Origin of the sequence: Vibrio intestinalis (assembly GCF_025195085.2) — a bacterium.
GTDB classification, from domain to species: domain Bacteria; phylum Pseudomonadota; class Gammaproteobacteria; order Enterobacterales; family Vibrionaceae; genus Vibrio; species Vibrio intestinalis.
Genome location: NZ_JANAVY020000018.1, coordinates 1 through 57,671 on the forward strand (window position 1 = coordinate 1; position 57,671 = coordinate 57,671).

A 57,671-nucleotide genomic window follows, 5' to 3' on the forward strand; every position below is an offset into this window, starting at 1 on the left:
TGATAATCATGCACGAGTTTCTCATATTTTTAACTTCATGATCAGATCGTGATTACCTTGAAAAGTTCCCAATAAAATAAAGTCTTTTATTTTCAGTGGTTAAAGTTCGATCCCACCCTTAACCATAGGTAAGTATCAGATCGAATCGATCTCTGATGAGTTAATTACTATACGCAAACCAAATGGTTCTGAGCTTCCAATGCCAAGGTCTATCGTTGATGAACTTACTACTTTAGTTCGATCCGGAAAAGTTTCGATTGAAGATATCAAGCAGAAAAGGGTGTTTGATAAGGTCGATACTTTGATGGAGAAGTACTTAGTAAATGGCTACCCGAATGTATTGGGACCGTTAGTTGAAGAGGTTGTTAGCAAAGGATTATCTCTATCTAATCAAGCGTCTTCCGATAAAAGGGTGTTAATTATTGATGAGATTAACCGAGGCAACATCTCCAATATCTTTGGGGAGCTAATAACCTTGATTGAACCTAGCAAGAGAGCTGGTGGTAAAGAGGCGCTATCGGTTAAGTTGCCATATTCTAAAGAGGTCTTCTCAGTTCCTGATAACCTGCACATCATTGGCACGATGAACACGGCTGATAAGTCGTTGGCTCAACTAGACATTGCACTGCGTCGCCGTTTTCAATTTGAAGAAATGATGACTAACTATGAACTGCTTGCAGAAATTCCACTAATAGATGGTATTGATATTGAGCAGATGGTTCGAGTCATTAATAAGCGAATAGAGCTTCTGTACGACCGTGAGCACACGATAGGTCACAGCTTCTTTTTATCACTAAACGATACTCCGTCTATTGAACATCTGGCTGAAATTTTTGAATTACAGATCCTTCCATTGCTGGAAGAGTATTTCTTTGAAGATTGGGAACGAGTAGCAATGGTTCTGGGTGATCACCTTAAAGCCGATGCTAGTTTGCGCTTTGTTGTTGAGCAATTTGATGCGAACGAAGTCGCGCAGTTAATGGGCGATGATTGGGATCAAACGGGCATAAAGCCTTATGTTAGAAACGATCAAGCCTTTAACACTGCCGCCGCATATATTGGTATCTATTTTAATGTTTAGTAGGAATCATGGCTCTGTGATTGCTGTCCGTGAGTTCGGCTTATTACTCAATGGTGGTGATAAGTCGAGTATTGATTGCCAGTCAATACCGAGTAAAGCGTTTGAGTGGTTATTGGTCAATGGACAGAGTAATAATCAAGAGTTAGTCGATCTCATAAAGGTCAAAAAGCAAGGTCGTTCAATTGCTCTGCAAGTTATCAATTATGTTGGGGTATTAGAAACGCCTTGCGGCACCCGGATTGAAATTCTTCCTAAAATTTCAGAGAAGGAAGATAACCAAACAGCCACGAAAGTGCTTCTCAAGATGCTTTCAACGGTCCATAAACTTAACATGCATAGGTTCGAAAACTCATCGCTACAAACGTTAAAAAGACCTCTTTTTGAAATCTTGATTGGCTATTTTTTGAATGAAGTCTCTAGTGTTATCAAGAAGGGCATTCGTAATCAGTACACAAGAGTTCAAGCGCGCAAGCCTTACTTAAAAGGTCAGCTACAAGCATCAAAGCAAATAAATCAAAGGCCGGGCTGCTTAAATAGTTTTAACGTTGCTTACGATGAATTCTCTCCGGATAGAGCAGAAAACAGACTGATACGAACTGCAGTGAGCCAGGTGATTAAGTGGAGCAAAAATAGTGATAACTTACGTTTGGGTAGTGAATTACAATTTGCACTTGATGATATCCCTAACTCTAAAAATTATGTATTGGATTTTCGTCAGTGGTCCAAGGATCGTTCTCTGGTTCACTATCGTGCTGTGAAGCCTTGGTGTGAGTTGATTTTGAGTTACCAATCACCAATATCCTTTTCAGGAGGGCACGAGGGCATCTCGATGCTTTTCCCTATGGAAAGACTATTTGAACAATATGTAGCGATCATGCTAGAAAAATCGCTGCATCATGATCTTACGTTAAGAACTCAGACGAGAGATTGCTCACTAGTTACTCATACGCCTGGCTTAGGAAAGCCTCAAGATTGGTTTAGACTTAAACCTGATATCGTCGTTAGCGATAAGAGTACTGGCGAGACGCTCTATGTAGCAGATACAAAGTGGAAGCGAATTGATGAGGGAAAAGCTACTGCTAAGCAAAAGTACCTTATTAAACAATCTGATATGTATCAGATGTTTGCATATGGCCAAAATTATTTAGATGGGGAAGGAGTGCTCTATCTTATCTATCCTGCGTACGAATGCTTTAAAAAGTCTCTACCACCATTTAGCTTCAATCACCGACTGACGACTAAAGTTATTCCATACGATCTTACAAACGATGATTGTGAATTATTACGTATGTAATTGCTTGAGCTGCTTTTGTATCACTAATGTTGAGGTCTATTGAGCATCTTCAATAAAAGCTTAACGCTACTAGCAAGCGAAAATATTAAACTGGATAATTTCATACTTGAGTGAACACTAATCAGAGTTATGTGAGCTTGAGACAAATTCACTCCACCACTGCATGATTTCTTTTCTTTGTTCGAAGAAATCAGAGCGGTTATAGCTTGCTCTTGTCGTATTCTTGTCCATGTGCGATAGGCAAGCTTCAATATGCAGTGTGTCAAAGCCTTGCTCGTGTAGGGCGGTTGATGCAATAGCTCTTAAACCATGTGCAACGAGTTCATCTTTAAACCCTAAGCTGCGTTTTAAAGCAGCATTGGCTGTGTAGATGCTTATATGACTCTGTGGGTTTCGTTCACCAGGGAAGACGAATTCTTTACCGTCACTTTGAATTCTGATTCGTTCAAGTACGGTAATAGCCTGCTCAGTTAGAGGAACTCTGTGTTCACGTCTACGCTTCATTTCTTCAGCAGGTATGGTCCAGCATCGGTTTTTTAAATCTATGTCTTTCCAGCGTGTTCTTGCCGCTTCTTTTGGACGTGCGATGGTGTGCAACTGCCAAAGTAGCAGTAGTTTGGTTTTATCTTGGATGTTTTCATTTTGCTCCAATCGAGATAAAAAGTCGCCTAATAGTTCAGGACGAATGGTAGGCATGTTTTCAACTTGGTGTTTCTCAAATGAATTGATCATTTTTGTTAGAGGATTAGCGGCGATGACATCGCTTGCTACAGCGTATTCCATTATTTGATTTAGGCTTTGGCAAATTCTTTTAATCGTTGATAACTTGCCTTCGGACTCTAACGGCCTCAGTGTTTCAATAGCATCACGTCGACTAATCTCGCTTATGGGAAGTGCGCCTAAATGATCGAATACGTATTTTTCCAATGTTCTCCAGGTTCGTTCTGCATGAAAAGGACTAACAGACTTACGTTTTCTTTCAAACCACATCGTTGCAACTGAAAGAAAGTTATCGTTGTGCTTACGCAGCTCTTCAATTCTCTTATCTTCTTTGAGGCGCTTAGGATCTAAACCTAACGCAATTTGTTTGCGATATTCTGCTGCTTCTAATTTGGCGGCAGCCAGACCTAAAGAAGGATAGGTTCCCATTGAAATTTTAGTTAGTTTTCGCGTTACAGGGTGACGATACTTAAACTGCCAGGCTTTTGTTCCTTTTCCGGAAGTGGAGCGTTTAGGGCGAATACGAAGTTGTAAGCCCTCTTCAACAGTGTAGGTATATTCCTTGTCCTTGATAACAAGTGCTTTGATTGATGTATCTGTAATCCGTTTAGCCATAATCATAATCACATAGATGAGCGAGTAGAGACCATTGTATAGCAATATAATCTGGTGGGGTACCAGGTGGGGTACCAAAGTGATGGTTTTCAATAAAACGTTGTGGGACTTCCTGGAATTGAATGTTTGGTTAAGTTGCTGATTTTAATGGTTTAAAAAGATTTTCTGGTAAGCTATGAGATTTAAATGCGGGTGACCCGGAAACCATTGGATTGACATGGGATTAACCTTGGAAATTCTTCGTTGGCGTCAATTGTAAGGGTTATCAGCCAAGAGTAAAGGGTAAAACGAGTGAAGTGATTAAAGGATACCCGGGTTAAATCAGGGCTAAGGGATAAATGCGAAAAGTTCGTCGATAGTGCCACTAGCGCTCACTAAATTATTTTGTCAGTGAGCGCCAGCCTTGGTTTAGCACTGTGCTTGGGCTATCGAATCAACTCGTAAATTTGCTATGGTAAATCAAAGATCAAAGCTTTGATGGTTTGTTGCCCGCTGTTCCGCAGAGTAATGTGAGTTTGTTGTTCTATCTTCGCACCATCGCCCGCGTGCAAAATCACGTCATCAACAGACAAGTCACCCGATATTTGGTGTACGTAGATATTGCGTTCGCCATTGATAGGCAACTCTAGTTCTTGAGGTGGCTCTAAGACGAGCTGATATAACGTGGCGTCTTGCTTGATATGCAGTGTGCCATTTTCACCCGTAGGCGTTGCGATTGTGGTTAAGCCATTGTTAGCACCGAAGTCTTTCTGTTGATACCCGGGCTTTTGTCCAACCACATTAGGTTGAATCCAAATTTGAAGAAAGTGCAACTTGTCTTGTGCTGAGCCATTGTACTCACTGTGATAAATGCCACTTCCAGCAGACATCAGCTGAAATTCTCCCGCGGGTAAGCTTTGGATATTACCTTCGCTGTCTTTGTGCTCAATTACCCCTTCAAGTACATAGCTGATTATTTCCATATCTTTATGGCCATGAGTATCAAATCCGGCCGATGGCTCAACGATGTCGTCATTGATCACTCTGAGGGAAGAAAAGCCCATTTGAGCAGGGTCATAATAGTGACCGAAAGAAAAAGTATGTTTGCTATCTAGCCAGCCAAAATTTGCTTGGCCTCTGTCTTGAGCATGACGGACTGTAATCATAAGCTTGCTCCTTTTTGACTGCTTCACTGGTTATTGTTGATGACTGTAGTGTAAGCATCTCGTCAGAGGATAGAATGAGAGGTTGTTGATGATGTAATTCAAATTTTTTGAACATCTCGTTAAGGTTTAATTTTTTAAAGACGCTCCCATTTTATCTATCTGTTGTGGGCAAAGTTTGTATTCAAACTCGAGTTATATATAGTCATGTATTCAAAAGGATAGGGAATATGTTCTAACGGCTCTATTGCCAATATCCTGATTGCTTTAAGTAATACCGCTGATATCAAAGCTAACGACATGGAACTGTGAGAGAAAGGATATGTTAGAGACAGAAAGGCTGATTCTAAAGCCGGTCACGCAACAAGATATTGATATTTATACTGAGTTACTCTCGTGCCCGAAAATAACCCGTTATCTACCGGGTGGTCAGCCATTTAGTGATGAATATATTAAAAACTATGTTCCGAAAAAAGTCGCACATTGGCGACATGGTTTTGGCACGTTTATTCTGTTTTTAAAGTCTGATCCAAGGATGAAAATTGGCTATGCGGGTGTGGAATACACCACTGATAGTCAGGTGCCTGATATTCGTTATGGCCTGCTCGAAAGTTATCAAGGTTTTGGCTATGCGTATGAAGCAGCAAAAGCATCGGTTGAATATACATTAACCAACACGGACATTAAGCGCATATTTGGTGTTGCCGTTGAAGAGAACCAAGCATCAGTGAAGTTGCTTAAAAAGTTAGGTATGCAACCAAGTGACACCGTTGTTTATGATGCGGACGGTTTAGTTACCTTCTCAATCACGCAAAAGGATTTAGAGAGTGAAGCGTAAACTGTCTGTTTGCCTATTCGCCGTGTTATTGATTGGCTTGGCGCTTCCTAGTCAAACGGTTATTCCAGTTAAAAATGCCAGTTGCCATGACTGGAATCCCAAAACATTTTGGTTCGAGCCGTGGGGTTCTTCTGGAGTGCACAAGGGTATCGATGTTTTTGCCGCAGAAAACACCCCAGCCATTGCCGCAGCATCAGGGTTTGTGTTGTTTAAAGGTGAACTCGCAAAAGGTGGAAAGGTAGTATTAATGCTTGGGCCTAAATGGCGTTTGCACTATTACGCGCACTTGAGTGACATCGAATCGAAACTTAGCTTTTGGGTGGATAAAGGACAACAGATTGGCGGGGTAGGCACAACAGGAAACGCGGTGGGTAAACCTGCTCACCTGCATTATTCCGTCGTAACTTTGCTGCCATATCCGTGGCTTATCACGTCAGAAACTCAAGGTTGGAAGAAGATGTTTTACCTTGACCCTGCTTTGGGATTTGAAAGTTGCCAACGCTAATTAGGTATTAGATGAGATAGTTAGCGTCTTTGTATTAGAACCAAAGCGCGTGTTAATTTGTCCTTAAGCGGTTGGTAATCGGTTTAAGGGCATTGGACAAACTCAGTTTGCTTACTATCGATGTCCAACGCTGTTTGATGACTTAATGCCATTGTCTCTGGGTTGGTAGGAAACTGAGCACCAGTTCCGGGCCAGTAGTAAATACCATTGTCTAAGCATAGAGTCACTATCACGGGATTTGTGTCTAATTCTTTCTTCTCTTCTTTTTCAAAATAACCGACAAATTCGATGTTATCGTGTGTTTCACCGCGAAACGTCTCGACCACTTGTGCATGGTAGATATGCTTATCGTCGTGTTCTTCTTCAACCACATCTACTTTGGTGTATTTCAATACAGCTGAATAGGGTGTTTCATGAATTGCGTTAGTTAGGGAAGTGTTGAGTTCGTTGTCCGCAATTGCCGAGTGAGATAGTGTGAAACATAAAGTGCTGAGCAGGGAAAGATTGTGCGTAAGCCTTGTCATCGTTAACTTCTCCGTAAGTTGCATCAAATTAAACTCTAGCGCCGTTGGCAAGTAGTACAGCCTCGACATGCTTGGCGAGTTTGCTTATTAAGTTTGGAGCGTTGTACTTTGCAATAGGCGTTTTTCAGTGCTCGCCTTCCAGAAAACCAATCGTCCGGTTTGGTCAGAATTACATAACCATTAAAGCGCTTGACTAGCTCTATGCGGTTTGCAGCAATGAACTTGCTGTCGTAACCAATTTCAAAGTAGTCCAGAGCCTGCTCAATTGAGGTGAAATTGGCGATGGTTTGTTGGATCTCAGATGCGCTCATAACCGCCTATGTGGTAACAAGGTTAAGTTGATGTCATTGTATCTTAAGTTATGGGTAAAAATAATCAGCGATGTTTGATGTGCCTCGCTCGACAATTGCTACTTGGCTGTATATATTCGTCTATCCCTATGATTTAAAGAAAGTTATCTCCATGTCTGCACCACAAATCACCACTTTCAACGAAGTTTTTGGACAAGATTCGCTAATCGCGCGAGCTAACCCTAATCTTGAGAAGTTCCAGTTTGTTCCCAGTGAAGAACCTATTCCAGAGGCATTCATTACAACGTTAAAGAATGATTTGCAGATCGAACTGCCGAGTATGTTTATCGACTTCACAAACCAATGTGGTGGATTTGCTGCAGGAGCGGACTTTCTCTACCCGTCTGCGCGTAAAGATGGGGCGATTTGTTCTCCGTTTGTCGAGTTTGAGTTTGAAAATCGCCTGACGGGTTTGAGTTTGTTTGAAGGGTTTATCGCTCCGGGGAGTAATGCATACGATACACAATTAAGTACCTTAGTAGACTGCTTTACTGATGATTACCATGCGAGTGAGCTTAACGGCAGAGACTTACGAAAACTTATTCCGTTTGTGTGTGAAAACGGGGATCTTCTGTGTTTGGATTACAACGATGCCAATGATGGCGAACCATCGATTGTCATGGTCACTTATGATGGTGTTGCTATCACTCGCGTATTAGATAACTTCGAAGCAATGTTACTCGCAATGGTAATACGTTAACGAACATCCTGTACGACAAGTTCAACCATTAATGTGTCAGATATTGCTTGCGCCAACTGGTGGATTTTTTCGCGGTCTGAGCTTTCCTCAATCGTATGGTCTCGACCCTGTTTAGGCTCTAAGTACAAATAGGCGGTGCTAGGATCGCCTTCATCGTAAGTAATCTCGACACGCACTCGTTTAAGGTCGTATTTGCTGAACAGTTTTTTACCATTCAATAGGATGTCACTGTTATATCGGTAAAGCTCATAGCGCTGACCAAAGATAAGCTTACGTACGTCATTAAGCAATTTCAGTACGATGATGATTCCTGCAAAGGCGAACAGTGAACTGATCGCGATTAGGATGAAATCATCTTTAGTAAGATTCTCGTACCTTTCCCATGTTAATTGCAACTCTTGGCCGATAAGAGAGGCATCAAGCAGGATCCACCACCAAACAATGACAAATCCGCCAAACATTAAACAGCGCTTAAGCTGTTGGCAACGAGAACGAACAAGGACAAGCCGATCACTATTTTGAGAAGCGATATATACAGCACTCATTGGATAGGCCTCCTATGGTTTGGGTAGCAAAGAGCATTTAACTCTCACTAATCTAGCGACTTCTTGCGGCTAATTTTTACTCTAATCGCGTTAGAGATATGCTCGGCTAATTCTTCGATGGCTTCTTTGTCGTAACTGTGTTCAATAGCGCGTGATTTACCATTGAGTAACCGGAGGATGAGAGAGTAGCGAGTCGCATGTTCTTTTTTCGCTTCGCTGATTTCAAAACTCTGAATATCGAAATAGCTGTAGAGCTTTCGTTTACCAAAGTAAATCTCGGATTTTTTATTATCGAATCGGTAACTGTGGCCAAGAATGGCTCTTTCAATTGTCGCTAGCGTGTTAATGGTATGAACGATAAGCGCGATACCAACGATAATAATGATCATTACACGAGCGTTAAGGCTGCCACCACGCTGTAAATGCTGCAAGGTGTCCATTACGTAGGCTTTTGCTTGCGGGTAGGTAAAAAGAACCCAAGCAATGATGGCGATCGACCAACACATCAGGATTGCTTTAAACAGTTCTCGTGTGCGTTTAACGGAAAGCAGGAGTTCATGCTTATCGTTGTTGATGACTTTTAACATCTCATATCAACCATATTCAGGGTTATGAGATGTATTTTATAAATTTAACGCACTGATACTTAGGAATATTTGTGAGGTGCGCTGTACATTTTGTTTATTACTGATGAGCTGTTCTCCTTTGTCTTTCGTATTCATTTAAGTGAATAAAAAAGGAGAGCAGTGAATGAAAAAACGTGGAATTTACTGGGTTACCGATGATTTTCGGGTAAAAGAAAACCCACTGCTCAATAAAACGAATGAAGTGGATGAGTTGGCGATCGTTCACTATTTGCCGGGCGTTACGCCGTTCTTACAACACTATGCTGGTGTGACGAGGATCGGTCGTAACAAAGATAAGTTCATCAAACAAACGATTTACGATTTCAACCACGCACTGCAAGATTATGGGCAAAAGCTCCACACTTTCGCTCACGAACCCTTCAAGCACCTTTATAAGTTAATCAGCTCCTTAGATATCACTCACCTTTATTGTGACGACTTTGCTGGATGGAATGAAAAGCGAGTGATTGAAAAGCTCACACACTATTTCCCTAACCTCAAGGTAGTAAGCGTTAACACTCGAATGCTATTTGATGAAAATAATCTACCTCTGCTTAGAGAAGGGGATTTAGACACGTTTTCCAAGTTTAGGAGGCGTGTGGAATCGAGCATACCTTTAAACGCCCATGAGGTTCTGTTTAGCCTACCAAAGCGCATTCCTTTATCGGGTGAGATAAGAATAAGCGGTTTTCATTGTGGTGGTTCCGATTTCGTTGGCGGAGAGCAAGCCGGATTGAATCATTTGGAACGCTACTTTGAACAAGATTTCGCATTGCATTACAAGCAGACGCGAAATGCTTTAGAGGGTGAGGGCAATTCTACGCAGTTTTCTCCTTGGTTGGCGCTTGGCTGCGTGTCTCCACAAACGATATTACGTAAACTCAGGATTTTCGAGGCTTGTCATGGCACGAATGATTCAACCGCTTGGATAGAGTTTGAACTTCTGTGGCGCGAGTATTTCTATTGGTATGGGCGCAAACATGGCAGTCGGCTTTTTAAGTTTAGTGGTATTAAAGATGCGATGCCGCTCACTAGCTTTTACGCCCAGCGCTTTCAGCAGTGGAAACATGGGATGACGGCGTTTCCATTAGTGAATGCATGTATGCGTCAGCTCAATCAAACTGGTTTTATGTCTAACCGTGGCAGGCAAATAGTCGCCAGCTGTTTAGTAAACGAACTGCAATTAGATTGGCGTTACGGAGCGGCTTACTTTGAAACTCAGTTAGTTGATTATGACGTGTCATCCAACTGGGGTAACTGGCAGTATCTCGCTGGAGTAGGGGCAGACCCGCGCGGTCTAAGACGTTTTGATATTAACAAGCAAACTGAGCTGTATGACCCAGAGAACCACTTCATCAAAAAATGGTGTGGTGAGGAGTACACACGAATTAGTGATGCTAATGTGATTGACAGTGTAGATATGGTTGATTGGCCGATAGAGCCGAAATTGAAGCGGAGATTGCAGTGAATATAGATCGCGTGAGACTGATCCTTGGGGACCAACTCAATCATAATCACTCTTGGTTTAACCATGTTGAGCCAAACACGTTGTACTTAATCGCTGAGCTAAAACAAGAAACAGGGTACGTAAAGCACCACGTGCAAAAAATTAGTGCGTTCTTTGCTGCGATGGAGGCGTTTGCCATCGCGCTTCAACAAGAAGGCCATCATGTATTGCATTTAACACTCGACCAAAGCTGTGAATATAAAGATTTAAACCATTTGATTGCTGCAATGGTTAATCAGCATTCAGCAAAATACTTTGAGTACCAAAGACCAGATGAATTTCGACTGTTTCAAAGCATGCAGGGGTTAGAGTTAGCAAACTGTCAGATAAATTGCGTCGATAGCGAACATTTTCTTCTGCCTTATGATGAAATCAGCGAGTATTTTAAACCCAACAAACGCACCGTGATGGAGCCGTTTTATCGTAGAATGCGCAAACGTTATGGCATTTTGGTTGAAGATGGTAAACCCGTTGGTGGTAAATGGAATTTCGATGCCAACAATCGCAATAAACTCAAAGTAAAAGACATCGATGAACTGCCTGAGCCACTGATGTTTAGTAACGATGTAAGCGCTATTTTGCAGCGATTAGACAGACATGACGTGAGTACTATCGGGCAGGCATCTAAAATGTTGTTGTGGCCAATCAACCGAGCGCAAAGTTTAAGTTTGCTCGCACATTTTTGCCGTGTATGTTTGCCACGGTTTGGTCAGTTTCAAGATGCGATGACCAAAAACGCTTCCTCGCAGTGGAGCTTGTACCACAGCCGCTTGTCGTTCGCACTCAATGCAAAGTTACTGTCGCCAAAAGAGGTCGTTGACGCAGCGTTGTCAGCATACAGTTGTGATGATCAAATCGATCTCGCTCAGATAGAAGGCTTCGTCAGACAAATCATTGGTTGGCGCGAGTATATCCGCGCGATTTATTGGGCAAATATGCCGCATTATGGCGAACTCAATGCGCTTTCCGCTCACCGAAAGTTGCCTGACTACTTTTGGCATGGTGAGACTAAAATGAGCTGTCTAAAACAAGCGATCACTCAATCACTCGAATACGCTTATGCTCACCATATTCAACGTTTGATGGTCACAGGGAATTTTTGCCTGCTGACTGAAATCGATCCAAACCAAGTCGACGATTGGTACCTTGGTATCTATATCGACGCGATAGAATGGGTAGAAATGCCCAACACTCGTGGCATGGCATTGTTTGCTGATGGGGGTATTGTCGGCACTAAGCCGTATGCGGCAAGTGGCGCTTACACACAAAGAATGAGCGATTATTGTAAAGGGTGCCATTACAACCAAAAACTGAAATCAGAAGAAAATGCCTGTCCACTTAATAGCCTGTACTGGCGCTTTATGGTTAAACATCGCCCAACAATAGGCAGCAACCCGAGAATGGGCATGATATTTCGTTCGTGGGACAACATGGCAGAGCCCGCACAGCAGGCTATCTTGCAACGTGCAGAGTATTACTTACAGCAGATTGAATCTCTCTAAAGCAAATTTGATCAAAGCCCTCGCAATGTTGATGCCCTCGTTTTACACTGCCTCAACACAAAAGCGAGAGGCTAAGTATTTGAAACTCGATGATTTAAAGCTATTGGTAAAAGTGGTAGAACTAGGCAGTTTTACTGCGGCGGCTAATGCGCTTGATTTACCAAGGGCGAATGTAAGCCGTCGGATAAACACCTTAGAATCTGACATCGGCGTGCCCATGTTTCACCGCACAACGCGTAGCCTATCTCTGACCAATCAAGGTGAAATCTATTACCAAGAGCTTCGCCAAATCTTAGAGCAGTTTGATAGCCTAAATCAGTCAATTGTTCGTGATACTCATATTCTAAAGGGCAAAGTTAAGTTTGGTATTTTGCCGGAAACCCATGACATTCTTCAGCCGATATTGTTCGAGTTTCTCGACCGTCACCCCGAGATCGAACTCGATATTCGAGTGATTCAAAACGGCTTTATTGATATGTACCAACAAGGGTTAGACTTTGCGTTTCATGGCGGGGCATTGGTTGATTCAGACTTGGTAGCAAGGCAAGTATTGCAGCTAGATCGCTGTTTAGTAGCCTCACCGCAATACATTGAGCAATTTGGTGAGCCGCACTCTGTTAGCGATATCAACAAGCATCATGCTTTGTGCTTTCGTTGGCCAACAGGGGAAGTTGACCAAGATTGGCAGTTCTCTAATGGCAGTGTACGAGTCCACTCGAAGTTGATTGCCAATAGCATCGCGTTTTTGAAAGACGCCACCCTTAAAGGGCGCGGAATTTCATTTCTTCCTAAAATTTTAGTTAAGCACCAGCTTAGTTCCGGAGAACTCGTTCATCTATTGCCGGACCAAGTCTCTAAAAATGAACATGGTTATTTGCTTTACCCTCAACCAAAAACACTAAGCCACGTTAGTCGTCAATTGATAGACCATTTACTGGCCGAAATCCCTAAGTTGAATTAACGAGCGAATATTTGCGAAGCATTAGTTAGAGCGATTCAATTATGTTTTGCAGCTTAAGGCGAAAATAACAGTTTTGTACAATACTCGCCTAAGAGTGCGTTTTATTGTGTAGCGTACGTTTGAGTAAAGGACTACACAATGACTTCACTATTAATGCCAATGGTAGCTTTCGCCTTGGTTACCTCTATCTCTCCTGGTCCAGTAAATATTATAGCGACTGTTACAGGAGCAAATCATGGTTATACTCGAACAGTACCGCATATTATCGGCGCAACATTTGGCTTCGTCTCGATTTTGTTCCTATTTGGCCTTGGTTTATCTCTTCTGATGAATGAAATTTCAAATTTAGCGAAGCTGGTAACGTATGTTGGGGGGAGCTTTTTGTTATATCTTGCCTACAAAATCGCCACGCAAGAACCGTCAATTAATGAAGAGGAATGCAAAAACTGCAGATCTGCACCATCACTGTTACAAGGGGTCATGTGTCAGTGGTTGAACCCTAAAGCATGGATTGTTTCTCTCGCTGGGATTTCCGTGTTTTATACGGGGCAAGATGCTGGAGTTGGTATGTTAAGTCTATTCTGCGCGATATTTTTTGTGGTTTGCTATATATCGATTTCAGTCTGGGCAATGCTTGGGGTTGTCATTAGTTCTATTTTAGAGACCCCAAAACAGTTTCGGCTGTTTAATATAGTCATGGCACTACTACTAGTTCTAACAGTTCTATATACTTTTTTCTTATCCAGTTGAAACAGAATTTTTCTCTATGGTTAAACAACAATTTTATCGACCTAACGCCGTGCCTTTAGAGCTGCGTTGTTCTGAAAATTCATACGCTTGTTATGGAAAGCATACTCATGAAGAGTTTTCTGTTGGGGCGGTAGATTGTGGCCAAAGTGACTATTTCAATAACAATATGGAATGTAAAATTGAAGCGGGTTCTCTGGTCATTGTTAATCCGATGGCGGTGCATTCATGCAATCCGGTACACAATACCAATTGGAGCTATAAGATGTTGTACGTATGCCCAAAATGGTTAGGCGACGTGCAATCAATGATTGTAGACAATCCAACTAAAAGCTTTACACCGTTTTCCACTATCCATACAACGTCTGCGTTGCTTTATAAGCAGTTTCAATTATTGGCAGAGTCGATTATGAATGATGTCGATGACATGAAAGTGGAGGAAGAAAGCATCACGTTTTTTTCTAGCTTGTATAGCAACGCCAACGCGTTAAATGTTGACAGCTCGGGCCCAAAGGAAAATGTAGTTAAGGCCCATGATTTTATCTTTGCTAACTTTAAAAATAACATCTCTATCAGAGAGATAGCGGAAAATGCCGGGTTGAGCGAATTTCACTTAATTCATTCGTTTAAAAAGTCTTATGGCATCACACCTCATGCAATGCAAATAACCATGAGAATTAATGAAGCAAAAGTGTTGCTCAAAAAAGGCTATGACATAGCCTCGGTCGCTACTGAGCTAGGATTCAATGATCAAAGCCACTTTCATCGCCACTTCAAAAAGTTAGTGGCAGTTACTCCCACTCAGTACAAACGTTAAGTTTCAGTAATGGCTGTGTAAATGAGCGTTGCTCCCATTTTCAGGGAGCAACGTTCAAAGGTCTACATCAGTGCAATGTAGCCTTGCAATATGATTAGATTGACGATGTCGATAAAGAAAGCGCCAACGATCGGGACAACGAGGAAAGCTTGCGGTGACGGGCCGTGGCGGTTGACCAAGGTACCCATGTTCATTACGGCAGTCGGTGTTGCGCCTAAGCCAAAACCACAATGTCCGCTTGCAATAATAGCGGCATCATAGTTTCGTCCCATAAAACGATAGGTTACATAAGTCGCAAACAAGCCTAGCAGGATTGACTGAATACAAAGTATCAACAGCAAGGGTAATGCGAGATCGAATATGTTCCATAGTTTCAAGCTCATTAATGCCATGGCAAGGAACAGCGATAATGACACGGTCCCTAACATGTCTACGGTCTCAACATCGAGCTTACTGACTTTGGTGACTTCCAATGTGTTAGTAATGATAACACCCAGAAACAGCGCATAGACAAAGTCTGGGATCATGAGATAGCGAATACCGAAGCAGCTTACCCAATCACTTAACGCAGTTGCACCAGTCACACAGACCAAAATAAGCGCCAAACTCTGTACAACGCGTTTTGCAGTAACTTTATCCTCTTCATCCACCTGATAGGTGACAAGCTCTGGAAAATGTTTGTGTGATTGATGCGAATTACCAAATGAACTCTTGAGATTGTGCTTTTTAATCAAACGCTGCGCCATCGGTGCGCCGATGATACCCCCAATAATTAGACCGAAGGTGGCTGACGCCATTGCAATCTCAAGTACATTGTTGATGCCATATTGTTCTTGGAAAGTCGTCGCCCAAGCCGCACCCGTACCATGCCCACCTGATAAAGTAATAGAACCGACAATCAAGCCAAGCAGTGGATCGAGCCCTAGTAGCGTTGCGAGTGAAACGCCGACTGCATTTTGAATCACAATATAAATGGAAGCGATGGCAAGGAAGATAAATACCTTTAAACCGCCTTTGATGAGCTGGGTGTAGTTAGCTGCGAGTCCTACCGTTGCGAAGAACATCAACATGAAGGTGTTTTGTAACGGCAAATCAAAGCGAATTTCAACACCAACAAAGTGCGCAATGGTTAGTGCCGTGGCAACGATAAGACCACCCACAATTGGCTCAGGAATTGAAAAGCGTTGAAGCAGTGGAACTTGCTTGTTTACCCACTGACCTAAAAAAAGCACGACCATGGCAAGCAGGAAAGATACCTGAGGGCCAATCGATAGCACTTGATTCATTTTGTCCTCTTTATTCGTTCACTCTCCGTGGAACGATCATACGGGTTATGAAGGCGAACAGATTACTGCGAAGCTACCGTTTTAGCTACGAAATTAGTGATGGATGTTGAAAATTTATAAATTGACTTTTGGCGTTTGTTTGTTTTTGCCGCAGAGGCTGCATTGTCACTACAAATTGTACAAAATTCCATCTAACCCCCGATTCTAGTGTATAAGGTTAGTTTTATTGTCATGAAATTTGTGACAGTAAGTCTCGATAGTAGATGATTATTTGAACGGTGTTCGATTGTAAAATAGCGCCATCTACTTTGGAGCTATTTGAAATGAAAACACCTAATCAAATTTTCTGTATTACAGCTTTGGCTATATTGGTCAGTGGTTGTAATCAAGCGCAAGACAATCAGCCAATGATTCCTAGAGCCAAAACTGTGCAAGTCGTCGAGTTGGCCGATCCAAATAGCCGTTCTACAAAACACTTTAGTGGCGTAATCGGTGCTATAGATAGCGCTGACCTCTCTTTCCGCATTCCCGGCACTATTGAACAAGTGATGGTGAGCAAAGGGGACATGGTTAAGAAAGGGCAAGTTATTGCAACCTTAGACCCGCATGATTACCAAGTAACAGTACAAGAGTTAGAAGCAAGGTTACTCGAAGCAAAATCAGCCCATAAACTGGCTAAAGCAGAGTTAAAGCGCGTTAAACAAGCCACTAGCGACGATGCAATTGCAGCGGTTAATCTAGACCGAGCGATTAGCGGTTACGAGCGCAGTTTGGCGGCGATTAAAGTGGTGAACAAAAACATTCAACGCGCCAAGGATATGTTGTCTTACACCGAGTTAAAAGCGCCGTTTGATGGTGTTATCGGTAGTGTTAACAACGAGCAGTTCGAGCAAGTTATCCCAGGTGTTGCGTTTGCTACTTTGCAAAATGATATGCAATTGGAAGTGGATATTGATGTTCCTGAGAGCCTAATTACTGAATTTGAAGTGGGTCAAACGGGAGCGGTGACTTGGTATCAAGGCAACACGGAGTTGGTAGGTAACGTATCTGAAATTGCGCCTATTCCTCATCTAATTAAACAAACCTACACGGTAACCTACACCCTAGAAAAAGGCGATGCGCACTTGTTCCCGGGAAAGGTGGTATCGGTCAGCGCGTCTTTAGATTCTGACAATGACGATCACTGTGTACCTTACTCAGCGTTAGTTGGAGAGAAGCAGAGCATGCACGTCAACTTAGTGCGTGATAATAAGATTGTTTCTGCGCCAGTTGATCTGCGCTCGATTGATGCTTACCAAGCCTGCGTTCAAGGCGAAATGCAAAGCGGTGATTTAGTCGTGGTGAGTGGTTCTCAATACCTTGCCGATGGCGACAAAGTCGGCAATATCGTTGTGCGAACTCAGTAAGGAACAATGATGATCAAACTTGCTGAATTTGCTATCAAGCAACGCACATTCTTACTATTTTTCACACTGCTAAGCATTATTGCGGGCATCTATTCCTATTTTGATTTAGGCAAACTGGAAGACCCTACCTTTACCGTGAAAACTGCGGTAGTTGTTACCTTATATCCTGGTGCGTCGGCGCAAGAGGTCGAAAGCCAAGTGACTGATACGATTGAGACAAAACTGCAAGAGATGGCAGAGCTCAATCGACTACGCTCGCTTTCTCGCCCAGGTATGTCGATGGTATTCGTCGATATCAAAGAAAGCCTCAACTCTAAACAATTGCCGCAGCAATGGGATTTATTGCGCCGCAAAGTTAACGATGTGAAGTTGTTGCTACCAGCAACCGCGCAGATTTCGATTGTTCAGGATGAGTTCTCTGAAGTTTACGGCATGCTTTTCGCGGTACATGGCGATGATGCCAAGCCAGATGAGCTGCGTCGTTATTCGGAAGAGCTACAGCGCCGTATCAAAGCGGTCAATGGTATCAAGAAAGTCGAACTGCATGGCGTACGAGCACGTACAGTGTTTATCGATATCCCCAATGAGCGATTATCTCAATATGGCTTATCAATGGCTCAGGTATGGAGTCAGCTAAATAATCAAAATATGACTTTCGAAGCGGGTCAGTTTGATGTTGGCACGGAAAGAATTCGAGTTAATCAAAGTAGTGAATTGCAATCTATTCAAGATGTAGAAAACTTGATGATCAAAGGCGGTGTTAGCTCTATTGGTACTGGTATTATCCGCTTAGGCGATATTGCTGATGTTACTATGGGTTACCAAACTCCCGCAATGACCGAAAACCGCTACAACGGTGAGCAATCGGTAACGCTCGCAGTTAGCCCAGTTCCGGGCATTAATGTTGTCTCTTTGGGCGATACTATTCGCACAATTATCTCTGAGTACCAAGCAACTTTGCCATTAGGGGTAGAGATTTCTAGTGTGGCTTATCAGCCCGACGAAGTGCAGAAGTCCATCGACGATTTTGTTGGTAACTTGCTAGAGAGTGTCGGCATTGTATTTATCGTGCTGTTGGTGTTTATGGGCTTTAAGAGCGCGACGATTGTCGGTTCAAGCTTGTTGTTGACCATTTTGCTTACGTTGATCTATATGAACGTCGCGAGCATCGATTTACACCGTGTATCGCTTGGTACGTTTATCTTGGCTTTGGGTATGCTGGTGGATAACGCGATTGTTATTACCGATATGATGATTGCGAAACTCAACAAAGGTGTGGAACGTACTCAAGCCGCACTTGAATCAGTGAAAGAGACTGCGCTGCCACTATTTGGTGCAACTGTGATCGCTATTATGGGTGCGAGCCCAGTGCTGTTCTCAAAAACGGACGCTGCGGAATTTGCTGGCTCAGTGTTTTACATTATCGCATCGTCACTCTTGCTTTCTTGGCTCGTCGCGATGACATTCACCATCCTGATGTGTTGGTTGTTCATTAAGCCAAGTACCAAAAGCACAGACGACCGTTTGGCTGGTTATAAACGCTGCGTTCACTGGACGGTTGATAACCCAAAGAGAGCTCTTCTTGCACTGATTCCTCTTATTGTTGTGACAGGCTTTGCAGCGCCTTATGTGGCCATTAACTTCATTCCACAATCAGATAGACCAATCGTGTTTTTTGATTACTGGTTGCCAAATGGTGCGAAGATCGAGCAAACCTCAGCGGATATGAAGAAAATCGAGCAATGGCTACTAGTACAACCTGAAGTGGAGAGTATTTCTACCTCAGTAGGTGCAAGTGTACCGCGCTTCTCGGTAACAGTAGAGCCAGAGCCACTCGATCCAGCGTATGGTCAGATTCTAATTAACACCAAAGACTATCATGCAATTTCGAGCTTAGTGGAGCGAGGTGACCAATGGGTAGCGGAGTATTTTGCTGATGCAGAGCCTCGCTTTAGAGCGCTTAAACTGGCAACGGCAGACAAATATTCTGTTGAGGTACGATTCTCAGGTCCGGATGAAGCGGTGCTGCATGACTTAGCTAACCAAGCTAAGGCGATTATGCGCACGCATCCTGATGCTAAGTATGTGCGTGATGATTGGCGCCAGCAAAGCAAAGTGTTAAAGCCGATTATCAACCAAGATAAAGCACGCCGAGCGGGGATTAACCGAGCAGACATTGCTTTTGCGCTGAAACGTGCTTCGAACGGTATGCCACTAGGCCAGATGAACCTAAATGATGAGTTGATTCCAATTCAACTGCGCGCAACAGAGCAAAGTATGGGTTCTTTAGAAACCTTACCAGTTAAGTCTCTGCTAGGGCTTCATTCAGTACCACTAGGCCAAGTTGTTGATGGCTTTGGACTGACAGCAGAAGAGAGCATGATTTGGCGTCGTAACCGAGTGAAAACCATCACTGCGCAAGCAGGGGTTGAGCGCAGTACAACACCGGCAAAAGTGCGTAATGCGATTAAAGATCAAATCGAGGCTATCGAGTTGCCACCAGGCTACACATTGGAGTGGGGCGGTGAATACTACGATGAATATAAAGCAGTATCAGACATACTGAAGCAATTGCCTAAAGCCATGCTGATTATGGTGATCATCCTAGTTGCTATGTTTAATGGCTTTAAACAACCAGTGATCATCTTGTCTACCATTCCTCTGGCTGCGACAGGTGCAACGTTCGCGTTACTTGGATTTGGAAAACCGTTTGGTTTTATGGCGCTCATTGGTGCAATTACCTTGATGGGTATGATCATTAAGAACGGCATTGTATTGATGGACCAAATCGAACTTGAGCGAAGCCAAGGGCGAACGCTTTCTGATGCGATCAAACACGCAACCATCAACAGAACCATGGCGATATCGATGGGCGCATTAACTACAGCGTTGGGTATGATTCCTCTGCTGAGTGACCTTCTGTTCGACCAAATGGCGGCAACCATTATTGGTGGCTTAGCCGCGGCGACGGTATTGTCTCTATTTGTTATGCCTGCGCTCTATCGTTTGGCCTACAAAGATGAGCCTCAGCCATTAAAAGAAGTCGAATACAAAGCACCCGAAACAGGAGCAATTCAATGAGCATTAAAATGAAACAGCTTAGTAAGGCGTTAAGCCTTACTCCGATTGCGTTAGTTGTCGTTTTGTCTGGTTGCTCTATTGCGCCAGATTACGACCAAGCAGAAACGTTTAAAACGACAACGCTAGTTGAAAGCTATCTGTATACTGAAAACGAAAATCAGATGATTGATAGCCACCATTGGTGGCGTCAATTCGAAGATGAAACGTTAAATACTATGATTGAAGATGTGCAGCAGAAAAACATCCCGCTGAAAGTGGCCGCGCAGCGCATCAGAATGGCTCAAGGCTATCAGTCGGTGGTTGAATCATTCAAAGTCCCTACGGTAAGTGTTGGAGCGGGTTACTACAGCTATCAATTGAGTAAGAACGATTCATTAATGGGCCCAGCGCTTAATCCAATCAGTGATAGCGTGGCAAACTTACCTCCATCTATTGGCAATATGACTTTGCTTGAAGCCGAGCATGATGGTGGCTTTGTTGGTGCGTCTATTGCGTGGGAGGTGGATTTATTCAATCGCATTGACCACCAGGCCAACGCAGCGGCTATTCGCGTAGAGCAAGCGGAGATCTACCAAAATGGACTAGTAACGCTGATCAGTGCTGATCTTGTCCATAACTATCTGCAGTATCGTGGCGCTGAGCAACGTATTGAATTAGTTAAAGCGAACTTAGATGACCAAATAAAAACCATGAAGCTGATTGAAAAGGTGGTGCGCAGTGGTTATGGCTCGGATTTAGACCTTGCTCAAGCAAGAACCATGTTGGCTGCCACTCAATCGGTTTTACCGCAATTAGAAATCGCTCAACAAGCGCATAAACAACGTTTAGCGACTTTGTTGGGTGAGCCTTTGAGCGCAGTAGATATTCGTTTAGCGCAAACTAAAGGGCTACCGAGCATCAAAGGTGTCGTTCCTGTGGGACTACCATCTGATTTGCTGCTTCGTAGGCCAGATATTCAAATTGCCGAACGTGAGATGGCGGCAGTAAACCAAGAGCTTGCTGCGAGTATCGCAAACCGTTATCCGAAGTTTTTCTTAACCGGAGCGCCGGGGGTATCGGCGAGTAGCTTCGATGATCTGTTTAGTAGCGATTCATTTGGATGGGTTGGCTCGGCAGGCATACATTGGAACGTGTTTGACGGTGGTCGAGGTGAAGCGATGGTTGATATTAACCAAGCAAGGTTTGAAAGCGCAGCGCTTGGCTATCAGCACTCGGTGAATGCCGCGGTAGCGGAAGTGGATTCCATGCTATTTGCCTACGGTAGAAGCCAACAAAACGAGGCGCGAATCGAAGAAGCAGTCACGGCCTCACAAGGCGCAGTGAAAAAGGCTAAGTCATTATATCGTGCGGGTTTGATTGATCATTTAGCCGTGCTGGATGCACAGCGTCAAAGTCGTATTATTGAAGACAGACAAGTTGCCGCAAAACTGCAAACGGCGCAAGTCACGGTTGGGCTATACAAAGCTCTTGGTGGTGACTGGACGGCAAATCCTTAACGGGCATTGCAAAGAAAACAGCCTCGCTAGAATGCGAGGCTGTTTTGTTATTAGTTAAGCAAAATATGCTTCATTTTTTCCAGTAGCTCAGGCGAATTTACTGGAGTGACATTGAGAATAAGCAGCGCAAAGTTGTCCGCTAAAATTTCTTCTGGATGAATGGTGTAATTGGTGTTGTAGCCAATTTGCTCGTAAAAACCTTCAACTTCACTTGGGTCAACAATAACTGGGTGGTCGTCATCGTAAGTCCAGTTTCCGTGCTCGTCCGCAACAATCAAGAATTTGAACAGCAGGTAATTAAAGAACTCGCCGCCTTTTTCTAGATCGTACTTTTCAGATACTGAGTACAGAATTGGCATCGCCCAGATAGGCTGCTGATTGTGTGAGATGAAAATAGAGTAGTCGTTGACTGGGGCATCAGGGTTAGTGATCTTTCTATCTTCTAGATCATCAGGAAACTCAATTTCACCGTCATATTTAAATCCGATCGCGTTATACATTTCGTCTTTCTTAACAGGGTTATGACGGGTGTATAGGTGGAAGATTTCATGAGCAATGATGCGCTTAAGCTCGCGGCCGAGTGTTAATTTGTCGCGTTGAAGAATAATCGATGTACCGCGAGTGTAGGCCGCAGTGCCTTCTTCAGCGCCAGTGGTCAGAATCATTTTGATTTGCGCAGGTAAGTTGAGCGGGTACTTGTTTAGCTCTGTTTGTAGCTCCGCATAAGCTTGGTTTACGTAGGCTTTATCTTGTTCGGTCCAATCAAGGGTGTTTTGACGAATGAAGCGCTTAAATTCCGGCTTCGATACGTGATCGATGGTTTTCATCCTTGCTTCCATATCAAATTGGCTAAGACGAACCATAAAATCATCATTTTTACTTAGCTCTACTGCCGCCTGTTGGGCGTCAATAAAGTTCAGCGTGGGTTGGGCAAGCGCAGTAAAGGATACGCTAGCAATAGCAGCCACCAAAAGAGCTTTTAACTTCATGTAAACCTCCAAAAAAACAATCGAAGTGCATCAGTGCCACTCCATTTTGGAAGTGTTTGATCATTGAGACGATGGAAGAGTTGTAACTGTGGTAGTAATTGCGATCGGTATTAAATGATGTGCATATAGGGGGTGAAAGATTGCGATAATGACCCATTGATAGATGCGCTGGATCATGGTTTAGTTATTGATATTGTTAATGTTTAGTAAAACTCCCTTCCGGTGAAAGAAGGGAGTGTCTGTTTTACTCTACGTGTTTATCTTTGCCGAGCGACAATATCCAAAGGCAGATCGCTGCAACAACCGCGAAGCCTGAAAGGATGATAAACGGCATTGCGCTGTAGCCTAAGATATGCCAAATCACTGACTCTAATGTACTCATTTAGCTTTCTCCTATTGCCAGCCTTCAACGCCATGCATGTCTGGCAGTTTGTGAGCAATACCTTTGTGGCAATCTACACAAGTCTTGTCGCCATTCGCAAGCGCTGTAGAGTGCTGTTTGGCACTGCGTTCACTCTGTTCAGAAAAATCCATGTAGTCAAACTGGTGGCAGTTACGACACTCTAACGAGTCGTTCTTTTTCAGTCTCGACCATTCACGTTCGGCAAGGTGTGCTCGACGTTCTTGGAATTTTTCTGGGGTGTCGATAGTTTTCAATACGTAGTGAGCGAATAGCTCTTTTGACGCTTGAACTTTACGAACGATCTTATCTGTCCATTCATGGGGTACGTGACAATCTGAACAGATGGCTCGAACACCAGAGCGGTTAGAGTAGTGAATCGTTTCTTGGATTTCTGCAACGATAGGTGCGTGACAGCCAGAGCAAAACTCTTCCGTGTTGGTCGCTTCCATACCGGTGTTGAATGCGCCCCAAAACAATAAACCGCCTGAGAAACCCATGAATAAAACAACACCAACGGCTGCCTTGCTTGGGCTAATCAATCGTTTCCAAAATGTTTTTAGTAGTTTCATAAATCGCCTCTTTTACTTTATACGATCAATGAAGAGAATCGACGCTTTCAAAGTCATTTTTAATTAAAGGTTTTGCATCCGCTTGTGGAACGTGGCATTGCAAACAGAAGTAACGGCGTGGTGACATATCTGCCAGCACAGCGTCTTCACGGTTTACGTAGTGAGTCACACTGATCTTAGTGGCATTCATCTCTTTCGCGTTTTTCCAGCTATGACAAGCCAAACACTTGTTCGCATTGAGCGACACTTCGTAACTACGAATGTTATGAGGAATTAACGGTGGCTGATAAACGTAGCTGCTGTCCACTTCGTGCTCGCGAGGGTACTTTTTGAACTCGTCGGCTGCACGAGTATCTTCTAACTCGCTTGCACCACGAAGTGACTCAAGGCCACCGATACCGCCTGGGTTTTCAAGCTCAACTTGTGCAACGGTCACACTGGCTAAACTAAGGGCACTGATAGATAACAGTGCGAGGATGATTTTTTTCATTGCTAATTCTCCGCCTAATGGCTTACTTCCGGTGTAGCCCCACCCAGTGGAGGGCAGGGCTCGCATTCATATCGCTCTATGCGACTTTTGTAATCTTCACTGGACACTTCTTGAAGTCGGTCTGCTTAGACAGCGGATCGGTTGCATCAAGAATCAGTTTGTTAATTAGAATGCGTGCGTCGAAAAACGGCACGAACACCAAGCCTTGTGGTGGACGGTTACGGCCACGGGTTTCTACACGAACGCGAACTTCACCGCGCTTGTTAGAAATTAGAACTTCTTCACCACGACGAACGTTACGTTTCTTAGCATCGTCTGGGTGCATGTAGCAGACTGCATCAGGTACTGCTTTGTACAGTTCAGGTACACGACGTGTCATTGTGCCGGTGTGCCAGTGCTCAAGAACACGGCCGGTACATAACCACATATCAAACTCAGAGTCTGGCAGTTCTGGTGGCGCTTCGTAAGGTGCTGAAATAATCCATGCTTTACCATCTGGCTTACCATAGAAATCCCAGTCAGAGCCTGCTTTGGCATACGGATCTGAGCCTTCTTTGTAACGCCATAGTGTTTCTTTGCCATCGACCACTGGCCAGCGTAAGCCGCGCACTTCGTGGTAGCGATCATACGGCGCTAAATCGTGGCCATGGCCGCGACCAAATTGCGCGTATTCTTCGAACAGACCTTTTTGCACGTAGTAGCCAAAGTGGTGTGCATCGTCGTTAAGATCGCGAGCTTCCTCAATTGGGAACTTATCGATAGTGCCGTTAGCAAATAGCATGTCGTACATGGTTTTACCACGGTACTGTGGCGCTAGAGCAAGCTGTTCTTCAGTCCACACTTCTTCCATCTTGAAGCGTTTCGAGAATTCCATTACCTGCCAAAGGTCTGATTTCGCTTCGCCCACGGTTTCAACTTGTTGATACCACGCTTGAGTACGACGCTCAGCATTACCGTAAGCACCTTCTTTCTCAATCCACATTGCGGTAGGAAGCACTAGGTCAGCGGCTTGTGCGGTAGCGGTTGGGTATGGGTCAGAACATACAATGAAGTTTTCAGGGTTGCGGTAGCCCGGCAAACGTTCGTTGTTGATGTTTGGGCCAGCTTGCATGTTGTTGTTACACATTACCCAGTAAGCGTTCAGTTTACCGTCACGCAGTTTTCGGTCTTGAACAACAGCGTGGAAGCCTGGCTTCGGAGGGATAACACCGTCAGGAATATTCCAGATACCTTCGGCAATCTTGCGGTGTTTAGGGTTGGCAACAACCATATCTGCTGGCAGACGGTGTGAGAATGTACCTACTTCACGCGCAGTACCACATGCTGATGGTTGGCCTGTTAGTGAGAATGGGCTGTTACCCGGAGTCGCAATTTTACCTGTTAGTAGGTGAATGTTGTAAATCAGGCTGTTCATCCATACACCGCGAGTGTGCTGGTTCATACCCATTGTCCAAAGAGACATCACCTTGGTGTTTGGATCGGCGTATTGCTTAGCTAGCTCAATCAGTTTTTCAACTTCAACACCTGACATTTCAGAGGCCTTTTCAGCGGTGTAAGGCGCAACTGACTTCTTGTACTCTTCAAAGTTAATTGAAGTCATTTTACCTGAGTTAGGGTGGGCTGCTGCTTGTTGAAGTGGGTCGTCATCACGCAGGCCATAACCAATATCAGTTTCGGCTTGTTTGAAGTTAGTGTGCTTATTAACGAAATCCCAGTTCACCGCGTCATTTTCAATGATGTAATTCGCGATGAAGTTAGCGATGGCCAAGTCAGTCTGAGGCTCGAAGATGTAGCCTTTATCTGCTAACTCAAATGAGCGGTGGTAGTAGGTAGAAAGCACGTTCACTTTTACATGAGGGTGACTTAAACGGCGGTCAGTGATACGTGTCCAAAGTACTGGGTGCATTTCAGCCATGTTTGAACCCCAAAGTACGAACGAATCCGCGTTTTCGAAGTCATCATAACAACCCATTGGTTCATCAATACCGAAGCTACGCATGAATGCGCCTACAGCCGAAGCCATACAGTGACGGGCATTAGGGTCGATGTTGTTAGAGCGGAAGCCCGCTTTCATCATCTTCGCTGCGGCGTAGCCTTCCATCACTGTCCATTGGCCTGAACCAAACATACCAACCCCTGTCGGGCCTTGTTTCTTCAGTGCGTGTTTCCACTTTTCAGCCATGACATCGAAAGCGGTATCCCAAGAGACTGGTGCAAACTCACCATCTTTGTGAAATTTGCCGTCTTTCATACGCAGTAGTGGCTGAGTCAGACGGTCTTCACCGTACATGATCTTAGAAAGGAAATAACCTTTAATACAGTTCAGGCCTTTGTTTACTGGCGCTTCTGGGTCACCTTGTGTGGCAACCACTTTACCATTTTGTGTCCCAACTAGAACTGAGCATCCTGTACCACAGAAACGACAAGGTGCTTTGTCCCAGGTAATTTTGGTTTTGTCCGAGCTAGCAATCAGGTTAGTCGCAGAAGCGGGTAGTGTAATACCTGCGACTGCGGCAGCTGATGCCGCTGCGTTTGCTTTAACAAACGCACGTCTTGTCATTTTCATGCTTCATCCTCTAGTTGGGATTGTTGTTTTCCAGTGTTTGGCTCAACATCGTTGAGACCAGATTCGATTTGGTGATAGACCAATACCGTGCTCAGCACGTTAGGCAGGTTGTTGATGGCTTCAATCGTATCGGTGATGAAACCTTGGTTTTCGGTTTCAAGCACTACAACAACCTTGCCTTCAGGGCTATCGCCATAAATTTCGGCATTGTCGAATAATGTAATTTGCGCTTTAATCGCCTCAAGATGCTGAGGGGCGACATGAACGACTAAACTCGAGATGTGTACTTCGTTTAACGACATTTATTATTCTCGTATTGACCGCTTAATGATTGGCGGTTTGATGGCTCACATTGATAGATGAAGTCGGACAAACGGCGACACACGCGCCACAGCCGTTGCATTGCTCAGTATTGAGTTTAGGTTGGGCGACTTTGCCAATTTCCAATTGAAATTGGATCGCGAGTGAGTCGCACATATCGCTGCACGCTCTACACTCCACATTGCTGTGGGCGAGGCAGCTATCGCTAATGTCTGCTTTGGCTTGCCAAGGCGTTGCTGTTTGTTGCTCAAACAGAGGCTCGGGGCAAACTTCGGCACAGGCATAACAGAAGGTGCATTCATCGCGGGTAAAATCGACCTGAGGAAATCCGCCATCACCTTTAACAATGATGTTGGTTTCACAAGACTTAATGCAGGCGCCACACTGAGTACATAAATCGGTGAAGGCTGCAGGGTTGGTTAACCAAGGTAGACGTACCGTTTCGTCGTGTACCACTTTGCGGCTAAACAAGCGTCGTTTTGACAGATCGACCATTCAGTCACATTTCCCGTTAACAAAGTGTCATTTATCAATAAATAAATTGTAGTTTTTGACACATTTGTATAAATACCTCTAAGGGGGTAATTGAAATGCACTCTTGTCTCAGATCAATTAATTAGCTTGGATTTGATCACATATTGATAAACGGGTTAACGTATTAACCCTAAACAAATTTCTGTTTGAACCGTGAGGTAGGCTTGTTTAAAAGAGCGAAAAAGTCAGTAATTGGTACGATTGCGCGCGCAATGGCATTGATCGTGTTGCTATCTATCATAACGATTGGTTATGCAATTGTGGCGCTTGCATCAAGTCTAAATGATGCCGAAGCGGTGAACGTTGCCGGTTCAATGCGTATGCAGAGCTATCGACTAGCCAATGACATACAAGCTAAATCGGTTGATTACTCTTCACATATTTTCTTATTTGAGCAATCCATCTACTCGCCTTCGATGAAAGCACTGCAAGATTGGGATGTGCCTGATGACATCACTCATGACTACTACCAAATAATAGCTCGTTGGCATGAGCTAAAACAAGTTCTTGAGAGTGAAGACCGCCAAGAGTACCTCACGCTAGTACCTCACTTCGTTTCGCAAATCGATGCCTTCGTATTCAAATTGCAAAATTACTCAGAGCAGAAACTGAGAGATTTAGCCTTAGTCGGTGGTGTTGGTTTAGGAGGCGTTTTACTGGTGAGTATTTTCGTCGTGCTGTTTGTACGCCGAGAGGTAGTAAACCCACTTAGGGCTTTGGTTTTAGCCAGTGAGCAAATTCGTTCGCGCTCATTCGATGTAGAGTTAAACGTAGTGTCAGATAACGAGATGGGCATTTTAACCCAAGCGTTTAACAGCACCGCGAAACAACTTGGTCAGATGTATCGAGGGCTAGAACAAGCGGTTAACGAGAAAACCCATAAACTGACCCACGCAAACCAGTCGCTCGAAGTCTTATATAAATCATCAAGTGAGCTGACAGCCTCTCGTATTACCGCAGAAAACTTTGATGCGATTTTAGATTACATCGTCAGTATCGAAGGTATTGTTGCGGTTCGTTTAGAGGCGAACTCTAATGCCGCTGAAAAACCGTGGGTAATCGAGAAAGGTGAGGTATCTGATAACAATTTACAAAGTCAGGTATTAACGCTTGATAACGTAGATTTAGGCACACTGTATTGGAACTGGCGTTTACCTTGCCCAGATCAGGCTTTAATAGATAACTTCGTTAGAATTTTATCGCGCGCCGTTTATTACAATCAGGCGCAGCGACAATCCGAGCAACTACTGCTTTTGGAAGAGCGAGCGACTATCGCTCGTGAGCTGCATGATTCCCTCGCGCAATCATTGTCTTATTTGAAGATCCAAGTATCTCTACTCAAACGTTCGATGGGTAAAGTACCGCACTCTGAGCAGAGTAGTCAGGTCAATGCGGTGATTGCTGAGCTTGATACCGGCCTTGGCGATGCTTATGTGCAGCTGAGAGAGTTGCTCACTACATTTCGTCTTTCAATTAAGCAGGGCAGCTTTGGTAATGCATTGAATGAAATGTTAGAGCAACTAGATGATCAGACCGATGCCACGATTTCATTAAAAAATGAGCTATCTTCCATAGAGTTAGCTGCGCATGAGCAGGTTCATCTACTACAGTTAATTAGAGAAGCGACAATCAACGCAATAAAACACGCGAAAGCAGAGAATATCGATATCAGTTGTGTTGAAACCGACAATCATGTGGTGGTGACAGTGAAAGATGATGGTGTCGGTATGGGTGGTGATAACAGTAAAGTGAATCACTACGGATTGAGCATAATGCACGAGCGAGCATCACGCTTAAATGGTGAACTAAAGATTAACACAGCGTTTAATCAAGGCTGTGAAATTGAATTAACGTATCCGAGAGTAAAGGATGGTGACATTGACACAATGTAGAGTAATGCTGGTGGATGACCATCCACTGATGAGACGCGGATTAAATCAGCTGCTGAGCTTTGAAGATGAGTTTGAAGTGATCGCAGAGGCGAGTTCTGGTGCGGATGCGGTGGCGAAAAACCACGAAGTAGAACCTGATTTGATATTGCTTGATCTCAATATGAAGGGCATGTCTGGTTTGGATACTTTAAACGCGTTACGTACCGATGGCTGTGACGCGAGTATTGTGATTTTAACTGTATCTGATAGCGCGGCCGATATTGATGCGTTAGTAAAAGCGGGCGCGGACGGTTATCTGTTAAAAGACACCGAGCCTGATGAACTGATTGGCCTGTTGAAAAAGTCTTTAACGGGAGACAAAGCGTACAGCAAAGAGGTGGCGACCTATCTAGCTGAGCGCGAGAATCGTGATGATGTATTCGATGGTTTGACCGACCGCGAGATGCAGATTTTACAACAAGTCGCAAAAGGGCTGCGCAACAAACAGATAGCGGACGTCCTGTTTATTTCCGAGTCTACCGTGAAAGTACACATGAAGAGCTTGCTGAAGAAGCTAGCAGTGCCATCTCGCACGGCAGCAACGGTAATGTACCTAGAGCGTTTTGGTGAGCTGAAATAATCGAGATAGTTGCTTAAACGTGCGAAGGTTAGAATTAAATCTAAGCCAAATAAAAAGGGTGCTTTTGCACCCTTTTTCGATCTTAGCGGATAGCTTATGCACCCATAGGAACTAGGAACATAGTACCGATGATTACCGTAATTAGACCAAGTAGACACGGTACAGAAGTACGTTTTACTACTTCGAATGGGCTGATTTTACCCATACCGGAGGTCGCAACAACCACGCCTGATACTGGTGAAACAGTACGACCTAGGTTAGATGCTTGTAGCATAGGGATGATTAGGAACGCAGGGTTTAGACCCATCTTAGCAGCTAGAGACGGCGCAAGCTCAACGAACGCGTAGAAAGGCGCGTTACCAGAACCCGTCGCAATCGCTGCTGCGACAGTAAGGATAGTCAGGATAAGCATCAGTGCGATACCGCCAGCGCCTGCTGTTTCAGCTAGGTGAAGTAGGTTATCGATAGCGCCAATTGACATTAGACCTTGAGCGAATACACCAGCTGCTACTAATAGCATTACCACGCCTTTGAATGCGTCAGCCATACCAGCGTAGCAAGATTCTAGATCTTCTAGTGTCTTTTTACCGTTGAAGCGTTTGGTTGCGAAATCGACCAAAGCACCGACGAAGATTGACAGAACAACGATGGTGTAGATATCTAGCGATAGGCCAGGGATTGTACGACCGTTAAATAGGAATACACCGAAAATTGGAAGGAAAGGCAGTGCAGCGTAGTAAGCTGGCGCGTTTACTTCAATTTCAGAAACGTCGATACGTTCCATTGGCGTGTTGTCTTTCTTATCAAGGTATTTGTTCCAGAAGAACGCAGCGGCAGACATTACAATGATTGCACAAATTGATACTGGCAATACGGTTTGAACTGCAAACACATCCAGTGCCATGTTAGATTTTTCTGCTGCGATAACAACGTCACCTGAAGTTGGTGACAAGATGATTGCTGCTGGAGACGCACACACAGCAACGGCTGCAGGGCGAGAGATGCCCATTGCTGTCATCATAGGGAATAGCGTTGCCATCAATAGCACACCAAGACCGGTTGCTGAGCTCACTGCCAAAGACATCAAACATGCCACGATATACGCTGCAACTAAAAGGATGTAAGGTGATTTGATGAAAGATAGAGGCTTAGAGAACTGCTTTACTACTACGTTATTTGCACCGATGTGCGTCATGTAAGAAGCAAAACCACAAAGAAGCATGATTTGCATACCAAGGCCGCCGCCACGGTATTGAAGCATGTATTTCACATACTCTAGTGCGTCGGTAAACATGTTACCTGTAGACGCTACTTTTGAAGGCAACACGTCGTGGCCAAGTAAGCCAGTAAGAAGCAATAGTAATAAACCGGCGGTTAGAAGAACGCCAGCAGGTTTGTAGCTTTTAACGATGAAATAGCCGACCGCGATGGTAACAGCTAAACCAATGAGTAGCTCCAGCATATAGGACCTCTGTAGATAAGTATAATTATGAAAGAATTTGTATCAAACTATGAACGTAAATCTACAAAAGAAGGGCTTGTAGCACGAGCGAAAGTTGCGCAACTCATGATCTAAAACAATAAATGTAAATATATATATCAAAGAGAGACGCGTGCTGTTTTATTCGTATATAACTGGTGATATGCACTGAAAATGTGCGGGTATTTAGAAGTTGTGAAATCTATAGATAGCAAGTCACGACAATCGGAAAACTCATTAAAAAAACGTAGGTGTTAGGCGCAGGCAAGACCCCATAACAACAGCGTTATGTACCTATCTCACTTTTCAACGCTATTTCCATTGTTGAACTTGAACGCTGTCTTGTATAATTGCAGCCAATATTAAATGTGCAGTAGAGAAGAATTGCAGTAATGAAAAAACTATTGATGGTTTCAATCTTGTGTATGTCTTTTGGTGCTAATGCTGGTTTTATACATCCTCTAGAATTTGATGGTACGGAAGTTCAAAAGAATGCGGTTATTACTTATATTCAGGACAGGGTTAAGAAGGACTATTGTCAGACAGTAGATATGTGTCAAGAAACTATGTTGCGAATGATGGAGAAAGAGAATCTCGAAGCTTTTAAACGGTTAAGTCAGGTTAAAGATCGTAGCATTCTAGATCGAGCGATCCATGATTACTGTGGTACTGTCGATATGTGTACTTATCAAATGATTGAAATGATGTATAAAGAAAATTTAAAAGCATCTAAGCAGCAATTATCTTGGTAAATAGTACTTACTATTACGCGCCTAACTAGCGTTTAATAAGGGTTCCCGACGTTTAGCACTTCGGCTATAGTGTTGCACGCTGATTTAAGAGTTGTTCTCCACTTAACGTAGCGTAAAGTGGGAATTAATAAGTGATTGTAAATACAATCGTTACAAGCTTAACCGATTTTTTCTAACTGCAGCGGTGAGATAGGCTTCGGCGTGGCAAGGTAATAGCCCTGAAACATGTCTATATCTAAGCGTTTCATTGCTTGGTGCTGCTCTTTAGTCTCAATACCTTCAACGACGATCCGAGCGCGGAACTCGCGCGCTAGCTTAATGCCTTCAAGGATTGGTTGCTCATCACCATCCATATAGTCGAGTAGTAGCTTACGATCGATTTTGATAATCGCGGGTTTTAATAACTCGACACGCTCACGGGTTGAAGCCTGCATGCCATAGTCATCAATCGCGATATTAAAGCCATGCTGCGCCAGACGATTCATTGCATGCTGCAAGCACTTTTCGTTGCGCGAGTCTAACTCGACAACCTCCATCACAATCTGCGTATTTTCGATGCTGAGATCTTTCAGTCGGCGAGACAGCAATCCGTCTTTTAAATCTTCAAGGGCGAAGAATTCTCCCGCGCTTGGTAGCACGTTTAAAAACAGATTGAGCTTGCGGTATTTGGAGTTGGAAAAATTGCGAATATGAATAACGCGGCTGAGTCGCTCGACGTTGATTTTATCTTCGAGAGTGACGTCTGGAGAGTCAAAAAACAAGTCAGGACGGATGTTTTGCTTTTTCTCGTTACAGATACGTACCAGCGCTTCCACGCCGACGACAGAGTTCTGGTTGTCAAATATTGGTTGGTAAACACTGCGAAGGTCTAAGCCTTTATAACTCGCCACAAACTGCTGCTCGCGCGTTACTGAGACGCATTTCTGGAACTGAGTTTTGCTGGACAGAATCATCGCTTGTTGTGCCTTCCTAATATAATCCGCATGGGATAGTGCAACCTGTATGTCATCTTATTGACAATGACATTATTTTGTCAACGAATAAAGTTCGATTAAGCTATTTTGACGGTGACAAGCGCTGCAATTTTGAAATCGATCCTAAACTTTTCGTTTAAACAAGGATAATTGGATTTCAAGCCTTTGGTGCTACTTAATTAACCATAGATTTGTTGAGTTTTGAAATACAGCAATTGGCTAAAAAGTGACAGATATTCCCGAGTGATCTCTCATTACTCATCGCTCGTCAAAGAAATCTTTATTGCGGATATACTTTGTCATTAAGTGGTAAGAAAAAGGGCGCATCAGCCATGAGCCAATTGACCGTCCTAAACGCAGCATAGTCGGCGTGTTCTCGTATATTTTACCGTTGTACAGCCAGAGCATTTTACCTACGTGCTGATAAAGATAAGGGATAGGAGGTAAGAAGGTGACGATATCGAGATCGCAGCAGATACGATAGGTTTTATGCGATAGAAGATAACCCGCTTTAAAGGCTTTGCCTCCAACCGCTGGCTGACCGAATGTGACAACGCGTTTTACGCTACAAGGGAATCGCTTCTCAAGGTGATCGGCCAAGACCGTTCCAATGGCACCACCTGAAGAGTGGCCAGTAAAGGTGATTCGCTTGCCTTCTAACACCAATGGCACGATGGTATCGAATAGTCGTTGGTAGACCGTGAGGTTGGCCTCGTCATGCTTATGAAAAGGCTGGCTGTTTTGATGAATTAAAAAGTGATACCCGGCATGAATAGAATAATCGAGGTCAATTTGATCACAGGGTTTATGCCATAAACACAAGTTGAGTAGCCAATCCCAAGGGTTGTGAGAACCTTTAAGTACCACGATGACTTCTTCTTTATCTTTGCTCCAAAGTACCCTAATCATTGGTAATCCAAAGCGGTTGGCGATAATTCGTTGTCCTTTGGGGGCAAACCCATAGCGCGTTTGCTTCAGCACTCGGCTGTAGGCGAGGTTGCAAAGCACCGCATAGCGCTCGTATTGATAACGTTTGAGTTTTTTCACGACCGACCTTTTGCTAGGGCATTAGCAAAAAGTATGGCGTATCAGAATGAAAATTAAATGACGGCTATCAACTTAATTGAATCACCGAATAGAGTTGCACGTATTTTCTTACTAACTGTTGATCAGCAGAGCGTTTTAGTGGGTGAGTAAATTTCACATAATATGGACTGATTGAAAAATATTCATCGAGGCTTTGTGACAGTTGAGAGTCACTTTCGTACAAGCTAACCCCTTGTGCGCCGTATTCTTCTACATTGTCAGGGATTTGCCCTGTCCACCAGTGAATCAGTTCACGGCTTTGCTTACTGCGGGTAATCCAGTGATCGGTCAGTAATAAGAGCAAGTCGTTGGGTTGAATTGCGTATTCATACTCATGCTTCCACTGTTGCACGGTGCGAAACAGTTTACGTCGGCAAGTTGAGCCTGCACTAACAAGGTGTGAGGTGAGAATCCAAACCGTACCAATATCTGAACTGACCCTAAAATGGCTAGGTTGCTCGCTGCTCGGGTAGGACTCAATGGCGGCATAATCACAATGATGGCCGAACTCAGTCAGAGTTCGTGCTAATCGACGGGCAAAAGCAAGGCCGAGATGGTGTTCGCTCATCCCTTTGTTGTGGATGGTGGGATAGTGGTTTTCGCACAGCGCCATACAGTCTGCTTGGAACTCATTAACACTTTGAATCAGAGTGTCCAGTAACAAGGTATCTCTCCACTTATGCTTAGCCAATGGGCGTCAGTTATGCCAAAAACGGCGGTTAGATTAACACGCGGCGGTGATAATTAGTTACACTAAATCAGCTTAAACACTGACCTTAAAGAGGATTTATGTCGAAGATTGAATTTACGTCACAACAAAAACAGAAGATGGCGGAAGCTCTGCAAGAATACCTTGCCGATGAATTGGACACCGAGTTAGGGCAGTTCGACGCGCAATTTTTACTCGATTTTGTTATCGCTAAATTTGCTCCTGTCTTTTACAACAAAGGATTAGCAGATGCTCAGGAGATTGTTGAGCGTAAAGTTTTAGATATCGCAGATGAGATCTTTCAGATAGAACAGATGGACGAGTTCGAGCGATAAGTAAAAGCCAATGAAGTTCCTTCAAATAATTTGAACGAGTTATTCTAATCCCGTTTCTTTTCTCATAGCTCAATTTGGTAAATACTTTGTTATACAGTTTGAGTATACGCGTTAATGTTTAACGTAAGGGAATGGCATGAGCAAGCAGGTGACAAATTACAATGGCGTGGCTAGGTCGATACATTGGCTTTCGGCATTGGTCATAATTGGTATGTTTGCCGTCGGTTTGTGGATGGTTGATCTCAGCTATTACAGCGAGTGGTATCGAACTGCGCCTCACTGGCACAAATCCATAGGTATTTTATTAGCAGCATTGACCTTGTTTCGACTGGTTTGGAAGCATGTTACCGCGTCACCGAAAGTGGAAGGCAACCGTTTCGAGAAAGTCGCGTCCAAATTGGTTCATATGTTGATGTACTTAGTACTTGTGATGCTGTTTGTGTCTGGGTATCTGATCTCTACTGAAGATGGCCGTTCAATCGATGTATTTAATTGGTTTGCTGTGCCGGGGGCGGGTGCTCTATTTGAAGGGCAAGCCGATCTTGCTGGGCAAATACATTTCTATGCGGCATGGACATTAATCATTATGGCTGCACTGCATGCAGCAGCGGCACTTAAACACCATTTTATTAACCGAGATAACACGCTACGCAAAATGATAGGAGCTTCAAAATGAAAAAAACGTTACTTGCTACAGGATTGGCTATGGTGATGGCCGTGCCATTTACGGCTAGCGCAGCGGATTACGTTATTGATACTAAAGGCGCACACGCTTCAATTAACTTCAAAGTCAGTCACTTAGGTTACAGCTTTATCCAAGGCCGTTTTAATAAGTTTGAAGGCGATTTTAGCTACGACCCAGCGGACATTACGGCGTCAAAAGTATCAGTGAATGTGGATACCACCAGTTTAGATTCAAACCACGCTGAGCGTGATAAGCACATTCGTAGTGGCGACTTTATTAATGCCAGCAAGTTTTCTAACGCGACTTTCAACAGCACTAAAGTGGTGGATAAGGGCAATGGTAAGTTTGATCTAATCGGAGACTTAAACCTACATGGCGTGACTAAGTCAATCACGATTGATGCTGAGGTTATTGGCCAAGGTCAAGACCCATGGGGTGGCGAACGTGCGGGCTTTGAAGGAACAACACGATTAGAGCTGGCTGATTTCAATATTCCGGTGATGGGTGACTCTAGCTATGTAGTGATGGATCTTCATATTGAAGGCATCAAAAAATAGTGATTATCGTAAAAGCTTAGTAATAGGCTAAAGCGAATTAAAAAAGCGCCTCATAATAATGAGGCGCTTTGCGTTTCTAGCCAATGTCGTTGAAGTAATCGCTTATGCTGTTTGTTTTTGTTCTTCAACCACTTCTGTTGGTTTACCGTAAATGTTGCGCATAGCTTCAAGCACACTTAGACGGTTAACCACGCCCACCATTTGGCCGTTATCAAGCACTGGCAGCACATGAGGCTTGCTTACTTTGATGCTCTTCGCACGCTCTTCTAGAGAAAGAGTAGTAAAGCGAGTCGCAATACCCATGCTGCTTGTTGGGTACAACTGCTCTTTATCGATACATAGGAATTCAGCGACATCAACCAGCTTGTCGTTTACGTCAATCGCCACTACGTCACGAGACATTAAATCAACCACTTTTTGACCTTGAGTTGGGATGTAATCTTGGCACCACAAATCAACCATTACGTCGTGAGCAGAGAAGAAGCCAACCAAACGACCTTGAATGTCACACACAGGTGCACTAGGTAGATGGTTTTTTAGCAACACGTCGATCGCTTTTGGTGTGGTTAGCTCAGCGCTTAGTGTTACAGGTTGAGAGTCCATGATGTCTTTTACGATAATGTTGCTGTTCATAGTATGTTCCTTAACTGACGTAATGTTAGTGGTCTTAGTAATTGTTGCGATGTTGGCTGCTTTTAGTTGAGGGCGGCGGTAGATACACCAGTTCGCCAATCCAACCAATACGGCACCACCAACGATATTGCCGAGTGTTACAGGGATTAGGTTTGCAGTAACAAACTGCAGGATATTTAAGTCGGCATACTGCGCTGCAGTTGTGCCAGTCATTTGCCAGAAACTTTCTGGCGCAAAGTTTTGAATCACGATACCTAGCGGCACCATAAACATGTTTGCCACACAGTGCTCAAAGCCGCTTGAAACAAACATTGCCACAGGCATGATTGTCATTGCTGCCTTTGTCATGGCGTTAGCGCTGCTAAATGTTAGCCAAATCGCCAGACAAACCAGGAGGTTACACAAAACACCCAGTGCAAATGCTTGTACTGTTGTGTGATGCAACTTATGCTGCGCGATGTTGAGCGCATTCAAGCCCCATTGGCCATGATCCATTTGGTAAAGGCCTGCTGCTGAAACAATAAGAAGCAGAATCATTGCGCCGATGAAGTTTCCGACGTAAACCTTGCCCCAAATTGAAAGCATCTTGCCAAAACTGATTTGGCGGTTAGCCCATGAGATGCTCGATAAAACAGAACTGGTAAACAGTTCACCGCCACAGATGACGATAAGTATCAGCCCCATACTGAAAGCTAACCCGCCTGCAAGTCGGCTTAAGCCCCAACCAGATTCCGCGCTACCAGTAGTAACAGTGATATAAAAAAGAAACGCTAAACCGATAAATGCGCCTGCCATCATGGCTAGGCTAAGAGTCATACCGCTGCTCTTCTTTGCTTTGCTTAGGGCGAACTTTTCAGCCTCAGCCATCATCTCCATGGGAGAAAAGTAATCATTGTTGGCTTGAGTAGATGACATAAGCACTCCTAGTTATGAGTTTCATAAATAACCTCCTTATGATGATTGCAACGCTTAACTCGTCGTTGCCAATTCAGATTACGGCGCGAAAACCTAGAGGTAAAATTGATAATGTTTAGAATCCTCATCAAATAATTTGATATGAGGAAAATAGCCAGTAAAATGAAACCATGCGCGCATCGCGATAATAAAAATGAACGTAATAACGAAAGGAGAGTTATGCGCTATTCATTGAAACAACTAGCGGTTTTTGACGCTGTGGCTGACACTGGAAGTGTAAGTTTGGCCGCAGATAAATTAGCGTTAACCCAATCGGCCACTAGTATGTCGCTTGCTCAGCTGGAGAAAATGCTTGGCAGGCCTTTATTTGAAAGGCAAGGCAAGCAAATGGCTTTGACGCATTGGGGGATTTGGTTAAGGCCAAAAGCGAAGAGACTATTACAAGACGCCCAACAGATTGAGATGGGTTTTTACGAGCAACATTTACTAAGTGGTGAGCTGCGTGTAGGTGCCAGCCAAACCCCTGCAGAGCATTTGGTGCCGGATCTTATCAGCAATATTGATAGTGACTTTCCTGAGATGCGAATCTCATTGAAAGTAAAAAGTACCGATAGCGTAATTCAGGGTGTTATCGACTATAAATATGACGTTGGCATTATTGAAGGGCGTTGTGACGATAACCGGCTGCATCAAGAAGTATGGTGTCGTGACCACTTAACTGTGGTTGCAGCAGCTCATCACCCATTTGCGATGGCGCCTAAAGTTAGCCTTGCGCAATTAGAGCAAGCAAAATGGGTGTTGCGTGAGCATGGTTCGGGTACTCGCATGATTTTTGATAGCTCCATTCATCATTTAATTGAAGATTTGGACGTTTGGCGTGAGTACGAGCACGTTCCGGTATTAAGAAGCATGGTGGCAAATGGTCAATATCTAACTTGTTTGCCGTATCTTGATGTGGAACGCTATATAGAAAGTGGCCAATTAGTTGCTTTGGATGTACCTGAGCTAAATATGGAGCGAACCCTCTCCTTTATTTGGCGTGCTGATATGGTTGAAAACCCTCTTGTCGAGTGTATTAAGCGCGAAGGTCTACGTATGATGAAAGGTAAACCGAGCGTTTTGTAGCCCAAACTGATTCCAAACAAAGCCGCACCATTAAACTGGTGCGGCTTTTTTATTTACTAAATCTGTTGATTCTGCGTTTGCGTCAAAATTCTAGTGCAATTTATGAAATTATAACGCTATTAATGTGATCGAGATCGTTTGGTCAGGTAGTCGAAATCTCTATGATGCTGTTTTAGACGCAAAGGCATATTCACCATGAGTACATTGATCGCCATTTCTATCACCACCGCCATACTTTCTGGTATTTGGGGCTGGGTAGCTGTCTCACTTGGCTTACTTGCATGGGCAGGTTTTCTTGGCTGTACCAGTTACTTCGCCACCCCTCACGAAGGTTATAAAGGTTTATTGATAAGCCTTATCACCAATTTATCAGGCGTATTTTGGGCAATGATGATCATCCAAGGTTCTAGCTTTGTGTCTAATGAAGTTCTTGGTTATGTAATTACAGGTGTAGTGACATTGTTCATGTGCCTGCAAGCCCATAAAACCTTACTTTCCTTTATCCCAGGGACATTTATTGGCTCTTGCGCGACATTTGCAGCCGGTGGCGATTGGCAGATTGTGATTCCGTCTTTGATTCTTGGTGGTGTGTTTGGCTACACTATGAAAGCGACAGGTCTTTGGTTACATGAACGCGCAAACCAACCTAAAGCCATCAATCAAGATTCTCAGGTCTCTGAAATAAAATAAGCGTTATCAAAAAAATTGAAACACCCCCGATATTCGTTTTCGAATTTGAAGACCGGCCTCATGACTGAGGCCTTTTTTCTATCTAGGTGTTGCCATTTGCCAGTGTTACTACGCGTTTTAGTGTCCAGCGAAGTAGTTTAGGAATACACTGAGTGCCTTTGTCTTCGCAGTGAGAGACAATCGCAAGAGCAAGATCGGGTTTTGCAAACTTCTTCAGCACTTTCGCCACGACTTTTTTCGGTGGGATTGGGTGATCAGAAGGGATTTTGACCATCTCTCTAAAGAAGGGCTCAAAGCCATTGTTATATAGATAGTGCTCAATATCTCTATCGGGCAGTTCAGTGAGGCGATGACGTTCATGCTCGCCATCTAAACGCGCTCTCACTGACGCGGCATATTTTTTACCGGCGGGATCGCCGTCGGTGACTACGTGCCAATCAATACCAAAGGCTTTGGCTACTTTAATTAATGATTTAAGCCCGGATTGAGCAAATTCAATAATTTGTACCCCTTCGGCGGCAAGGTTGTAGCCACATTGATTGGCAAGCTCATTGAATAGCCAAACTTCGGTTTCGCCTTCGACCAATAACCAGCAACGGGCGTACAGTGCACCTGAGCGATGAAAACGAATGTGAAAACCGACTTTTCTCAGCTCATCTTTGGATAAACCTTGTAGCGCTAAGCTAGTGCATACGGTTTTATCTGATTGACGAACAAGGCGGCGAATACTGTGAAGCGGTACCTGAGCAAGTAAATCACCACTGTTGGTGGTGAGAATTTTTTGCATGGGTAATAGTTGTAGTAAACCCCAAGCTCTTGCTAGGTGGGTAGGGTGTAAACGGCCTTCAGGATCTTCAATGATCAATAGCGGGCGAGCGCAGCGACGAAGTTTGTTTGGGCCTCTTGCTTGTAAATACGCATTAAGCAGCCCCATAAACAACAGCCGCGTTTGTTTACTGTTGGTTTGCTCTACAAACTCTGAAATGCTTAAACCTGTTGCGTTGTGACCACTATAAAAGATGCCGTCTCTTTGCTTGCGTAGATTGCTACGCGTATAAGGCTTAAAGGAGAAGTAGTGATCCACCAGCATGTTCATTGAGTTCAGACTACTGCGCATTTCACCTTTATTAACGTGGCCGGGCACAGCCATCAAACGGCGACAGGTATTGTTGATACGCTTTTCAATGCGTTCATTTTTATCGCCATTTGAATGGATAGGCCGTTCGAAGCGGCGCGAGTCTTTGAGCCGTAATACAGGATGTAATGACATCAGTTCTTGCGCCAGTTTCTCGGTGTGATGCAGAGGGAGTGGGTTACCCTGCATATCCAAAAAATCGTAGTCGGTTTTAATTTCGTATTGATCTCGACTAGCACTTAAGCGATAGATGATGCGCTTGATGTTTTGGTCGTCCGTCACCCATATCGGTTTGATCTTTCGGTAACGACCGGATCGAATTTCGTTCTTTTCGTTAGAAATGAGCGTAAGAATAATTTGTAGGTCTTGAGATTGTGGATGAGAAATCGAGTAATCGACGTGGAAATCGGCCATTTCGAATTGGTAGGGAATCCCTTCTGCTGGCAGCGCAACAGAAAGCGCATCAAGCAGCGAAGATTTACCCCAAGTGTTTTCACCTATTAACGTAGTGAGTTGGTCAAAAGACAGTGATAGGCGTTTAATTCCGCGAAAGCCCGCGATTTCAATGCGTTCTAATTGCATAAGCTCACCCAACTTAACCAGTACATTATTAAGAATAAAAGAAAAACTCAGTATTGGCAGGCATTTAGCTCACAATACGGTGAATTATCAAAAATAAAAGCCCTAAATTTCAAAGAGATGGCATCCATTACGCAGACCGAAAAGCAAGTTTTTATAAAAAGTAATGAATCTGTCACACAGATTGAGGTAGGATTGCGGTGAAAAGAGAGATACTTATGACAGAAAGAAAAAATAAAGCCACGCGAATCAAATTGGCACATATCAACGACACCCATTCTTACTTTGAACCAACGTCCCTACAGTTAAGCTTGCCGAGCGGCACAGGAATAGAAACCCCATTTGTCAGTGCTGGTGGTTTTGCTCGTATCGCGACGCGCGCGAAAGAGCTAAAACAACTAGCAGAGCAAAACGATCAAGGCTTCGTGTTTTTACATGCTGGTGATTGCTTCCAAGGCACACTCTACTTCTCCTTATTTAAAGGCGAAGCGAACTCAACTATGCTCAACCAACTTGGTTTAGATGCCATGGCAGTGGGCAATCACGAGCTGGATATGGGCAATCTGCCCGTCGCTCAATTTGCCAAACAGATAGATTTTCCGCTATTGGCGGGCAATTGGGATTTATCCCAAGAGTGCGAGGATAAACCTGAGCGCTTAAGTGGTAATCCAAATGTATTCTCATACCGTCCTTACAGCCAATCCGCGCAATGGATAGTGAAACATGTTGGTGATGAGCCAATCGCTATTTTCTCCCTTGCGTTGGATAAGATGGCAGACATTTCCAACCCAGATGCCGACACGCCATTTGTTAGCGCGATCGAAACCGCGCGAAACACTGTGAGTGAAATTCACCGAGCGGGCATCAACAAGATCATCTTACTTAGCCATATGGGTTACGACACCGATTTGGATTTTGCCAATCATGTGGATGGCATCTCCATTATTGTGGGTGGTCACAGCCATGTGTTGCAAGGAGATTTCAGTCAACTTGGGCTAGGGGAATCTGATCCTTACGGGGTCAAGGTCAACCAAACTTATGTGGTTCAAGCGGGCTATCACGCACTTGCCCTTGGTCACTGTGATATTGAGTTTGACGCTCAAGGAATGGTGACGCACTTTAGCGGTAAAAACGAGCTTTTGATTGGCCGTCGTTTATTCATTGATACCAGTCGTAGTCAATCTTGGCAGCAGCAAGATTACCAAGCGTTGCGTGCTCAAATTGAGAACCACCCGAACGTGAAAGTGTGTCATAAAGACAATCAAATTCAGAAATTGCTGCAAGAGCGCTATCAAAGCCGAGTTCGCGTACTACAACAAACCATATTAGCCACCGCGAGCAGCAAACTGCGCCATATCCGTGTACCCGATGAGCAAGGTGGTAGTCAGATTGCGCCGTTGGTGAGTCAATCATTTCAACATGCGATGAATGCTAAAGGCTATAACATCGATTTTGCCATTCATAATGCCGGCGGAGTAAGGACATCAATAAACCCTGGGCCAATTTCAGTGGCCGATATTGCCGGAAAAGTGTTGCCGTTTGCAGTGCCCATTGGTGTGTATCAAATAAAAGGTCAGTTCATTCGAGAGACGTTAGAAGGCGCAATCAATAACGCTTTGAGTAACGGCGTGAAGGGCACGGGCGATGGCTCATACCCCTACACGGCGAATCTAAGGTTCAGTTATGAGGCCGATGCCCCTATGGGAGAACGTATTAAATCGTTAGAGATTTATCGTGAAAACCAAGGCTGGCAGCCGATAGACGAGCAACAAACCTACACGGGCACGTCTTCTGCCTACACTATGAAAGGTAAAGAGGGTTACGAAGCAATACTCAATATGCAGGGCGAAGGTGAGGTGACAACGCTCTCGATGGCGGACTGTTTTATTGAGTATTTGAAAGAGAAACCTCAGATTTTAGACAGTGATGCCGTTGCCTATCGAGGCTAGTGGTTAAAATTTCAACGCAATGGCACGCCTTATGCATTAAATATTCTGTCATGGGATCCTTAATAGTGCATAAGGAGTCATTATGTGGAGTAAAGACTGGGTCGATGTGGCAGTTGTAGTCAGTTGGGTCTGCGTTTGGACCTCATTGGTATACTTTATCCCTGCCGGTGGTTTTTAAATTCAACCACCTAACGTAAAGGAGCAATTTTTATTGCTCCTTTTTGATTTTATTTATAGACGAATGGATAAAGTAGGCGTACTATCCGCAGCGTTTGGGGAGTAGTCGCCTCTGGTTTACTTATCGTCATCTCGTTAGGCATCGCCTTTCCGGTAAGTATAAGCGTTCAGCGCTTCGACGAGACCAACGTAATCAAATCTTTATGCGGAATATATCCGTGTAAGGTTGTTTGTTTGCGGTAGGGATCGTAACCAATACTAGCTCTCGATCCCTCCGTTATTTGGAGGAAACATGACCCCATCTACATACTTAGGTTTCGGCCTACTGACTCTCATCCTCGTCGCTCTAGATATTTGGCAAACTCGTGGTGGCAAAATCACCATTAAGAAAGCTGCAATATGGAGTGTATTTTGGTTTGTGTTGGCATTCTTCTTTGCCGCATCTATCTACTTCTTCTGGGATTTTTACGCGCCAGGAAGTGACTACACTGCAGAAAAAGCTACCGTATCGTTTGTGACCGGTTATCTACTAGAGAAGTCACTCAGTGTGGACAACCTATTTGTGTTTGCAATCATCTTCCACCAATACGCAGTTCCTGAGCATTTGCGTCCTCGTGCGCTGCTTTGGGGTGTCATTGGCGCGCTAGTGTTACGTGCAATTATGATTGCAGTAGGCGCGCAGTTGCTTGCTCAGTACCACTGGGTGCTATACGTGTTCGCACTATTCCTAATTTGGACTGGTATTCAGCTTGCACGCGACAAAGGTGATGAAGAAGTGAACCCATTACCAGAGAAACTGATCCGTCGCTTTGCAAATGTGACTGATGATTTCCGTGGCAATGCGCTGACTGTGATTGAAAATGGTAAACGCGTCGTTACGCCTATGATGATCGTAATCGGTGTTATCGCATTTATGGATGTGATGTTTGCTTTAGACTCAATTCCAGCGATTTTCGCAGTAACACGTGAACCGTTCTTAGTGTTAGCAGCAAACGTATTTGCGTTGTTGGGCTTACGTTCTTTGTACTTTGTACTGCAAGGTATGATGGATAAGTTTATCTACCTAAAACCAGCGCTGTCTTTCATCATGGTCTTTATCGGTATTAAGATGATGCTTGTCGGCTCAGCATGGGAGATCCCAACACCGGTATCACTACTTGTGTTGCTAGTCACCATGACAGTTGCGGTTATTGCTTCAGTAATGAAACAAAAGCAGCAACAGCAAGCGAGATTGCAATAACCAACGTAATCTCAAGTAATTAATAATGCGAGCAGTGCGATATTTATTACACGTTTGAATGTAAAAATATCGTTAAATTGAAATGCATCAACGAGCCGGCAATGACTAAAATTACTCTTAAGTTGGATATTTAGTCGTCTAAATGGTTTGTTGATGCATAATTGCAAATAGGGTGTGTTATCGATTTGTTTCATAAGAATAACTAATCCGAAAGTAGAAGATTTGTCATTTTTTACTCGCGAAAAAAGTGACTAGAATTTCTACATCAAATCAAGTTACCCGAATTTATAGAGAGGCTGATATGGCGCAAGTAATGCACGTTGATACCATGATTAACCCAAGCTCTATGGAAAAGAGAACCTACTCGGTTAGCTTCAAAGGATTGATAGCACACTTACTAGACATTTTGTTTACTGATAACTCTGAGCGCCTATACAGCGCAAACGACCTATCAGGTCACATGCAAAAAGATATCGGTTTATACCGCTAGTAGAAAGAATTGTTTAAAACGCCAGCATCCGCTGGCGTTTTTTTTTGCTAAAAAATCTAATCCACTTAACCACTTATGAAACGAGATGTAAAAATAACGGAATTTATGCGAGGAATACAAAATAGTGTTCTATTCTTACTAATGATGCTAAGTGCTTGGTTGCATAAAAAATAAACGTCATTGCTAGGTAAGGAAACGATTTATGAGTGATATGGAATACGATTATCCCGCCAACTACAACCTCATCTCAATTACAGACCCCTCCAGTTATATTAAATATGCCAGTGCCCATTTCAGTGAAGTGGCCGGATATGAAGACGGCGAGTTAGTCGGTCAGCCTCACAATGTCGTGCGCCATCGAGATATGCCCAAACAAGCATTTAAAGATTTATGGTCACACCTACAATCGGGTCATCATTGGATGGGGATGGTAAAAAACCAACGTAAAGGTGGTGGTTACTATTGGGTAGATGCATTCGCTTCGCCGATTAAGCTCAATGGTGAAATTGTCGAATATCAATCAGTGCGTTTTAAACCGGAACGAGTTTTTGTTGACCGTGCAGAAAAAGCGTACACCAAGATGCGTGGGGGCGGTAAACCTTTGACCATGTATCTACCACGAACTCGCCTTTGGATGCGTTGCTCAATGAGCATTGCAGCTGCTTTTGGTGTATCAGCAAGCCTATTGCAAATCGGACAGTCACCGCTCGTTAGCTTAGGTGCAATGGCGGCGTTATCAATAAGTGCCGTGTATTTGCTTACCCGTCCATTAGAGAAAATTGCTCAGATGGCGCGCAAAGACTTCAATAACCCATTAATGGAATATATTTATTGTGGCCGTATCAACGATCTTGCGGAAATTGAGTTAGGAATGAAAATGCGTAAGCAATACGCAAATGCATTGTTAGGCCGTGTCGGTATCTCAGTGATGGATTCTTGTAATGCCACCCGAACCAATGCTGATTCAGCCGCCGATAATAGCGAGCGTGTGACTCAAAACCTAAGTGAGCAGAAAATCGAGATTGATGTTGTCGCAACTTCAGTCAATGAGATGCAAGCGGCTTCAACTGAGATTTCTCAAAACGCACAAGCCACTGCTGACGCGACACTAAAAGCGCAAAACACCATGACCGATAGCCGAGGCGTTATTGATGGCGTAAATACCTCTGTGCTTGAGCTAGTCAATGAACTGAAAGAGATTTCACAAACGGTTACTGACCTTAACCAACAGACCGAACAAATCGGCTCAGTGGTCGAGGTGATTAACGACATTGCAGAGCAAACTAACTTGTTAGCCCTAAATGCAGCAATAGAAGCCGCAAGGGCAGGAGAGCAAGGTCGAGGGTTTGCCGTGGTCGCGGACGAAGTGAGAACCTTAGCGCAGCGCACGCAAGAATCAACCACAGAGATTCAATCTGCCATCGAGAGCATTCAATCGGGAAGTAACTCGGCGGTGAAAGCGCTGAAAAAAGGCAATGATCAATCCGCCAGTACAGTAGAGCTGCTGAGCAAAGCACAAGAGAGTATTGTATTGCTTGAAGAGCTTGTGCAAGACGTGGTGGATAGAAACCAACAAATAGCGGTAGCGATTGAAGAACAAGTGCATGTATCGGATGAGATTAACGAGAATATCCAATCAATCAACCTTAAGTATGCAGATTCCTACGAGCTGATGACGCAAACCAACGATATGAATGCTAAAGTGCAAGACAGCACCAATGAGCTGACGGAAGTGATACAAAAAATCGCTTAAACAAGTTAGCGCGTTGACAAGCGCTAGATAAAACAAAAGCACCATAAAGGTGCTTTTGTTATGAGTGAGAATTACTTCTTACGACAGTATTCTGCAATCACGTACATAGATTGGCCGCCGTTTGCTTTACCTGAAACAAGCTTAGGATCGTCGCCAATGCTGATGCCACGGATAACCGTGCCTTGTTTGATTACTTGGTTAGTGCCTTTAACTGGTAGGTCCTTGATCACCGTTACGTCGTCACCTTTTTTAAGTTCAACGCCGTTGCAATCGAATGGTTTGTCGTCAGCCGACATACCTTGCATTGCCCAAGTTTTGGTTTCTTCTTCCATGTACATCATATCTAGCGCGTCTTGTGCCCAGCTTTCAGCGTTTAGGCGAGTAAGTTGGCGCCATGCTGCTACTTGTACAGGTACAACTTGGCTCCACATGCTGTCGTTTAGACAACGCCAGTGGTTGATGTCTTGTGGGTCATCAATTTCACCCATGCATTTGTCACATACCATGATGCCGTGATCCACCGTCACGTGGCTGTGTGGTGGCACAGCGTATGCCGATAGAGGTGCTTCACTAGCACATAATTCACATTTAGATTCACAGCGTTGTAGCATTGTTGCTTCAATAGACATAATGGACTCACATATAGTCAGGGGTTAATAAACGGGGCTATTATCCACTTTATCCATGGAAAAGAAAGGGGGATGCGGTAAAGCAAAGGATTAACTTGTGCAAACTGACATTTCACTGATATTTGTGCCGTTATCAATAACAAAACTAAACCTCATCAATAACTTATTTGAGTGACCGTGTAACATAATGTCACCCGCTATTTACCTTGTTAGAGCTTAGCGGCATAATCGGTTAGTTTTTTATAGCAATTTAATAGGTTGATAGATTGGAACTATTATCAATAGAGTTTCTAGGTAAGCCTCTTCGCTTAGAAGGTTCGATGGCTGGATGGCAACAATTGTTTTGGGATAACCAAATCGTCTCACAGTTAAATGCGGATTCCGAACGAGGTAAAAACAGCCAACATCAGTTCATGTTGACCAATGGCGAGCGCGAACTGCAATGCCAGCTAGATTGTGAACTCGGGTGGCAACCTTTTGAATTTCGCTATCGCGCAATGGTGGATGGCCAATTAGTTACCGAAGGTGAGCGAAGCACCAAAGATATTGAGCAGCAAACCCCATATACGCCGCCGCCAGCCGAGAAACGTTTTAGTTTAATTGGTCTTGTATCACTAGGTATGAAAGCGCTGAAAAGCGCGAAAATGATCAAAGTGATCTTCGCTTCTGCAAGTCTTGCAGCGTATTCGTGGCTATTTTCATTCCAATTTGCTTTGGCATTGATTGCTTGTTTGGTGGTGCATGAATATGGCCATGTAAAAGCAATGAAATACTTTGGTATGAAAACCAAGGGGATTTACCTTGTACCATTTTTAGGTGGTTTGGCGCTAAGCGATGAGAAGATAAACACCCGTTGGCAGGATGTGGTGATCTCCATCATGGGGCCAATGTTTGGTTTTGTGCTGTCTGTTATTTTAGTTGGTGTGTATTGGATTACGGGTGAAGTGTTCTTTGCCGGGCTTGCCGCGTTTAATGCGTTTCTGAATCTATTTAACTTATTGCCAATCTTGCCTTTAGATGGCGGGCACATACTCAAAAGCATCAGCTTCTCAATGAACTCACTCGCTGGCTTAGTGTTATGTACTGCGGCTGCTGCGGGCGGTGTTTTTCTAAGTTACTGGCTAGGCTTAACGTTGCTGGGTTTCTTATTGATCATGGGAATGCTTGAAGTGGTGCTCGAGTGGCGTTATCGACATTCAAGCCATCTATTACCACTGGATCGTTATGGCCAGTGTGTTGCAGCCGTTTGGTATGTGGCTTTGGTCGCGGGACTAATCTCAATCATTTGGTACTTTGCTTCAACCGGTGACACCATGCTGTCACTGCCGATGCAAATCTTAGGGACATAAAAATAGGGAGCGAATGGCTCCCTATTTACTTTCTACTGCGCCAGTTAAGTCTCTATATCTTACAGTTCGGGCGCTGCGTGGCGTAATTAGGTAAACGCTGCATCGTTTGCTGAAGGTCGGATATGCGTGTGCTGTGTGATGGGTGAGTAGACAGTAGCTCCGGTGGCTGCTTGCCGCCGCTCGCTTTCGCCATGTTATACCATAGGTTGACACTTTCACGTGGGTCAAAACCTGCTTTTGCCATTAGCTCTAGGCCGACAATATCCGCTTCTGATTCTTGAGTTCGACCATAAGGCATCAATACTCCGTATTGCACACCTAAACCAAGGGCAGCCATAGTTGCATTTCGATACTGCGCGTAGTCTGATGCACCAAGTGCGGCGCTGGTAATCTGTAAACCAGCATTAGCCAGTTGGGATTGAGATAAGCGTTCATTACTATGATCAGCAAGAACGTGAGCAATTTCGTGGCCGATCACCGTTGCCAGTTGGTCTTGGTTTTCTGCGACATCTAATAATCCGGTGTACACACCGATTTTACCGCCCGGAAGAGCAAAGGCATTCACTTGCTTACTATCGAATACGACGACTTCCCACTCTTGAAATGAACCTTGTACCGGGACATAACGAGTGATGGCACCGGCAACACATTGAACGTAGTTATTGAGCTTCTTGTCGCTGCTGATCTTCTGTTGTTGCTTCATTTGCTCAAAAGATTGCGCGCCTAAACTGCTCATATCATTATCTGAAAAGAGCAAAATTTGGTTTCTACCGGTTGGTGAGGCTGTACACGCCGTTAGGCCAATCGTTAAGGCAAGAGTTGAGTACTTAAACCACGACATATTACGTTCCATATAAACTAGCTATTTCTTAATTATAACATTAGGTTAAACTGATAGTCTGCCAACCTCAATAGCTAGACGTGATGAGTGACTCATCATTCATTGATGTCTCGGCTTTCTCTACGTAGGAACAGTATGAGTATCTGGAAACGTGAAATAGATTTACAGCGCTTAAATCAAACCTCTAAAAATACCCTCATCGATCATCTACAGATCGAATACTCCAAAGTGGGTGACGATTATATTCAAGCCACGATGCCGGTTTGTCACTTTACTCATCAACCGTTAGGTATGTTGCACGGCGGGGCATCTGTGGTGCTGGCTGAAACTTTAGGTTCGGTAGCCGCAAACTTTTGTGTCACAGAAGAGAGTTACTGTGTTGGCTTAGACATTAACGCCAATCATGTCAGAGCGATGCGCAGTGGTATGGTAATTGGTACCGCCAAGCCCATCCATTTAGGTGTGTCTACCCAAGTGTGGCAAATCAATATTACCGATGAACGTGAGCGTTTAGTGTGTACTAGCCGTTTAACAATTGCAGTAAAACAGCATAAGAAGAGTCAGAACTAATTATGGTGATTGAGTTTTCAAGTGGCAAGATTATCGCCACCGCCCATGAAATTGTCGTACGACTTAAGGGCGAAGCCATGGTCACTCTTCAAGCACAAACCGATGCGATTCAATTGATAGGCCGCGGCGCTAATGTCATTAACGTTAACGGCAGCGAGTGCAAATGGTCTGTGAAATTAGATAACCAACAGCAAATCGATGAATTAGCGTCACAAATTGGTATTGCGGTTGAGTAACCGCTTGATCTGACGTTTTTAAATGGGGGAAAATAACTGCATATCCAATATAGTTTGAGATTTCCCCTTTATGAGTAGCCCTCGTCTTCGCGTCCAGTTTGAAACCTTGTTTGAGCACTATGATGGTGTTGATTGTGGAGTTCAGCTTGAAGAGATTACAGACATCCTTTGCTGTACTCGACGCAATGCCCGAATCGTTCTAAATAAAATGGAAGAGGAAGGCTGGCTAGAGTGGCATCCTGCTCCGGGTCGCGGCAAGCTCTCTCAGCTCAATTTTAAACGAACTCGTGCAGATGTGAGTGAAACCCTCGCAAGACGCTATCTTGAAGAAGGGAAGATAAGCCAAGCGCTTAAAGTGCTCGATCAAGATGCCGCTAAACTTGCGCAAGTGGTTGAAAGCTACCTTGGCGTACAGCATCAAGAAGGGGAGCAAGTTGTTCGCTTGCCATACTATCGCCCGCTCTCAATGCTCAATCCACGCAAATACATTCGTCGTTCAGAGCAGCATATTGCGAGACAAGTGTTCAGTGGCCTAACCAAGCTTGACGAGCAAGAAGTGTTGCAGCCCGACTTATCCCACAGTTGGGAGATGCTTTCGCCTCGTCACTGGCGATTTTACCTAAGACCGGCTGTTCGATTCCACAATGGCGATTTACTCACTACAGAAGCGGTGGCGGAAAGCATTAATTTGCTAAAGAGTCGAAAGCTGTTTAGTCATATAGAACAAGCCGAAGTTCATCAGAAGAACGTACTCGATGTTCATCTTTCTCAAGATGATTACAAACTCGCGCTGCTGCTTACCGAAGCCTGCGCAAAAATCATGTTACCTATGTCAGCCCGCACTGAAGAGTATGACCAGTTTCCTATCGGAACCGGGCCTTATAAAGTGGTGCAAAATGATGAAAAACGTCTGGTGTTAAAAGCATTCGATGGCTACTTCGGTTTTCGTCCTTTAATCGACAGTGTAGAAGTGTGGGTTATTAATGCTTTGCACTCGTCAATTGTGTTTCCTAGCCTTGCAAAACCTATGTCACGCACCGGCAGCACAATGAATGATGAAGTGGAACTAGATCCTGGGTGTACTTATTTACTTCTCAATCGGAAACAAGGCTTAGCTAAGCAGGATGATTGGGCGCGCTATTTCAGTCAGCGATTGTCCTCGCTTAATGTATTTCAGCAGTTACCGCAAGATAAGGTTGTTGAGCTTGGTGCGTTACCCGCACATGGCTTAAAGCCCGGTTGGTATCATCACTCTCGTCAAAATCACTACACGCCGCCACCAAGCTATCGGACGGTGACCATTGCCTATCATAGTATGCATCCGATGTTCCCAACTTTGGTCAAGTGTCTTGAAGCGCTATTAAAGCAAGACAATTTGGATGTTGAGCTGATCACCTATGATTTGGAAATGCCAGACACCTCGAAAGTCGATATTTGGATTAAGCCGATGGGGCTTGGCCATAATAGAGATGATGCATTAGCCGGTTGGCTATTGGATTACAGCGATATAGATACGATGAGCCAAGAGTCTGACTTTAGTGAATGGGGTGACGTTGTCACCCAATGGCGTCAATCCGAATCAACCCCCTTCGCCGCACAAGCGCTTGGGAAGCTATTAGCCGATAAGATGCAGTTAATCCCTATGTTTCACTGCTGGCTAGGGGTAAGTAAAGACCAATGTGGTGCACTACAGAACGCGAAATGTAATGCATTAGGTTGGTTCGATTTTAGTGAAGTTTGGGTTAAGCCAATGGAAGAGAATCAGAGTTAATTTATGGCCAAACCCAACAAAAAGCAGCCCAGTAAAACCGTTAACATTTATTGCGCAAAATGTCGTTTTCACCTGTTTAAATACCGAAAGGGAGGAAAAGGCGCTTTGATTAAGTGTTTTAAGGAGAGAATAGTGGAGGATTTTACTCAAACTCCCTGTATTTGTCCCGGTTGCGAATCTGAATTTGCGCGAGATACTCTGGTTCGTGGTACGCCAGCATATAAGTTTATAGGCGGCAAAGTGACGATGAAGTGATACGTTTTATTAACAATTGACCATATTGAGTGATTTACCATTATTGTTGAAAATGAGCCGAACGGTGCGATTTTTGATCTGAGTCGATAAAAGTCGTAAAAAAATCGTTAACAACTTTCATGTTTCGCCAATGATGTTACAATAACAACGCTTTAAAATGTTAGTCCAAGTGTTCAATTTGATTTTCGTAGGGGTAAGTCATGGAACTAGGTTTAATCATCGCTTTCATCGTTGCATCTGCAATTATGGTGAAAAAAGAGATGAAAACCTCAAAATAATCACTCATTCAGCCCAATTTTTTGATACTTTTTTGAATGTTTGAAATAGAAAAAAGCCAGCGTTTTCGCTGGCTTTTGTTTTTCTAGCACTTCTATTTCTGATTAGAAGTCATATTTAACCGTAACAGAGAAGTTTCGACCGGCTTGAGTGTAGAACTTATCTTCTTCTGATTGGCCGCGAACGTCTGTCCAATTGTAGTATTCTTCGTCTGTTAAGTTAAAGATACCACCACGAATGGTTAGGTCTTCAATTGGACGGTAGTAAGCGGTTAAATCAACCACAGTAGAGGCGTCCGGCGCGAATTTACCCTCTGGGTTGCCGTAACGGTCAACACTATCAATGATGTCTCCCTCTTTTTTCTTCGCGGTATAAGAGACCTTCAATGAAGTACCCCAAACTTTAGAAGGAGCGTCGAAGTTAATACCGGCAATCGCATTCCAAGGCATAATGGAGTTTAGTGGATTGTTTTCGTTATCTTCACCCTTGGTATAAGCGGCAACCAAACTGGTTGTTAAACCTTTAGGCGCATCAGCGATCTCATGCCAATCTAACATGTTAGACAGTTCGATACCTTTGATGGTCGCTTCTGTCACGTTGTCGTAGTAGTACTCAGTGCTAAACGCAGGGTTTGTACTTGCGCGAGATAGGCGTTCGATGAAGTTATCATATTCACTTTGGAATACGGCGATTTCGTTGCGAACGAAGCGATTGTTAACGCGCCATCCTAGTTCGTAAGAAATGCTTTCTTCTGCTTTTAGATCCGGATTTGGTGATGCAGTGTATCGATGCGCCGCGTTTGCGAACGAGTAGTACAGCTCTTGGAAGTCTGGCGCACGGAAACCTTGACTGATTTGGGCAAATAGTTTGTGCTCATCATTGACGGACCACGTAACACCAAGACGACCAGTTACCGCAGATTCTTCGTAAGCCTTATAAGAGTCTTGGTCGAAACCACCATCATTGCCATTAGGGATGCCGCCATTAGGGTCAGTTTTGTATGAGTCGTAACGGATACCAGGAGTGACAATTAAGCTATCACCGAAAGCGATTTCATCTTGTAAAAACAGGCCGTATTTTGTTTCAGTCGCATCTGGTACGTAATAAACAATTTTGTCTGCGCTACTGCTGTTGTATTCGTGGTTTACGTTTGAAATGTCGCGATTAGAGTAAGAGAAACCGTAAACAAGGTAGTGCTCTGAACCGCCAAGGGTAATGAACTTATCGAACTGAGAGTTAAACTGAAGGCCGGATTCTTCGTAAACGTAATCTTTGTTTTGCGTATTCGAGCTGCTGACGCGATCTGTTAGCCCGTTTGATTCTTTATTTAGGTAGTCCAGTTGCCATTCTAGATTGTCTGCGAAGTTGGTATTGGTCGCCCAAAGGTGTTTCACGCCAATACGTGTTTTTGTTTCAGTATCATCACCTAAGTAAGTATCATAACTGCCGCTGCTGTTACGGTTACTATTGGTTAGATCTGATTGAGCGTCTTTATCGATGTATTCACCAGTAAACTCTAGGCGGTGGTCATCGTTTAATTGGATTTGAAGTTTACCAAGTAGGTTGTCTGCTGTTGTTTCAAGCGGGTAGGTTTCACCGAAGTTATCTAGCTCTTCACCATCTTTACGCGTGTAAGCAATCAGGGTTTCTACGTCATCAAATCGATTAGCGACAGCGACAGATTCTGTGAAGGTCGCATCAGCAGATGAATAGCCAAATTTAGCGTGGCCACCGACATCCTTGCCGTCTTTTAAGAAATCAGCAGGGCTCTTCGTTTCAAACGCGACAATACCACCGATAGCGTCTGATCCTTGAAGCGAAGAGGCTGCGCCTTTAACTATCTCAACTGATTTCAGCATATCGACATCGACGTCTACGCGACCAGAGTTAATGAACGCGTACGAGTTTTCGAACTGGTTAGCTTGTGATACGCCATCCACGATGATTTTAACGCGGTTGCCCTCTAAGCCACGAACATTGATAGACTGAACACCTTGGCGGCTGTCGCCTTGCACTGTTACACCAGGTGTGTATTTTAGAACATCTTCAATACTGTTAGAGAGGTTGGCTTCGATATCTTCATCAGTGACAACAGTTACCGATGCGGCGACGTCGTCGAGTTGTTGGCTGGTACGGGTTGCCGATACAACAACTTCATCAAATAAATCGAAATCTTGAGCAAATGCCATTGGCGAACACGCCAAAATAATGGATGTTGAGAGGAGTGTTTTCTTATACATTTGAAACTAAACCTTACTTGTTATTTTATTGTGAGTGGTAAACCGACAAGGATTCTATTTGATCTAAATGATAATTAATACCATTCGCATTAAGTGGTTTTTGGTTTGAAATGTACAAAATATAGGCTACATGTTTCTAACTATTTGTTTTTGCGAATTTTACAATCTATTATTTTGTTTCAATTTTCTTTAAAATTAATTGTATATTCTTTGAATTTTCTCAGATTTGAGCTTTGTAGGTGACAGTATTGTCATTAGGAGGGTGGTAAATGCAGAGTCCAGTGACTCTTGAAGCGCTGCATATTCTTGACGCTATCGATAGAAGAGGTAGCTTCGCCGCAGCGGCCAATGAGCTAGATCGTGCTCCGTCATCATTGAGCTATCAAATTCAAAAGCTTGAACAAGATCTCGACATTATGATCTTTGACCGTTCAGGCCACAAAGCTGCTTTTACTGAAGCGGGCAAGCTGATCCTCGAACGCGGTAGAGCCATTCTTTCTGCCACCGAAAAGTTGGTCAATGATGCGAGTGTTTTAGCCAATGGTTGGGAGCTTGATATCACCATTGCGTTTGATGGCATAATTCCAATTGATAATTTCTTCTCTATGGTCGATGCCCTGGGCAATGTGAGTAGTACAAGAGTACGATTACAAGAAGAGATTCTCGCTGGTGGATTGGAGTCTTTAGAAACAGGACGCTCCGATCTATTAGTTTGCCCACAGTTAGATAACTTACCGCTTGAGATAAAACATCAAACTATCGGTAAGTTAGAAATGATCTGGGTGGCAGAAAAAGATCATTATGTACACAAGCGTGTGGGCGAGTTTGATCACACCGCTCAGGAAAAATACCGAATCATCGCCATAGCCGATACTGCAAGAGAGCAGCCGCCGCTTTCGATTAATGTACTGGAAAAACAACCACGTCTTACGGTAAGCAGTTTTGCGTCCAAAGTGGAGGCGCTAAAAAGTGGCTTAGGTATTGGCACATTACCCACCACCATTGCTAAGCCGCTTATTGAACAGGGTGTATTACAGCAAATTAGCGGCACTGAGGCGTTTCCAATAGATATTATTATGGCTTGGAAACGTAATAAAATCGGTGAAGCGAAATCATGGTGTATTCAATACCTGAACAAGAACTGGGCTATGAAATAACTGTAAGGTGCTGCTATAAGCGCAGCACCATATCGGCTGTACCATCTTCAAACTGAATATCAATCTCAAACCCAAGCCGCTGAGCAAGTGTCAGCATACCGCGATTATTGGGCATCGTAATACCGGTCATCTGCCGAGTTTTCTTGCCCTTACAATAATCGATGATCTTGTTCATTAGCAGTTTACCTAATCCTTGGCCTTTCAAATCTGACCGAATCAAGATGGCAAATTCTGCATCACTATTATCATGGTTGATGAGCGCGCGCGAGACACCGATGATCTCGTGGCTTCCTGCATTTTCACGTACGGCGACAAAGGCCATCTCTCGGTTATAATCGATCTGAGTAAACTTAGCTAATGCTTCATGGTTGAACTCACCAACCTCGGAGAAAAACCGTTTGTAGAGGTCGTCTTTGGATACACCATTAATGAATTCGGCATGCAATGGCTCATCTTCCGGTAGGATGGGTCTTAGTAACACTTTTCGCTTGTCTTTTAGATGAACCCACTCTTCATGCTCAACCGGATAGGGCCTAATTGCCAAGCGCTGCTGCGCATCACCATGATAGGTCTTCAAGGTTAAGTCGGCATCTAGGATGGTAAATTCGCTACCATTTGCCAGTACTGGATGTATATCCAGTTCATGCACTTGAGGGCAATCAACCACCATCTGCGAAATTTTAACCAAGACTTCGGATAGGCCATTCATATCGATTGGGTCAGGCAGTTTTTGCAGGCGAATTTTACCACTTTTTATGGCTCTTACGATTAAGTAGCGGGCAAGTGTCATATTCAGTGGTGGTAATGCTGAGGCAGCATCGATCGCTTCATCCCACTCAGACCCACCTTGACCAAGCAGTATTACGGGGCCAAATGTATCGTCATGTTTGACTTTGATCCGTATCTCTTCACCTCCAGCAAGCTTTGCCATACCTTGCACTAACAACCCGTGAACAT

General features: G+C 43.9%; 55 protein-coding genes (1 of these 55 running past the window's edge). 31 read left to right on the forward strand and 24 right to left on the reverse strand.

Going from position 1 to position 57,671, the window contains the following annotated elements:
- The first annotated feature begins 199 nt into the window (after positions 1-199).
- Both MU515_RS17415 and MU515_RS17420 read left to right on the forward strand, forming a co-directional pair.
- The gene (locus tag MU515_RS17415; RefSeq protein ID WP_260261658.1) at positions 200-1,081 is read left to right on the forward strand and encodes an AAA family ATPase; all 882 of its coding nucleotides are present in this window, start codon (positions 200-202) and stop codon (positions 1,079-1,081) included.
- On the forward strand, positions 1,017-2,375 hold the full coding sequence (locus MU515_RS17420) for an McrC family protein (protein WP_260261659.1): 1,359 nt from the start codon (positions 1,017-1,019) through the stop codon (positions 2,373-2,375). Before MU515_RS17415 ends, MU515_RS17420 begins: the two co-directional genes overlap by 65 nt.
- Positions 2,376-2,492: 117 nt before the next feature.
- Here the strand turns inward: MU515_RS17420 and MU515_RS17425 are convergent, their stop codons facing one another.
- Together MU515_RS17425 and MU515_RS17430 are read right to left on the reverse strand one after the other, a co-directional pair.
- Complete coding sequence (locus MU515_RS17425; protein ID WP_260261660.1) at positions 2,493-3,710, reverse strand: tyrosine-type recombinase/integrase; 1,218 nt, start codon at positions 3,708-3,710, stop codon at positions 2,493-2,495.
- 449 nt (positions 3,711-4,159) lie between these two features.
- Positions 4,160-4,855 carry a pirin family protein gene (locus MU515_RS17430; RefSeq protein WP_260261661.1) on the reverse strand — a complete coding sequence of 232 codons (696 nt, stop codon included), beginning with the start codon at positions 4,853-4,855 and terminating at the stop codon, positions 4,160-4,162.
- Positions 4,856-5,174: 319 nt separating this feature from the next.
- Here MU515_RS17430 and MU515_RS17435 point away from each other — a divergent pair, with 319 nt between their 5' ends.
- Positions 5,175-5,690 (forward strand): GNAT family N-acetyltransferase, encoded by a 516-nt coding sequence (locus MU515_RS17435; RefSeq protein ID WP_260261662.1) that lies wholly within the window; start codon positions 5,175-5,177, stop codon positions 5,688-5,690.
- Entirely contained in the window at positions 5,680-6,195 is a 516-nt protein-coding gene (locus MU515_RS17440; RefSeq protein ID WP_260261663.1) for a M23 family metallopeptidase, read from the forward strand. Before MU515_RS17435 ends, MU515_RS17440 begins: the two co-directional genes overlap by 11 nt.
- A gap of 83 nt (positions 6,196-6,278) precedes the next feature.
- Here MU515_RS17440 and MU515_RS17445 read toward each other — a convergent pair whose 3' ends face one another.
- Together MU515_RS17445 and MU515_RS17450 are read right to left on the reverse strand one after the other, a co-directional pair.
- Entirely contained in the window at positions 6,279-6,719 is a 441-nt protein-coding gene (locus MU515_RS17445; RefSeq protein ID WP_260261664.1) for a hypothetical protein, read from the reverse strand.
- Positions 6,720-6,754: 35 nt separating this feature from the next.
- A complete protein-coding gene (locus MU515_RS17450) occupies positions 6,755-7,030 on the reverse strand; it encodes a nitrogenase-stabilizing/protective protein NifW (RefSeq protein WP_260261665.1) in 276 nt (91 codons plus the stop codon).
- A gap of 151 nt (positions 7,031-7,181) precedes the next feature.
- Here MU515_RS17450 and MU515_RS17455 point away from each other — a divergent pair, with 151 nt between their 5' ends.
- Positions 7,182-7,769 carry an SMI1/KNR4 family protein gene (locus MU515_RS17455; RefSeq protein ID WP_260261666.1) on the forward strand — a complete coding sequence of 196 codons (588 nt, stop codon included), beginning with the start codon at positions 7,182-7,184 and terminating at the stop codon, positions 7,767-7,769.
- On the opposite strand, the gene MU515_RS17460 is transcribed toward MU515_RS17455, so the two are convergent.
- Positions 7,766-8,314 carry a hypothetical protein gene (locus tag MU515_RS17460; RefSeq protein WP_260261667.1) on the reverse strand — a complete coding sequence of 183 codons (549 nt, stop codon included), beginning with the start codon at positions 8,312-8,314 and terminating at the stop codon, positions 7,766-7,768. The two genes, MU515_RS17455 and MU515_RS17460, sit on opposite strands and share 4 nt — an antisense overlap.
- Before the next feature lie 47 nt (positions 8,315-8,361).
- The gene (locus MU515_RS17465; RefSeq protein WP_260261668.1) at positions 8,362-8,901 is read right to left on the reverse strand and encodes a hypothetical protein; all 540 of its coding nucleotides are present in this window, start codon (positions 8,899-8,901) and stop codon (positions 8,362-8,364) included.
- Positions 8,902-9,064: 163 nt separating this feature from the next.
- On the opposite strand from MU515_RS17465, the gene MU515_RS17470 reads away from it, so the two are divergent.
- The 5 genes from MU515_RS17470 (at position 9,065) to MU515_RS17490 (ending at position 14,474) form a co-directional block, all read left to right on the forward strand.
- Complete coding sequence (locus tag MU515_RS17470; protein ID WP_260261669.1) at positions 9,065-10,408, forward strand: DASH family cryptochrome; 1,344 nt, start codon at positions 9,065-9,067, stop codon at positions 10,406-10,408.
- On the forward strand, positions 10,405-11,949 hold the full coding sequence (locus MU515_RS17475) for a cryptochrome/photolyase family protein (RefSeq protein ID WP_260261670.1): 1,545 nt from the start codon (positions 10,405-10,407) through the stop codon (positions 11,947-11,949). Before MU515_RS17470 ends, MU515_RS17475 begins: the two co-directional genes overlap by 4 nt.
- A gap of 79 nt (positions 11,950-12,028) precedes the next feature.
- Entirely contained in the window at positions 12,029-12,910 is an 882-nt protein-coding gene (locus MU515_RS17480; protein WP_260261728.1) for a LysR family transcriptional regulator, read from the forward strand.
- 138 nt (positions 12,911-13,048) lie between these two features.
- Positions 13,049-13,660 (forward strand): LysE family translocator, encoded by a 612-nt coding sequence (locus MU515_RS17485; RefSeq protein WP_260261671.1) that lies wholly within the window; start codon positions 13,049-13,051, stop codon positions 13,658-13,660.
- Between the two features lie 16 nt (positions 13,661-13,676).
- Positions 13,677-14,474 carry an AraC family transcriptional regulator gene (locus tag MU515_RS17490; protein ID WP_260261672.1) on the forward strand — a complete coding sequence of 266 codons (798 nt, stop codon included), beginning with the start codon at positions 13,677-13,679 and terminating at the stop codon, positions 14,472-14,474.
- A gap of 62 nt (positions 14,475-14,536) precedes the next feature.
- Here MU515_RS17490 and gltS read toward each other — a convergent pair whose 3' ends face one another.
- Positions 14,537-15,760, reverse strand: coding sequence for a sodium/glutamate symporter (gltS, locus tag MU515_RS17495; protein WP_260261673.1), 1,224 nt, complete (start codon positions 15,758-15,760; stop codon positions 14,537-14,539).
- Between the two features lie 323 nt (positions 15,761-16,083).
- Between gltS and MU515_RS17500 the strand changes: the two genes are divergently transcribed.
- The 3 genes from MU515_RS17500 to MU515_RS17510 are packed head-to-tail and all read left to right on the forward strand — an operon-like array spanning position 16,084 to position 21,743.
- Entirely contained in the window at positions 16,084-17,166 is a 1,083-nt protein-coding gene (locus MU515_RS17500) for an efflux RND transporter periplasmic adaptor subunit (RefSeq protein WP_260261674.1), read from the forward strand.
- Between the two features lie 9 nt (positions 17,167-17,175).
- Complete coding sequence (locus MU515_RS17505; RefSeq protein WP_260261675.1) at positions 17,176-20,247, forward strand: efflux RND transporter permease subunit; 3,072 nt, start codon at positions 17,176-17,178, stop codon at positions 20,245-20,247.
- Positions 20,244-21,743, forward strand: a complete 1,500-nt coding sequence (locus tag MU515_RS17510; RefSeq protein WP_260261676.1) for an efflux transporter outer membrane subunit — start codon at positions 20,244-20,246, stop codon at positions 21,741-21,743. Before MU515_RS17505 ends, MU515_RS17510 begins: the two co-directional genes overlap by 4 nt.
- 50 nt (positions 21,744-21,793) lie before the next feature.
- On the opposite strand, the gene MU515_RS17515 is transcribed toward MU515_RS17510, so the two are convergent.
- The 7 genes from MU515_RS17515 to napF form a co-directional block, all read right to left on the reverse strand.
- The gene (locus tag MU515_RS17515) at positions 21,794-22,732 is read right to left on the reverse strand and encodes a hypothetical protein (protein ID WP_260261677.1); all 939 of its coding nucleotides are present in this window, start codon (positions 22,730-22,732) and stop codon (positions 21,794-21,796) included.
- A 244-nt stretch (positions 22,733-22,976) separates the two neighbouring features.
- Positions 22,977-23,114 (reverse strand): TIGR02808 family protein, encoded by a 138-nt coding sequence (locus MU515_RS17520; protein WP_260261678.1) that lies wholly within the window; start codon positions 23,112-23,114, stop codon positions 22,977-22,979.
- An 11-nt stretch (positions 23,115-23,125) separates the two neighbouring features.
- Entirely contained in the window at positions 23,126-23,704 is a 579-nt protein-coding gene (locus MU515_RS17525; RefSeq protein WP_260261679.1) for a NapC/NirT family cytochrome c, read from the reverse strand.
- Positions 23,705-23,729: 25 nt separating this feature from the next.
- Complete coding sequence (locus MU515_RS17530) at positions 23,730-24,194, reverse strand: nitrate reductase cytochrome c-type subunit (protein WP_260261680.1); 465 nt, start codon at positions 24,192-24,194, stop codon at positions 23,730-23,732.
- A gap of 76 nt (positions 24,195-24,270) precedes the next feature.
- A complete protein-coding gene (napA, locus tag MU515_RS17535; protein WP_260261681.1) occupies positions 24,271-26,760 on the reverse strand; it encodes a periplasmic nitrate reductase subunit alpha in 2,490 nt (829 codons plus the stop codon).
- The gene (locus MU515_RS17540) at positions 26,757-27,062 is read right to left on the reverse strand and encodes a chaperone NapD (protein ID WP_260261682.1); all 306 of its coding nucleotides are present in this window, start codon (positions 27,060-27,062) and stop codon (positions 26,757-26,759) included. The genes napA and MU515_RS17540 overlap by 4 nt, the downstream gene beginning before the upstream one ends.
- A gap of 22 nt (positions 27,063-27,084) precedes the next feature.
- On the reverse strand, positions 27,085-27,576 hold the full coding sequence (gene napF, locus MU515_RS17545) for a ferredoxin-type protein NapF (protein ID WP_260261683.1): 492 nt from the start codon (positions 27,574-27,576) through the stop codon (positions 27,085-27,087).
- Positions 27,577-27,779: 203 nt separating this feature from the next.
- On the opposite strand from napF, the gene narQ reads away from it, so the two are divergent.
- Both narQ and MU515_RS17555 read left to right on the forward strand, forming a co-directional pair.
- Entirely contained in the window at positions 27,780-29,507 is a 1,728-nt protein-coding gene (gene narQ / locus MU515_RS17550; RefSeq protein WP_260261684.1) for a nitrate/nitrite two-component system sensor histidine kinase NarQ, read from the forward strand.
- Entirely contained in the window at positions 29,494-30,126 is a 633-nt protein-coding gene (locus tag MU515_RS17555; protein WP_260261685.1) for a response regulator, read from the forward strand. Before narQ ends, MU515_RS17555 begins: the two co-directional genes overlap by 14 nt.
- Positions 30,127-30,220: 94 nt before the next feature.
- Here MU515_RS17555 and dcuC read toward each other — a convergent pair whose 3' ends face one another.
- Positions 30,221-31,588, reverse strand: a complete 1,368-nt coding sequence (gene dcuC / locus MU515_RS17560; RefSeq protein ID WP_260261686.1) for an anaerobic C4-dicarboxylate transporter DcuC — start codon at positions 31,586-31,588, stop codon at positions 30,221-30,223.
- Between the two features lie 410 nt (positions 31,589-31,998).
- On the opposite strand from dcuC, the gene MU515_RS17565 reads away from it, so the two are divergent.
- Positions 31,999-32,358, forward strand: a complete 360-nt coding sequence (locus MU515_RS17565; RefSeq protein ID WP_260261687.1) for a hypothetical protein — start codon at positions 31,999-32,001, stop codon at positions 32,356-32,358.
- Between the two features lie 158 nt (positions 32,359-32,516).
- Here MU515_RS17565 and MU515_RS17570 read toward each other — a convergent pair whose 3' ends face one another.
- The 3 genes from MU515_RS17570 to MU515_RS17580 all read right to left on the reverse strand — a co-directional run bounded on the left by MU515_RS17570 (position 32,517) and on the right by MU515_RS17580 (position 35,082).
- Complete coding sequence (locus tag MU515_RS17570) at positions 32,517-33,311, reverse strand: EAL domain-containing protein (RefSeq protein WP_260261688.1); 795 nt, start codon at positions 33,309-33,311, stop codon at positions 32,517-32,519.
- 279 nt (positions 33,312-33,590) lie between these two features.
- A complete protein-coding gene (locus MU515_RS17575) occupies positions 33,591-34,379 on the reverse strand; it encodes a lipase family protein (protein ID WP_260261689.1) in 789 nt (262 codons plus the stop codon).
- A 67-nt stretch (positions 34,380-34,446) separates the two neighbouring features.
- Positions 34,447-35,082 carry a hypothetical protein gene (locus MU515_RS17580; RefSeq protein ID WP_260261690.1) on the reverse strand — a complete coding sequence of 212 codons (636 nt, stop codon included), beginning with the start codon at positions 35,080-35,082 and terminating at the stop codon, positions 34,447-34,449.
- A gap of 125 nt (positions 35,083-35,207) precedes the next feature.
- Here MU515_RS17580 and MU515_RS17585 point away from each other — a divergent pair, with 125 nt between their 5' ends.
- From MU515_RS17585 to MU515_RS17595, 3 genes are all read left to right on the forward strand, one after another.
- Positions 35,208-35,462, forward strand: coding sequence for a DUF2164 domain-containing protein (locus tag MU515_RS17585; protein WP_260261691.1), 255 nt, complete (start codon positions 35,208-35,210; stop codon positions 35,460-35,462).
- Positions 35,463-35,598: 136 nt separating this feature from the next.
- Positions 35,599-36,138 (forward strand): cytochrome b, encoded by a 540-nt coding sequence (locus MU515_RS17590; RefSeq protein ID WP_260261692.1) that lies wholly within the window; start codon positions 35,599-35,601, stop codon positions 36,136-36,138.
- A complete protein-coding gene (locus MU515_RS17595) occupies positions 36,135-36,704 on the forward strand; it encodes a YceI family protein (RefSeq protein WP_260261693.1) in 570 nt (189 codons plus the stop codon). The genes MU515_RS17590 and MU515_RS17595 overlap by 4 nt, the downstream gene beginning before the upstream one ends.
- Positions 36,705-36,806: 102 nt before the next feature.
- On the opposite strand, the gene focA is transcribed toward MU515_RS17595, so the two are convergent.
- A complete protein-coding gene (focA, locus tag MU515_RS17600; RefSeq protein ID WP_260261694.1) occupies positions 36,807-38,252 on the reverse strand; it encodes a formate transporter FocA in 1,446 nt (481 codons plus the stop codon).
- A gap of 219 nt (positions 38,253-38,471) precedes the next feature.
- Here focA and MU515_RS17605 point away from each other — a divergent pair, with 219 nt between their 5' ends.
- Both MU515_RS17605 and MU515_RS17610 read left to right on the forward strand, forming a co-directional pair.
- Entirely contained in the window at positions 38,472-39,377 is a 906-nt protein-coding gene (locus tag MU515_RS17605; RefSeq protein WP_260261695.1) for a LysR substrate-binding domain-containing protein, read from the forward strand.
- Between the two features lie 195 nt (positions 39,378-39,572).
- Entirely contained in the window at positions 39,573-40,067 is a 495-nt protein-coding gene (locus MU515_RS17610) for a DUF1097 domain-containing protein (protein ID WP_260261696.1), read from the forward strand.
- Between the two features lie 82 nt (positions 40,068-40,149).
- Here the strand turns inward: MU515_RS17610 and MU515_RS17615 are convergent, their stop codons facing one another.
- Positions 40,150-41,784: an ATP-dependent endonuclease gene (locus tag MU515_RS17615; RefSeq protein WP_260261697.1), complete on the reverse strand. Its 1,635-nt coding sequence runs from the start codon at positions 41,782-41,784 to the stop codon at positions 40,150-40,152.
- A gap of 215 nt (positions 41,785-41,999) precedes the next feature.
- Between MU515_RS17615 and MU515_RS17620 the strand changes: the two genes are divergently transcribed.
- The 4 genes from MU515_RS17620 (at position 42,000) to MU515_RS17635 (ending at position 47,390) form a co-directional block, all read left to right on the forward strand.
- On the forward strand, positions 42,000-43,730 hold the full coding sequence (locus MU515_RS17620; protein ID WP_260261698.1) for a bifunctional metallophosphatase/5'-nucleotidase: 1,731 nt from the start codon (positions 42,000-42,002) through the stop codon (positions 43,728-43,730).
- Positions 43,731-44,199: 469 nt separating this feature from the next.
- Positions 44,200-45,147, forward strand: a complete 948-nt coding sequence (locus MU515_RS17625; protein WP_260261699.1) for a TerC/Alx family metal homeostasis membrane protein — start codon at positions 44,200-44,202, stop codon at positions 45,145-45,147.
- 301 nt (positions 45,148-45,448) lie between these two features.
- A complete protein-coding gene (locus tag MU515_RS17630; RefSeq protein ID WP_260261700.1) occupies positions 45,449-45,637 on the forward strand; it encodes a hypothetical protein in 189 nt (62 codons plus the stop codon).
- 202 nt (positions 45,638-45,839) lie between these two features.
- On the forward strand, positions 45,840-47,390 hold the full coding sequence (locus MU515_RS17635) for a methyl-accepting chemotaxis protein (protein ID WP_260261701.1): 1,551 nt from the start codon (positions 45,840-45,842) through the stop codon (positions 47,388-47,390).
- A gap of 71 nt (positions 47,391-47,461) precedes the next feature.
- On the opposite strand, the gene MU515_RS17640 is transcribed toward MU515_RS17635, so the two are convergent.
- A complete protein-coding gene (locus MU515_RS17640; protein WP_260261702.1) occupies positions 47,462-48,019 on the reverse strand; it encodes an alkylphosphonate utilization protein in 558 nt (185 codons plus the stop codon).
- A gap of 266 nt (positions 48,020-48,285) precedes the next feature.
- On the opposite strand from MU515_RS17640, the gene MU515_RS17645 reads away from it, so the two are divergent.
- Positions 48,286-49,368, forward strand: coding sequence for a site-2 protease family protein (locus MU515_RS17645; RefSeq protein WP_260261703.1), 1,083 nt, complete (start codon positions 48,286-48,288; stop codon positions 49,366-49,368).
- A 52-nt stretch (positions 49,369-49,420) separates the two neighbouring features.
- Here MU515_RS17645 and MU515_RS17650 read toward each other — a convergent pair whose 3' ends face one another.
- Positions 49,421-50,209 carry a M48 family metallopeptidase gene (locus MU515_RS17650; protein WP_260261704.1) on the reverse strand — a complete coding sequence of 263 codons (789 nt, stop codon included), beginning with the start codon at positions 50,207-50,209 and terminating at the stop codon, positions 49,421-49,423.
- A gap of 135 nt (positions 50,210-50,344) precedes the next feature.
- On the opposite strand from MU515_RS17650, the gene MU515_RS17655 reads away from it, so the two are divergent.
- The 4 genes from MU515_RS17655 (at position 50,345) to MU515_RS17670 (ending at position 53,041) form a co-directional block, all read left to right on the forward strand.
- A complete protein-coding gene (locus MU515_RS17655; RefSeq protein WP_260261705.1) occupies positions 50,345-50,779 on the forward strand; it encodes a hotdog fold thioesterase in 435 nt (144 codons plus the stop codon).
- 2 nt (positions 50,780-50,781) lie between these two features.
- The gene (locus tag MU515_RS17660) at positions 50,782-51,015 is read left to right on the forward strand and encodes a DUF3389 domain-containing protein (RefSeq protein ID WP_260261706.1); all 234 of its coding nucleotides are present in this window, start codon (positions 50,782-50,784) and stop codon (positions 51,013-51,015) included.
- Between the two features lie 70 nt (positions 51,016-51,085).
- Positions 51,086-52,786 (forward strand): SgrR family transcriptional regulator, encoded by a 1,701-nt coding sequence (locus MU515_RS17665; protein ID WP_260261707.1) that lies wholly within the window; start codon positions 51,086-51,088, stop codon positions 52,784-52,786.
- A 3-nt stretch (positions 52,787-52,789) separates the two neighbouring features.
- A complete protein-coding gene (locus MU515_RS17670; protein WP_260261708.1) occupies positions 52,790-53,041 on the forward strand; it encodes a hypothetical protein in 252 nt (83 codons plus the stop codon).
- 380 nt (positions 53,042-53,421) lie between these two features.
- Here MU515_RS17670 and MU515_RS17675 read toward each other — a convergent pair whose 3' ends face one another.
- Positions 53,422-55,557 (reverse strand): TonB-dependent hemoglobin/transferrin/lactoferrin family receptor, encoded by a 2,136-nt coding sequence (locus tag MU515_RS17675; RefSeq protein ID WP_260261709.1) that lies wholly within the window; start codon positions 55,555-55,557, stop codon positions 53,422-53,424.
- A gap of 269 nt (positions 55,558-55,826) precedes the next feature.
- Between MU515_RS17675 and MU515_RS17680 the strand changes: the two genes are divergently transcribed.
- Positions 55,827-56,714 (forward strand): LysR family transcriptional regulator, encoded by an 888-nt coding sequence (locus tag MU515_RS17680; RefSeq protein WP_260261710.1) that lies wholly within the window; start codon positions 55,827-55,829, stop codon positions 56,712-56,714.
- Positions 56,715-56,727: 13 nt separating this feature from the next.
- Here the strand turns inward: MU515_RS17680 and MU515_RS17685 are convergent, their stop codons facing one another.
- Positions 56,728-57,671 carry the 3' end of a bifunctional acetate--CoA ligase family protein/GNAT family N-acetyltransferase gene (locus MU515_RS17685; protein WP_260261711.1) on the reverse strand. The gene runs 1,735 nt beyond the window's last position, so 944 of the gene's 2,679 nt are visible here — the last part of the coding sequence; its start codon lies off the right edge, out of view; its stop codon occupies positions 56,728-56,730.

Excerpts from the sequence above, each read along its gene's own strand:
- MU515_RS17415 (WP_260261658.1), top strand. The coding sequence starts at position 200 with ATGCCAAGGTCTATCGTTGATGAACTTACTACTTTAGTTCGATCCGGA.
- MU515_RS17420 (WP_260261659.1), top strand. The coding sequence starts at position 1,017 with ATGTTAGAAACGATCAAGCCTTTAACACTGCCGCCGCATATATTGGTA.
- MU515_RS17425 (WP_260261660.1), bottom strand. The coding sequence starts at position 3,710 with ATGGCTAAACGGATTACAGATACATCAATCAAAGCACTTGTTATCAAG.
- MU515_RS17430 (WP_260261661.1), bottom strand. The coding sequence starts at position 4,855 with ATGATTACAGTCCGTCATGCTCAAGACAGAGGCCAAGCAAATTTTGGC.
- MU515_RS17435 (WP_260261662.1), top strand. The coding sequence starts at position 5,175 with ATGTTAGAGACAGAAAGGCTGATTCTAAAGCCGGTCACGCAACAAGAT.
- MU515_RS17445 (WP_260261664.1), bottom strand. The coding sequence starts at position 6,719 with ATGACAAGGCTTACGCACAATCTTTCCCTGCTCAGCACTTTATGTTTC.
- MU515_RS17450 (WP_260261665.1), bottom strand. The coding sequence starts at position 7,030 with ATGAGCGCATCTGAGATCCAACAAACCATCGCCAATTTCACCTCAATT.
- MU515_RS17455 (WP_260261666.1), top strand. The coding sequence starts at position 7,182 with ATGTCTGCACCACAAATCACCACTTTCAACGAAGTTTTTGGACAAGAT.
- MU515_RS17460 (WP_260261667.1), bottom strand. The coding sequence starts at position 8,314 with ATGAGTGCTGTATATATCGCTTCTCAAAATAGTGATCGGCTTGTCCTT.
- MU515_RS17465 (WP_260261668.1), bottom strand. The coding sequence starts at position 8,901 with ATGTTAAAAGTCATCAACAACGATAAGCATGAACTCCTGCTTTCCGTT.
- MU515_RS17470 (WP_260261669.1), top strand. The coding sequence starts at position 9,065 with ATGAAAAAACGTGGAATTTACTGGGTTACCGATGATTTTCGGGTAAAA.
- MU515_RS17485 (WP_260261671.1), top strand. The coding sequence starts at position 13,049 with ATGACTTCACTATTAATGCCAATGGTAGCTTTCGCCTTGGTTACCTCT.
- MU515_RS17490 (WP_260261672.1), top strand. The coding sequence starts at position 13,677 with ATGGTTAAACAACAATTTTATCGACCTAACGCCGTGCCTTTAGAGCTG.
- gltS (WP_260261673.1), bottom strand. The coding sequence starts at position 15,760 with ATGAATCAAGTGCTATCGATTGGCCCTCAGGTATCTTTCCTGCTTGCC.
- MU515_RS17500 (WP_260261674.1), top strand. The coding sequence starts at position 16,084 with ATGAAAACACCTAATCAAATTTTCTGTATTACAGCTTTGGCTATATTG.
- MU515_RS17505 (WP_260261675.1), top strand. The coding sequence starts at position 17,176 with ATGATCAAACTTGCTGAATTTGCTATCAAGCAACGCACATTCTTACTA.
- MU515_RS17510 (WP_260261676.1), top strand. The coding sequence starts at position 20,244 with ATGAGCATTAAAATGAAACAGCTTAGTAAGGCGTTAAGCCTTACTCCG.
- MU515_RS17515 (WP_260261677.1), bottom strand. The coding sequence starts at position 22,732 with ATGAAGTTAAAAGCTCTTTTGGTGGCTGCTATTGCTAGCGTATCCTTT.
- MU515_RS17520 (WP_260261678.1), bottom strand. The coding sequence starts at position 23,114 with ATGAGTACATTAGAGTCAGTGATTTGGCATATCTTAGGCTACAGCGCA.
- MU515_RS17525 (WP_260261679.1), bottom strand. The coding sequence starts at position 23,704 with ATGAAACTACTAAAAACATTTTGGAAACGATTGATTAGCCCAAGCAAG.
- MU515_RS17530 (WP_260261680.1), bottom strand. The coding sequence starts at position 24,194 with ATGAAAAAAATCATCCTCGCACTGTTATCTATCAGTGCCCTTAGTTTA.
- napA (WP_260261681.1), bottom strand. The coding sequence starts at position 26,760 with ATGAAAATGACAAGACGTGCGTTTGTTAAAGCAAACGCAGCGGCATCA.
- MU515_RS17540 (WP_260261682.1), bottom strand. The coding sequence starts at position 27,062 with ATGTCGTTAAACGAAGTACACATCTCGAGTTTAGTCGTTCATGTCGCC.
- napF (WP_260261683.1), bottom strand. The coding sequence starts at position 27,576 with ATGGTCGATCTGTCAAAACGACGCTTGTTTAGCCGCAAAGTGGTACAC.
- dcuC (WP_260261686.1), bottom strand. The coding sequence starts at position 31,588 with ATGCTGGAGCTACTCATTGGTTTAGCTGTTACCATCGCGGTCGGCTAT.
- MU515_RS17565 (WP_260261687.1), top strand. The coding sequence starts at position 31,999 with ATGAAAAAACTATTGATGGTTTCAATCTTGTGTATGTCTTTTGGTGCT.
- MU515_RS17570 (WP_260261688.1), bottom strand. The coding sequence starts at position 33,311 with ATGATTCTGTCCAGCAAAACTCAGTTCCAGAAATGCGTCTCAGTAACG.
- MU515_RS17585 (WP_260261691.1), top strand. The coding sequence starts at position 35,208 with ATGTCGAAGATTGAATTTACGTCACAACAAAAACAGAAGATGGCGGAA.
- MU515_RS17590 (WP_260261692.1), top strand. The coding sequence starts at position 35,599 with ATGAGCAAGCAGGTGACAAATTACAATGGCGTGGCTAGGTCGATACAT.
- MU515_RS17595 (WP_260261693.1), top strand. The coding sequence starts at position 36,135 with ATGAAAAAAACGTTACTTGCTACAGGATTGGCTATGGTGATGGCCGTG.
- focA (WP_260261694.1), bottom strand. The coding sequence starts at position 38,252 with ATGTCATCTACTCAAGCCAACAATGATTACTTTTCTCCCATGGAGATG.
- MU515_RS17605 (WP_260261695.1), top strand. The coding sequence starts at position 38,472 with ATGCGCTATTCATTGAAACAACTAGCGGTTTTTGACGCTGTGGCTGAC.
- MU515_RS17610 (WP_260261696.1), top strand. The coding sequence starts at position 39,573 with ATGAGTACATTGATCGCCATTTCTATCACCACCGCCATACTTTCTGGT.
- MU515_RS17615 (WP_260261697.1), bottom strand. The coding sequence starts at position 41,784 with ATGCAATTAGAACGCATTGAAATCGCGGGCTTTCGCGGAATTAAACGC.
- MU515_RS17620 (WP_260261698.1), top strand. The coding sequence starts at position 42,000 with ATGACAGAAAGAAAAAATAAAGCCACGCGAATCAAATTGGCACATATC.
- MU515_RS17625 (WP_260261699.1), top strand. The coding sequence starts at position 44,200 with ATGACCCCATCTACATACTTAGGTTTCGGCCTACTGACTCTCATCCTC.
- MU515_RS17630 (WP_260261700.1), top strand. The coding sequence starts at position 45,449 with ATGGCGCAAGTAATGCACGTTGATACCATGATTAACCCAAGCTCTATG.
- MU515_RS17635 (WP_260261701.1), top strand. The coding sequence starts at position 45,840 with ATGAGTGATATGGAATACGATTATCCCGCCAACTACAACCTCATCTCA.
- MU515_RS17640 (WP_260261702.1), bottom strand. The coding sequence starts at position 48,019 with ATGTCTATTGAAGCAACAATGCTACAACGCTGTGAATCTAAATGTGAA.
- MU515_RS17650 (WP_260261704.1), bottom strand. The coding sequence starts at position 50,209 with ATGTCGTGGTTTAAGTACTCAACTCTTGCCTTAACGATTGGCCTAACG.
- MU515_RS17655 (WP_260261705.1), top strand. The coding sequence starts at position 50,345 with ATGAGTATCTGGAAACGTGAAATAGATTTACAGCGCTTAAATCAAACC.
- MU515_RS17660 (WP_260261706.1), top strand. The coding sequence starts at position 50,782 with ATGGTGATTGAGTTTTCAAGTGGCAAGATTATCGCCACCGCCCATGAA.
- MU515_RS17665 (WP_260261707.1), top strand. The coding sequence starts at position 51,086 with ATGAGTAGCCCTCGTCTTCGCGTCCAGTTTGAAACCTTGTTTGAGCAC.
- MU515_RS17670 (WP_260261708.1), top strand. The coding sequence starts at position 52,790 with ATGGCCAAACCCAACAAAAAGCAGCCCAGTAAAACCGTTAACATTTAT.
- MU515_RS17675 (WP_260261709.1), bottom strand. The coding sequence starts at position 55,557 with ATGTATAAGAAAACACTCCTCTCAACATCCATTATTTTGGCGTGTTCG.
- MU515_RS17680 (WP_260261710.1), top strand. The coding sequence starts at position 55,827 with ATGCAGAGTCCAGTGACTCTTGAAGCGCTGCATATTCTTGACGCTATC.